The organism is Pseudactinotalea terrae, from assembly GCF_009733845.1.
In the GTDB taxonomy this organism is placed as follows: domain Bacteria; phylum Actinomycetota; class Actinomycetes; order Actinomycetales; family Beutenbergiaceae; genus Pseudactinotalea; species Pseudactinotalea terrae.
In genome coordinates, this window is the sequence record NZ_WNXZ01000003.1 from 564526 (window position 1) to 621008 (window position 56483).

54 protein-coding genes and 4 tRNA genes (1 of these 58 running past the window's edge) are annotated in these 56483 nt (G+C 71.4%); 33 read left to right on the plus strand and 25 right to left on the minus strand.

Annotated features, from left to right (window positions below; all coding sequences use genetic code 11):
- Nucleotides 1-325: 325 nt before the first annotated feature.
- The 3 genes from GPA03_RS13435 to GPA03_RS13445 all read left to right on the plus strand — a co-directional run bounded on the left by GPA03_RS13435 (nt 326) and on the right by GPA03_RS13445 (nt 2956).
- Nucleotides 326-607: an HU family DNA-binding protein gene (locus GPA03_RS13435; protein WP_156252499.1), complete on the plus strand. Its 282-nt coding sequence runs from the start codon at nt 326-328 to the stop codon at nt 605-607.
- 136 nt (nt 608-743) lie between these two features.
- Nucleotides 744-1112, plus strand: a complete 369-nt coding sequence (locus GPA03_RS13440; RefSeq protein ID WP_156252500.1) for a DUF3039 domain-containing protein — start codon at nt 744-746, stop codon at nt 1110-1112.
- A 50-nt stretch (nt 1113-1162) separates the two neighbouring features.
- Nucleotides 1163-2956 carry a DEAD/DEAH box helicase gene (locus GPA03_RS13445; protein WP_156252635.1) on the plus strand — a complete coding sequence of 598 codons (1794 nt, stop codon included), beginning with the start codon at nt 1163-1165 and terminating at the stop codon, nt 2954-2956.
- Here GPA03_RS13445 and GPA03_RS13450 read toward each other — a convergent pair.
- Together GPA03_RS13450 and GPA03_RS13455 are read right to left on the minus strand one after the other, a co-directional pair.
- Nucleotides 2940-3371 carry an HIT family protein gene (locus tag GPA03_RS13450; RefSeq protein WP_156252501.1) on the minus strand — a complete coding sequence of 144 codons (432 nt, stop codon included), beginning with the start codon at nt 3369-3371 and terminating at the stop codon, nt 2940-2942. The genes GPA03_RS13445 and GPA03_RS13450 overlap by 17 nt on opposite strands.
- 58 nt (nt 3372-3429) lie before the next feature.
- A complete protein-coding gene (locus tag GPA03_RS13455) occupies nt 3430-4740 on the minus strand; it encodes a nicotinate phosphoribosyltransferase (protein ID WP_156252502.1) in 1311 nt (436 codons plus the stop codon).
- 63 nt (nt 4741-4803) lie between these two features.
- On the opposite strand from GPA03_RS13455, the gene clpS reads away from it, so the two are divergent.
- The 7 genes from clpS to rdgB all read left to right on the plus strand — a co-directional run bounded on the left by clpS (nt 4804) and on the right by rdgB (nt 12099).
- On the plus strand, nt 4804-5103 hold the full coding sequence (gene clpS / locus GPA03_RS13460) for an ATP-dependent Clp protease adapter ClpS (protein WP_206673553.1): 300 nt from the start codon (nt 4804-4806) through the stop codon (nt 5101-5103).
- The gene (locus GPA03_RS13465; RefSeq protein WP_156252504.1) at nt 5100-5675 is read left to right on the plus strand and encodes a DUF2017 domain-containing protein; all 576 of its coding nucleotides are present in this window, start codon (nt 5100-5102) and stop codon (nt 5673-5675) included. Before clpS ends, GPA03_RS13465 begins: the two co-directional genes overlap by 4 nt.
- A gap of 196 nt (nt 5676-5871) precedes the next feature.
- Nucleotides 5872-6705, plus strand: coding sequence for a glutamate racemase (gene murI / locus GPA03_RS13470; RefSeq protein ID WP_156252505.1), 834 nt, complete (start codon nt 5872-5874; stop codon nt 6703-6705).
- Nucleotides 6706-7479, plus strand: a complete 774-nt coding sequence (locus GPA03_RS13475; RefSeq protein ID WP_156252506.1) for an MBL fold metallo-hydrolase — start codon at nt 6706-6708, stop codon at nt 7477-7479. It abuts the gene before it with no gap.
- 146 nt (nt 7480-7625) lie between these two features.
- Nucleotides 7626-10313, plus strand: a complete 2688-nt coding sequence (locus tag GPA03_RS13480) for a phosphoenolpyruvate carboxylase (RefSeq protein WP_421958419.1) — start codon at nt 7626-7628, stop codon at nt 10311-10313.
- Between the two features lie 380 nt (nt 10314-10693).
- Nucleotides 10694-11491, plus strand: coding sequence for a ribonuclease PH (rph, locus tag GPA03_RS13485; protein ID WP_194239523.1), 798 nt, complete (start codon nt 10694-10696; stop codon nt 11489-11491).
- The gene (gene rdgB, locus GPA03_RS13490) at nt 11488-12099 is read left to right on the plus strand and encodes an RdgB/HAM1 family non-canonical purine NTP pyrophosphatase (protein WP_156252507.1); all 612 of its coding nucleotides are present in this window, start codon (nt 11488-11490) and stop codon (nt 12097-12099) included. Before rph ends, rdgB begins: the two co-directional genes overlap by 4 nt.
- An 11-nt stretch (nt 12100-12110) precedes the next feature.
- On the opposite strand, the gene GPA03_RS13495 is transcribed toward rdgB, so the two are convergent.
- The 3 genes from GPA03_RS13495 to GPA03_RS13505 form a co-directional block, all read right to left on the minus strand.
- Nucleotides 12111-17690, minus strand: coding sequence for an Ig-like domain-containing protein (locus GPA03_RS13495; protein ID WP_162458367.1), 5580 nt, complete (start codon nt 17688-17690; stop codon nt 12111-12113).
- 207 nt (nt 17691-17897) lie between these two features.
- The gene (locus tag GPA03_RS13500; protein ID WP_156252509.1) at nt 17898-18437 is read right to left on the minus strand and encodes a DUF4916 domain-containing protein; all 540 of its coding nucleotides are present in this window, start codon (nt 18435-18437) and stop codon (nt 17898-17900) included.
- Between the two features lie 167 nt (nt 18438-18604).
- A tRNA-Leu gene (locus tag GPA03_RS13505) sits at nt 18605-18686 on the minus strand.
- Nucleotides 18687-18793: 107 nt separating this feature from the next.
- Between GPA03_RS13505 and GPA03_RS13510 the strand changes: the two genes are divergently transcribed.
- The 7 genes from GPA03_RS13510 (at nt 18794) to GPA03_RS13540 (ending at nt 24988) form a co-directional block, all read left to right on the plus strand.
- A complete protein-coding gene (locus GPA03_RS13510; RefSeq protein WP_156252510.1) occupies nt 18794-19570 on the plus strand; it encodes an endonuclease/exonuclease/phosphatase family protein in 777 nt (258 codons plus the stop codon).
- A 52-nt stretch (nt 19571-19622) separates the two neighbouring features.
- Nucleotides 19623-20345 (plus strand): HAD family hydrolase, encoded by a 723-nt coding sequence (locus tag GPA03_RS13515; RefSeq protein WP_162458368.1) that lies wholly within the window; start codon nt 19623-19625, stop codon nt 20343-20345.
- A 157-nt stretch (nt 20346-20502) separates the two neighbouring features.
- Nucleotides 20503-21531, plus strand: coding sequence for a phosphate/phosphite/phosphonate ABC transporter substrate-binding protein (gene phnD, locus GPA03_RS13520; RefSeq protein WP_156252512.1), 1029 nt, complete (start codon nt 20503-20505; stop codon nt 21529-21531).
- Nucleotides 21532-21634: 103 nt separating this feature from the next.
- Nucleotides 21635-22417, plus strand: coding sequence for a phosphonate ABC transporter ATP-binding protein (gene phnC, locus GPA03_RS13525; RefSeq protein WP_156252513.1), 783 nt, complete (start codon nt 21635-21637; stop codon nt 22415-22417).
- Nucleotides 22414-23226: a phosphonate ABC transporter, permease protein PhnE gene (phnE, locus tag GPA03_RS13530; RefSeq protein ID WP_156252514.1), complete on the plus strand. Its 813-nt coding sequence runs from the start codon at nt 22414-22416 to the stop codon at nt 23224-23226. The genes phnC and phnE (GPA03_RS13530) overlap by 4 nt, the downstream gene beginning before the upstream one ends.
- Nucleotides 23223-24116 (plus strand): phosphonate ABC transporter, permease protein PhnE, encoded by an 894-nt coding sequence (gene phnE / locus GPA03_RS13535; RefSeq protein ID WP_156252515.1) that lies wholly within the window; start codon nt 23223-23225, stop codon nt 24114-24116. The genes phnE (GPA03_RS13530) and phnE (GPA03_RS13535) overlap by 4 nt, the downstream gene beginning before the upstream one ends.
- Nucleotides 24113-24988 (plus strand): MurR/RpiR family transcriptional regulator, encoded by an 876-nt coding sequence (locus GPA03_RS13540; RefSeq protein WP_156252516.1) that lies wholly within the window; start codon nt 24113-24115, stop codon nt 24986-24988. Before phnE (GPA03_RS13535) ends, GPA03_RS13540 begins: the two co-directional genes overlap by 4 nt.
- A gap of 3 nt (nt 24989-24991) precedes the next feature.
- Here the strand turns inward: GPA03_RS13540 and bcp are convergent, their stop codons facing one another.
- The 10 genes from bcp to cspE form a co-directional block, all read right to left on the minus strand.
- Nucleotides 24992-25468, minus strand: a complete 477-nt coding sequence (gene bcp, locus GPA03_RS13545; RefSeq protein ID WP_156252517.1) for a thioredoxin-dependent thiol peroxidase — start codon at nt 25466-25468, stop codon at nt 24992-24994.
- A gap of 75 nt (nt 25469-25543) precedes the next feature.
- Nucleotides 25544-25888 carry an SRPBCC family protein gene (locus GPA03_RS13550; protein WP_241681292.1) on the minus strand — a complete coding sequence of 115 codons (345 nt, stop codon included), beginning with the start codon at nt 25886-25888 and terminating at the stop codon, nt 25544-25546.
- A 288-nt stretch (nt 25889-26176) separates the two neighbouring features.
- Nucleotides 26177-27136: a zinc-binding dehydrogenase gene (locus tag GPA03_RS13555; protein ID WP_156252519.1), complete on the minus strand. Its 960-nt coding sequence runs from the start codon at nt 27134-27136 to the stop codon at nt 26177-26179.
- 57 nt (nt 27137-27193) lie between these two features.
- Nucleotides 27194-28303, minus strand: coding sequence for a hypothetical protein (locus GPA03_RS13560; protein WP_156252520.1), 1110 nt, complete (start codon nt 28301-28303; stop codon nt 27194-27196).
- 76 nt (nt 28304-28379) lie between these two features.
- On the minus strand, nt 28380-29045 hold the full coding sequence (locus tag GPA03_RS13565; RefSeq protein WP_156252521.1) for a response regulator: 666 nt from the start codon (nt 29043-29045) through the stop codon (nt 28380-28382).
- Complete coding sequence (locus GPA03_RS13570; RefSeq protein WP_162458369.1) at nt 29042-30244, minus strand: sensor histidine kinase; 1203 nt, start codon at nt 30242-30244, stop codon at nt 29042-29044. The genes GPA03_RS13565 and GPA03_RS13570 overlap by 4 nt, the downstream gene beginning before the upstream one ends.
- Nucleotides 30245-30315: 71 nt before the next feature.
- The gene (gene gap, locus GPA03_RS13575; protein WP_156252523.1) at nt 30316-31320 is read right to left on the minus strand and encodes a type I glyceraldehyde-3-phosphate dehydrogenase; all 1005 of its coding nucleotides are present in this window, start codon (nt 31318-31320) and stop codon (nt 30316-30318) included.
- Nucleotides 31317-31925, minus strand: a complete 609-nt coding sequence (locus GPA03_RS13580) for a TetR/AcrR family transcriptional regulator (RefSeq protein ID WP_156252524.1) — start codon at nt 31923-31925, stop codon at nt 31317-31319. Before GPA03_RS13580 ends, gap begins: the two co-directional genes overlap by 4 nt.
- Before the next feature lie 152 nt (nt 31926-32077).
- The gene (argG, locus tag GPA03_RS13585) at nt 32078-33514 is read right to left on the minus strand and encodes an argininosuccinate synthase (RefSeq protein WP_156252525.1); all 1437 of its coding nucleotides are present in this window, start codon (nt 33512-33514) and stop codon (nt 32078-32080) included.
- Between the two features lie 280 nt (nt 33515-33794).
- Nucleotides 33795-33998, minus strand: a complete 204-nt coding sequence (cspE, locus tag GPA03_RS13590; protein WP_156252526.1) for a transcription antiterminator/RNA stability regulator CspE — start codon at nt 33996-33998, stop codon at nt 33795-33797.
- A gap of 250 nt (nt 33999-34248) precedes the next feature.
- Here cspE and GPA03_RS13595 point away from each other — a divergent pair, with 250 nt between their 5' ends.
- From GPA03_RS13595 to GPA03_RS13605, 3 genes are read left to right on the plus strand one after another with little or no spacing between them, the layout of a single operon-like run.
- Nucleotides 34249-34938, plus strand: coding sequence for a YceI family protein (locus GPA03_RS13595; protein ID WP_156252527.1), 690 nt, complete (start codon nt 34249-34251; stop codon nt 34936-34938).
- Nucleotides 34935-35456 carry a sigma-70 family RNA polymerase sigma factor gene (locus GPA03_RS13600; protein ID WP_156252528.1) on the plus strand — a complete coding sequence of 174 codons (522 nt, stop codon included), beginning with the start codon at nt 34935-34937 and terminating at the stop codon, nt 35454-35456. Before GPA03_RS13595 ends, GPA03_RS13600 begins: the two co-directional genes overlap by 4 nt.
- The gene (locus GPA03_RS13605) at nt 35453-36163 is read left to right on the plus strand and encodes an anti-sigma factor family protein (RefSeq protein WP_156252529.1); all 711 of its coding nucleotides are present in this window, start codon (nt 35453-35455) and stop codon (nt 36161-36163) included. Before GPA03_RS13600 ends, GPA03_RS13605 begins: the two co-directional genes overlap by 4 nt.
- Before the next feature lie 76 nt (nt 36164-36239).
- On the opposite strand, the gene GPA03_RS13610 is transcribed toward GPA03_RS13605, so the two are convergent.
- The 3 genes from GPA03_RS13610 to GPA03_RS13620 all read right to left on the minus strand — a co-directional run bounded on the left by GPA03_RS13610 (nt 36240) and on the right by GPA03_RS13620 (nt 37171).
- Nucleotides 36240-36315: transfer RNA gene (locus tag GPA03_RS13610), tRNA-Lys, on the minus strand.
- 77 nt (nt 36316-36392) lie between these two features.
- Nucleotides 36393-36833 (minus strand): SRPBCC family protein, encoded by a 441-nt coding sequence (locus GPA03_RS13615; protein ID WP_156252530.1) that lies wholly within the window; start codon nt 36831-36833, stop codon nt 36393-36395.
- Nucleotides 36830-37171, minus strand: a complete 342-nt coding sequence (locus GPA03_RS13620; RefSeq protein ID WP_156252531.1) for an ArsR/SmtB family transcription factor — start codon at nt 37169-37171, stop codon at nt 36830-36832. The genes GPA03_RS13615 and GPA03_RS13620 overlap by 4 nt, the downstream gene beginning before the upstream one ends.
- A 65-nt stretch (nt 37172-37236) precedes the next feature.
- Here GPA03_RS13620 and GPA03_RS13625 point away from each other — a divergent pair, with 65 nt between their 5' ends.
- Nucleotides 37237-38187 (plus strand): ATP-grasp domain-containing protein, encoded by a 951-nt coding sequence (locus GPA03_RS13625; RefSeq protein WP_156252532.1) that lies wholly within the window; start codon nt 37237-37239, stop codon nt 38185-38187.
- 241 nt (nt 38188-38428) lie between these two features.
- Here GPA03_RS13625 and GPA03_RS13630 read toward each other — a convergent pair whose 3' ends face one another.
- From GPA03_RS13630 to GPA03_RS13650, 5 genes are all read right to left on the minus strand, one after another.
- A complete protein-coding gene (locus GPA03_RS13630; RefSeq protein WP_156252533.1) occupies nt 38429-38704 on the minus strand; it encodes a metal-sensitive transcriptional regulator in 276 nt (91 codons plus the stop codon).
- A gap of 26 nt (nt 38705-38730) precedes the next feature.
- Complete coding sequence (locus tag GPA03_RS13635) at nt 38731-40464, minus strand: FAD-dependent oxidoreductase (RefSeq protein WP_156252638.1); 1734 nt, start codon at nt 40462-40464, stop codon at nt 38731-38733.
- A gap of 249 nt (nt 40465-40713) precedes the next feature.
- Nucleotides 40714-40789, minus strand: a tRNA-His gene (locus GPA03_RS13640).
- Between the two features lie 82 nt (nt 40790-40871).
- On the minus strand, nt 40872-41501 hold the full coding sequence (orn, locus tag GPA03_RS13645) for an oligoribonuclease (RefSeq protein WP_206673568.1): 630 nt from the start codon (nt 41499-41501) through the stop codon (nt 40872-40874).
- A gap of 47 nt (nt 41502-41548) precedes the next feature.
- On the minus strand, nt 41549-42310 hold the full coding sequence (locus GPA03_RS13650; protein ID WP_206673569.1) for an HAD-IIA family hydrolase: 762 nt from the start codon (nt 42308-42310) through the stop codon (nt 41549-41551).
- A 136-nt stretch (nt 42311-42446) separates the two neighbouring features.
- Here GPA03_RS13650 and GPA03_RS13655 point away from each other — a divergent pair, with 136 nt between their 5' ends.
- Complete coding sequence (locus GPA03_RS13655; protein ID WP_156252536.1) at nt 42447-43265, plus strand: TIGR03619 family F420-dependent LLM class oxidoreductase; 819 nt, start codon at nt 42447-42449, stop codon at nt 43263-43265.
- 223 nt (nt 43266-43488) lie between these two features.
- Here the strand turns inward: GPA03_RS13655 and GPA03_RS13660 are convergent.
- Nucleotides 43489-43561 (minus strand) — tRNA-Arg (locus tag GPA03_RS13660).
- 107 nt (nt 43562-43668) lie between these two features.
- Here GPA03_RS13660 and GPA03_RS13665 point away from each other — a divergent pair.
- The 6 genes from GPA03_RS13665 (at nt 43669) to GPA03_RS13690 (ending at nt 50107) form a co-directional block, all read left to right on the plus strand.
- The gene (locus GPA03_RS13665) at nt 43669-45291 is read left to right on the plus strand and encodes a GTPase domain-containing protein (protein ID WP_156252537.1); all 1623 of its coding nucleotides are present in this window, start codon (nt 43669-43671) and stop codon (nt 45289-45291) included.
- The gene (locus GPA03_RS13670) at nt 45288-46742 is read left to right on the plus strand and encodes a GTP-binding protein (protein ID WP_162458370.1); all 1455 of its coding nucleotides are present in this window, start codon (nt 45288-45290) and stop codon (nt 46740-46742) included. Before GPA03_RS13665 ends, GPA03_RS13670 begins: the two co-directional genes overlap by 4 nt.
- A 149-nt stretch (nt 46743-46891) precedes the next feature.
- Nucleotides 46892-47419 (plus strand): single-stranded DNA-binding protein, encoded by a 528-nt coding sequence (locus GPA03_RS13675; protein ID WP_156252539.1) that lies wholly within the window; start codon nt 46892-46894, stop codon nt 47417-47419.
- Nucleotides 47420-47528: 109 nt separating this feature from the next.
- Complete coding sequence (gene ettA, locus GPA03_RS13680) at nt 47529-49211, plus strand: energy-dependent translational throttle protein EttA (protein ID WP_156252540.1); 1683 nt, start codon at nt 47529-47531, stop codon at nt 49209-49211.
- Nucleotides 49208-49789 (plus strand): TOPRIM nucleotidyl transferase/hydrolase domain-containing protein, encoded by a 582-nt coding sequence (locus tag GPA03_RS13685; RefSeq protein ID WP_156252639.1) that lies wholly within the window; start codon nt 49208-49210, stop codon nt 49787-49789. Before ettA ends, GPA03_RS13685 begins: the two co-directional genes overlap by 4 nt.
- A gap of 51 nt (nt 49790-49840) precedes the next feature.
- Complete coding sequence (locus tag GPA03_RS13690; RefSeq protein ID WP_156252541.1) at nt 49841-50107, plus strand: hypothetical protein; 267 nt, start codon at nt 49841-49843, stop codon at nt 50105-50107.
- A 28-nt stretch (nt 50108-50135) separates the two neighbouring features.
- Here GPA03_RS13690 and GPA03_RS13695 read toward each other — a convergent pair whose 3' ends face one another.
- A complete protein-coding gene (locus GPA03_RS13695; RefSeq protein ID WP_156252542.1) occupies nt 50136-51020 on the minus strand; it encodes an aldo/keto reductase in 885 nt (294 codons plus the stop codon).
- A gap of 204 nt (nt 51021-51224) precedes the next feature.
- On the opposite strand from GPA03_RS13695, the gene GPA03_RS13700 reads away from it, so the two are divergent.
- From GPA03_RS13700 to GPA03_RS13720, 5 genes are all read left to right on the plus strand, one after another.
- Complete coding sequence (locus tag GPA03_RS13700) at nt 51225-51686, plus strand: acyl-CoA thioesterase (protein ID WP_156252543.1); 462 nt, start codon at nt 51225-51227, stop codon at nt 51684-51686.
- On the plus strand, nt 51683-52426 hold the full coding sequence (locus tag GPA03_RS13705) for an SDR family oxidoreductase (protein WP_156252544.1): 744 nt from the start codon (nt 51683-51685) through the stop codon (nt 52424-52426). Before GPA03_RS13700 ends, GPA03_RS13705 begins: the two co-directional genes overlap by 4 nt.
- A gap of 4 nt (nt 52427-52430) precedes the next feature.
- Entirely contained in the window at nt 52431-54782 is a 2352-nt protein-coding gene (locus GPA03_RS23110; RefSeq protein WP_162458371.1) for an N-acetylmuramic acid 6-phosphate etherase, read from the plus strand.
- Nucleotides 54783-54995: 213 nt separating this feature from the next.
- Nucleotides 54996-56282 (plus strand): type III sulfide quinone reductase, selenoprotein subtype, encoded by a 1287-nt coding sequence (sqr, locus tag GPA03_RS13715; protein WP_156252546.1) that lies wholly within the window; start codon nt 54996-54998, stop codon nt 56280-56282.
- 3 nt (nt 56283-56285) lie between these two features.
- A protein-coding gene (locus tag GPA03_RS13720; protein WP_156252547.1) for a TusE/DsrC/DsvC family sulfur relay protein crosses the window boundary here: on the plus strand, nt 56286-56483 show its 5' portion. The gene runs 117 nt beyond the window's last position; the window shows 198 of its 315 coding nt (coding positions 1-198); it begins with the start codon at nt 56286-56288; the stop codon falls past the right edge of the window.

Here is a 56483-nt window from a genome sequence, read left to right on the forward strand (position 1 = left end):
CCTGACGGTAGCCCTGGCACGACGTCCACGCTCGATGCGCCTGCAAGCGATTGCGAGGGCAGCAGGAGGGCGTCGAGCGTGGACTTTGTGCCGCCAGCACGAGGTTCCCGGCGACGGCGGGCAGGTCCGCCGGAACCTGTTCGCCGTCGTGCCGCGGGCGTGACCGATGTTGCGCATGTGACAAATGGGACCAACGAGGAGGCAGATTGGCGGAAACTCGCCGAAAACACGCCCTCAGATCGTGGAGTTGTCGCCTCTTCGCCGTAGTGTCGGCTCCGGCGCTTCCCGATCGGGGGGCGATCAAGTGGAAGAGAAGGGGACAACTGTGTCCGTCAACCGCACTGACCTCGTGGCCGCCATCGCCGACAAGGCCGGCCTCACCAAGACCGACGCCGACAAGGCGCTGTCCGCCCTGCAGGACGTGCTGATCGAGTCCCTGGGCAAGGGCGAGGCCGTCAAGGTCACCGGCCTGCTCTCCGTCGAGCGCGTCGAGCGCAAGGCGCGCACCGGCCGCAACCCGCGCACGGGCGAGGAGATCAAGATCCCCGCGGGCTTCGGCGTCAAGGTCTCCGCCGGCTCGGCCCTGAAGAAGGCCGTCAGCAACTGATCTGCTGAGCACCAGCGGCACAGCCGCTGCCACCAGGGCCCGGGAGCGATGCTCCCGGGCCCTGTGCGTTCATCCTCTGTGCGCGCGACCCGCCGACGGGTCGCGACCGACCCGGGAGGTTCGTACACTGGCAGACATGTCCGAACCGCTCCCTCCCAGCAGCCCCGAACCGGACCGGTTGTCCACGGCTGGCTCCACCGGCGTGCTGGAGCGGCCCGAGACCCGCGAAGAGGCGGCTCCGGGCGATGCCGAGCGGTACGCGCACTACGTCAAGAAGGAGAAGATCACCGCGGCGGCCGTCTCCGGTGGTCCGGTGGTGGCGCTGTGCGGCAAGGTCTGGACCCCCACGCGCGATCCCAGCAAGTTCCCGGTGTGCCCGGTGTGCAAGGAGATCTACGAGTCGATGAACAGCGGCGGCGACCGTTCGAACGACAAGGGTTCCGACGGCGGTGGGTCGGGTCGGTCCGGCTTCTCCGGTCTGTTCGGGTTCGGCTCGCGCCGGTGACGCCGCCCCCCGAGACGGGGCGGCACGAGACGGGGGATGGTTCCGTCGGCGTGCGCCCGCACGAGCAGGAAGGCACGTCGCAGCACCCGCAGCACCCCTCGGCTGCTGCGGCGACGCAGCTGTCACCGGCGTACCCGGCGCGGGCAGCGTGGGGGACCGCGGGTCGGCTGCGCGCCTGGCAGGCGGAGGCGCTGTCGTCGTACCTGAGCCGCTCGCCGCGTGACTTCCTCGCGGTGGCGACCCCCGGTGCCGGCAAGACGACCTTCGCGCTCCGGGTGGCCACCGAACTGCTCGAGACCGGCGTGGTGCGCCGGGTCACCGTGGTGGCGCCCACCGAGCACCTGAAGACCCAGTGGGCCGACGCGGCCGCGAAGGTCGGCATCAGCATCGACCCGAGCTTCCGCAACGCCCAGGGCCGCCACGGCGCGCAGTTCGACGGCGTCGCCCTCACCTATGCGCAGGTGGCCGCCAACCCGGCGCTGCACCGTGCCCGCACCGAGGCGGCGCGCACGCTCGTGATCCTCGACGAGGTGCACCACGGCGGTGACGCGCTCACCTGGGGTGACGCGGTTCGGGAGGCTTTCGAACCCGCGACCCGGCGGCTGGCGCTGACCGGGACGCCGTTCCGGTCCGACACCTCCGCGATCCCGTTCGTCACCTACGAGCGCGATGCCGACGGCATCCGGCGCTCGAGGGCCGACCACTCCTACGGGTACGGCGACGCGCTGCGCGACGGCGTGGTGCGGCCCGTGATCTTCCTCGCCTACACCGGGCAGATGCGGTGGCGCACCCGCGCGGGCGACGAGGTCAGCGCGCGCCTCGGCACGCCGATGACGAAGGACCAGATCGCGCAGGCGTGGCGCACGGCGCTCAACCCCGACGGCGAGTGGATCGGGTCGGTCCTCAAGGCCGCCGACACCCGGCTCTCGGAGGTGCGCCGCTCGGTTCCCGACGCCGGCGGGCTCGTGATCGCGACCGATCAGGAGACCGCGCGTGCCTATGCCGGCCAGCTGCGGGCGATCACCGGCCAGCCGCCGGTGGTGGTGCTGTCCGACGACGCCGGCGCCTCCCGCCGGATCGAGGAGTTCGCGGCCGGGGACCAGCGGTGGATGGTCGCGGTGCGCATGGTGTCCGAGGGTGTGGACGTGCCGCGCCTCGCGGTGGGCGTGTACGCCACGGCGGCTGCGACCCCGCTGTTCTTCGCGCAGGCGATCGGCCGGTTCGTGCGTGCGCGCAAGCGCGGCGAGACCGCCTCGATCTTCCTGCCCTCGGTGCCGGTGCTGCTCGGCCTGGCCGGTGAGCTCGAGGCCGAGCGCGACCACGCGCTGGACCGCAAGGCCAGCGACGAGCCCGGCGAGGTGCTCCTCGACGACGCGGCGCTCGAGCAGGCCAACCGGGAGGAGTCGGCCAGCGACGACATGCTGTCCGGCTTCGAGGCGCTCGAGGCGAACGCGAGCTTCGACAAGGTCCTGTTCGACGGCGGCGAGTTCGGGGTGGGCGGCGACGTCGGGTCCGACGAGGAGCTCGACTTCCTCGGGCTGCCGGGGCTGCTCGACGCCGACCAGGTGGCCACGCTGCTGCGGCAGCACCAGGCCCAGCACGTGGCGAGGTCGCCCCGCCGGGAGCAGGCGCGCGACGTCGTCGACCATCGCCGCCTCGGTGAGCTCCGCAAGGAGCTCAACCAGCTCGTCTCGGCGTGGTCGCGCCGGTCGAGCACCCCGCACGGCGTGCTGCACACGCGGCTGCGCCAGCACAGCGGCGGGGGAGAGGTCGCGACCGCCACGGCCGAGCAGATCGAGAAGCGGATCGAGAAGGTCCGCGCCTGGTTCATCGGGAAGAGCTGAGCTCCCCGACGGCGGTGCGGATCGCTGCTGCGGTCGCGCTCGCCTCGTCCGCGGCGTACGTCGTGCGGGGCCAGAAGAACCCGCGCAGCCCGTCGCCCTTGGTGCGTGGCACCACGTGCGTGTGCAGGTGCGGCACCGACTGGCTGACGACGTTGTTGATCGATACCCAGGTGCCCTGGGAGCCCAGGGCAGCCGGGATCGCCGTCGAGAGCAGCTGCACGGCGCCGAAGTAGTCGGCGAGCCGGTCCGCGGGAAGGTCGGAGAGGGTGTCGACGTGCTCGGCGGGCACCACGAGGGTGTGGCCGACGAACACCGGCCGGATGTCGAGGAACGCGACCACGGTGTCGGTGCGCAGCACCTCGTGGGCGGGCTCGTCACCCGCCACGATGCGGCAGAACAAGCATGCTCTCGACATCCGTGGCACCTCTCCCTCGACCCGCCTCACACGTGGTGCGGCGAGCGTACGACCGGTCTCAGAGCTGGATGTGCGTGGTGGGGATCGCGGGGTCGCCCGCCGAGAGGCGGCGCGCCGAGGGGCCGAGCTCGCCGCGCGAGGCGGTGTGACGCTCGGCCGCAAGGGTGACGCCTGCGGCGCCGACATAGGACTCCTCGACCTGCCCGGCCCGCACGAGGGGGACGTGCAGCAGGCGCATGTCGGGCTCGGAGGGCGTCCAGGCAGAGTCCGCTCCTGCCACCACGATCTCCTCCACCGCGCGCCCGGCGGCGTCGAGGCGGCGCATGGCGCTCTTGCGGCCCGCGACCGAGGCCTTCGACGTGGAGGCCTTGACGACACCGGCCATCGCGCCGTCGGCGCCCTCGCGCTCGACCAGCTTGTAGACCATGCCGCAGGTGGGCGCGCCGGACCCGGTCACGACCGAGGTGCCGACGCCGTAGGAGTCGACCGGGGCGATCGCGAGGGAGGCGATCGCGTACTCGTCGAGGTCGGAGGAGACCACGATCTTGGTCCCGGCGGCGCCGAGGGAGTCGAGCTGGTCGCGGACCTCACGGGCGACGACGGCGAGGTCGCCGGAGTCGAGACGGATCGAGTCGAGGCCGGTGCCGGCCGCCGCAATCGCGCGCTGCACGCCGGTGGGGATGTCGTAGGTGTCGACCAGAAGGGTGGTCTCGGTGCCGTACGCCGCGACCTGGGAGGCGAACGCTGCCTCCTCGTCGTCGTGCAGGAGGGTGAAGGAGTGGGCAGCGGTGCCGATCGTGGGCAGTCCGTAACTGCGACCGGCCTCGAGGTTGGAGGTGCCGGCGAACCCCGCGACCGCGGCAGCCCTGGCGGCGGCGACGGCTGCGTGCTCGTGCGCACGCCGAGAGCCCATCTCCAGGCACGGCCGGTTGCCCGCGGCGGAGGTCATGCGGGAGGCGGCGGAGGCCACGGCCGAGTCGTAGTTGAGGATGCTCAGCACCACGGTCTCGAGCAGGATGCCCTCGGCGAAGGTCGACTCGACGACGAAGATCGGCGAACCCGGGAAGAACACCTCGCCCTCGGTGTAGCCGACGATGTCGCCGGTGAAGCGGTAGTTCGCGAGGTAGTCGAGCGTGGCGGCATCGACGACGCCGTTCTCCCGCAGGTAGGCGAGCTCCTCCTCCCCGAAGCGGAAGTCCCGGATCGCCTCCAGCACCCTGCCCACGCCGGCGACGACGCCGTAGCGGCGACCGGCTGGCAGCCGCCGGGTGAAGACCTCGAACACGCACCTGCGGTGCGCGGTGCCATCGGCCAAGGAGGCCTGCAGCATCGTGAGCTCGTAGCGGTCGGTGAGCAGCGCCGTCGACATGATGGCCAACCTAGCCCCCAGATCCGGCTCGGACGACGTGGCCTCGGTCTCGCCTAACCTGGTGTGGTGAGCACAGCATCCCCGGACGTCGAGCAGCAGGAGGAGACCGACGTCGTCGTCGACGCTGCCCGCCCTTGGGTGACGATCGTCTGGAACGACCCGGTCAACCTGATGAGCTACGTGAGCTACGTCTTCCAGAGCTACTTCGGCTACGACGAGCGCAAGGCTAACCAGCTGATGATGCAGGTGCACCACGAGGGGCGGTCCGCGGTGTCCTCGGGCTCGCGGGAGAAGATGGAGATCGACGTGCAGGCCATGCACTCCTTCGGGCTGTGGGCCACCATGCAGCAGGACGACCAGTGAAGGGCTTCGCGCGGCGGCGCGGCGTGTACGTGGCCACGCTCGATCGCACCGAGCGCACGATCCTGTCGCGGGTGGTCGCCGACACGGCGCTGCTGCTGGGTGTCAGGCTGGACGTCGAACGCCCGGAGGGCGACGCGGACCCCCTGGCCGCGCACGCCTGGTCGGCCGAGGGTCTCGAGGAGCCGAGCGACCCGGCGCTGGCTCGGCTGCTGCCGAGCGCCTCGGAGGACGACGGCGTCGCCGCCGAGTTCCGCCGTCTCACCGAGGGTGATCTGCGCGCCCAGAAGGTGGAGCGGCTGCGGATGGTGTGGGGCGCGCTGCTCGCGCCGGGGGAGAAGATCGAGGTCCAGCCCGAGCGGGCGATGGATTGGGCGGCCGCCCTGACCGACGTGCGGCTCGTGCTCGCGGAGCGCCTCGACATCCAGACCGACGAGGATGCCGAGGCGGTCTACAAGGCAGCCAACCGGCGTCGAGCAGAGGACGACGACGTCCGAGCCGCCCTCGGCAGCCTGTACATGGTGCTGACCTGGCTGCAGGAGTCGTTGATGTCGGTGATGCTCAAGTCGCTCTGAGGCGGTGGCGCCGGCGCCCCAGCCATCGTCGGCTTCGGGGTGATCTCGGTCCAGCTGCTGACCCGTGAGCACCCCGAAGCGCTTTCCGCCGAGCCGGGCGCCGGCCCGTCACCGTGGCGCCGGCGACAGGTGAAACTCGCCACAAACCGCCGTTCTGCATGGGTTGTGTCGCCGTGCGGGGTTAGTGTCCCGAACCGTGAGTGATGCACCGATCGGGATCTTCGACTCCGGCGTGGGCGGCCTGACCGTCGCGCGCGCGGTGATCGATCAGCTGCCCAACGAGTCGGTGCTCTACATCGGCGATACCGCCAACTCGCCGTACGGGCCGCAGCCGCTCGCGGACGTGCGAGCGCACGCGCTCACGGTCATGGACGATCTCGTGGCCGCGGGCGTGAAGATGCTCGTGATCGCCTGCAACTCGGCCTCCTCGGCGGTGCTGCGTGACGCGCGTGAGCGATACACGGTCGCGCAGGGCGTGCCGGTGGTCGAGGTCATCCTGCCCGCCGTGCGGCGCGCCGTTGCCGCCACCCGCTCGGGGCGCGTGGGCGTGATCGGCACCCAGGCGACCATCACCTCCCGCGCGTACGACGACGCCTTCGCCGCCGCTCCGCACCTGCGCCTGACGACGACGGCGTGCCCCGCCTTCGTGGACTTCGTCGAGCGGGGCCAGACCTCGGGCGACGAGCTGATCAGCCTCGCCCGCAGCTATCTCGCGCCGATCCTCGCAGCCGACGTCGACACCCTCGTGCTCGGGTGCACCCACTACCCGCTGCTCACCGGGGTGATCTCCTACGTCGCCGGTGACGGCGTCACGCTGGTCAGCAGCGCCGAGGAGACCGCGAAGGATGTCTACCGCACCCTCGTGGCGCACCACCTCTCTGCCGACCCGCAGGCCACCCCCACGTACCAGTTCCTCGCCACCGGTGACCCGAAGGCGTTCGACAGGCTCGCCCGCCGGTTCCTCGGCCCGGAGGTCGGTGCCCAGAGCGCAGCGGACATCACCGGTGAGATCCCGAAGGTGGTCATCTAGGTGCGTCTCGTCGTGGTCGGGTGCTCAGGCTCGGTGTCCGGACCGGACTCCGCGTCCTCCTCCTACCTGGTGCAGGCCGACGAGGGGGAACGCACCTACTCGGTGCTGCTCGACCTCGGCTCCGGGGCGTTCGGGCAGCTGCTGCGCTACGCACGGCCCGAGGACGTCGACGCCGTGCTGCTCTCGCACCTGCACGCCGACCACGTGGTCGACCTCGCCGCCCTCGACGTCTACCTCCGCTACGGACCAGGTTCTCCGCACCATCAGATGCCGCTGGTCGGCCCGGAGGGGACCGATCGACGACTGGTCGAGCTCATCGGGGAGCCCGACGCCGGCACCTGCTCCTACGCGATCAGCACCTGGGCGGCGGGCACCCCGATCGAGGTGGGGCCGCTGCGCATCGAGCCGTTCGAGGCGCGCCACCCGGTGCCGGCGTTCGCGTTCCGCATCACCGGGCCCTCGGAGGACGGCACGGGCACCCGCGCCATCGTCTACACCGGCGACACGGACACCTGTGACAGCGTCACCGCCGCCGCGACCGGTGCCGACCTGCTGCTGGCCGAGGCCGCCTTCGAGGAGGACCGCGACGAGGTGCGCGGTATCCACCTGACCGGCCGCCGCGCCGGCGAGCTCGCGACGGTGGCCGCCGTCGAGCGTCTCGTGCTCACGCACATCCCGCCGTGGACCTCGCGCGAGAAGGTGCGCGCCGAGGCGTGCACCGCGTACGGCGGCCCGGTCGATGTCGCCAAGCCCGGGGTCATCTTCGCGCTCTGAGGCTGTGGTCCCTGTCACAGGGCGGGGCCGCGGGCCCGGGAGTTCGGCGCTGTTGCGGGGATCTCGCCGCTGCTGGGGCGCCTGCACACCGTCCGTTCCGTGACCGTAGGCACGCGGTCGGCTGAGTGCTCGCTACTCTCGCACGCATGGCAGAGGCAACCGAGAACCTCGACACCGCGGCAAACGGCATCGCCACCGGATCGCGCCTGGGCGCGGTGCTGGAGATGCCCGACGAGCTGCGTCACGACGTCCGGCTGCTCGGTGAGCTGCTGGGCACCGTCATCGCCGAGAGCGGCGGCGACGACCTGCTCGCCGACGTCGAGCGGCTCCGCGAGCTGACGATCCGCGCCTACACCGAATCGGGCTCCGAGGCGTTCGACCAGGCGGTCGCATTCGTCGATGACCTCAGCCTCGACCGGGCCGAGGAGCTGTCGCGCGCATTCACGTGCTACTTCCACCTGGTCAACCTGGCCGAGGAGTTCCATCGCATCCGGGTGCTGCGGGCACGCGAGGACGACGGCGGCGCTCGCCCGCCCGAGGACTCGCTCGCCGGTGCGATCGCCAAGCTCCGCGAGGACCTGGGCGAGGAGGAGACCCTGCGCCGGGTCGCCGAGCTGGAGTTCCGCCCGGTGCTCACGGCGCACCCGACCGAGGCTCGCCGTCGTGCGGTCGCGGCCTGCATCCGGCGCATCAGCGACCTGGTCGCGGAGCGCGACGACCCGCGCCTGACGCACCGGGGCCTGGAGGAGAACCGCCGCGCGCTGCTCTCGGAGATCGACACGCTGTGGCGCACCTCGCCGCTGCGTCTCGACAAGCCGACGCCGCTCGACGAGGTCCGCACCGCGATGGGCGTCTTCGACGAGACCCTGTTCACGGTGCTGCCGCAGATGTACCGCCGCTTCGACGACCTGCTCGCAGGCGGGGACACCTCGGGGACCCGCGCCCCGGTGGTTCCGGCGTTCCTGCGGCTCGGCTCCTGGATCGGCGCCGACCGCGACGGCAACCCCAACGTCACCGCCTCGCTCACGCGTGCGGCGGCCGGGATCGCCTCCGAGCACGTGCTGCTGGGGCTCGAGCGCGCCGCGGTGCGGATCGGTCGCGGCCTCACGCTCGACGCGGCCACCACCCCGCCGTCGCCGGAGCTCGAGGCGCTCTGGGCGCGTCAGCACCGCCTCGCCGAGGAGGTGACCGACGAGATCGCGAGCCGTTCTCCCGACGAGCCCTATCGCCGCGTCATGCTCACGATCGCCGAGAGGATCGGCGCGACCCGCCGTCGGGATGCCGACCTCGCCTACGCGAGCGTGGACGAGCTGCTCGCGGACCTGCGCGTGGTCCAGGCAGCGCTCGCGAGCAGCGATCCGCGCAAGGCCTACGGCGAGGTGCAGTCGCTGATCTGGCAGGTCGAGACGTTCGGGTTCCACCTCGCCGAGCTGGAGGTGCGCCAGCACTCGGCCGTGCACGAGAAGACGCTCGCGGAGGTCGACGCCGGTGGTCAGCTCTCGGAGATGAGCGAGGAGGTCCTGGAGACCTTCCGCGCGATCGCCAGCGTGCAGCGCCGCTACGGCCAGCTGGGCGCGCGCCGCTACATCGTCTCGTTCACCACCAAGGCCCAGGACATCGCCAACGTGTTCCGGCTGGCCGAGGTCGCGCTCGGGTCCGGCGACGACGCGCCGGTCATCGACGCGATCCCCCTGTTCGAGACCTTCGAGGACCTGCAGAACTCCACGACGGTGCTCGACGGCATGCTCGAGCTGCCGCAGGTGCAGGCTCGGCTCGCCGCCACCGAGCGAAGGCTCGAGGTCATGCTCGGCTACTCCGACTCCAGCAAGGACGTGGGCCCCGTGTCCGCGACGCTCGCGCTGTACGAGGCGCAGAGCCGGATCGCCGAGTGGGCCGAGCGCAACGACATCACGCTCACGCTGTTCCACGGCCGCGGTGGTGCCCTGGGTCGTGGCGGCGGCCCCGCCAACCGGGCCGTGCTCGCACAGCCCCCCGGCTCTGTCGACGGTCGCTTCAAGCTGACCGAGCAGGGCGAGGTCATCTTCGCCCGCTACGGCGACCCGGTGATCGCCTCCCGCCACATCGAGCAGGTCGCGGCTGCCACCCTGCTGCAGGCCACCCCCGCGATCTCGGAGCGGAACTCGAAGGCGGCGGCGGACTTCGCCGATGTCGCTGCGACGATGGACGTCAGCTCGCGCGAGCGGTTCTACCAGCTCGTCCGGGCCGAGGGCTTCCCGCAGTGGTTCGCCACCGTGACACCGCAGGAGGAGGTCGGCTGGCTGGCGATCGGGTCGCGGCCCGCCCGCCGCGGGCTCTCGGTCTCCTCGCTCGATGATCTGCGTGCGATCCCGTGGGTCTTCGCGTGGACGCAGGCGCGGATCAACCTCACCGGGTGGTTCGGGCTCGGCACCGCGCTCGCGAGCGTCGGCGATGTCGACAGGCTGCGCGAGGCGTACCAGCGGTGGCCGCTGTTCGCGACGATGATCGACAACGTCGAGATGTCGCTGGCCAAGACCGACGTGCGGATCGCGAAGCGGTACCTGGCGCTCGGTGACCGTGACGACCTCGCCGACCTCGTGCTCGAGGAGATGGAGCTCACCCGGGACTGGATCGTGCAGATCACGGGTCAGGAGCGGCTGCTCGCCGGGCACCGCGTGCTCGGCCGGGCGGTGCAGCTGCGCTCGCCGTACGTGGACGCGCTGTCGCTGATCCAGCTGCGCGCGCTCGCCGCGCTCCGCTCGGGTGACCACGACGACGCCGAGGACGCCAAGATCCGCCGGGTCATGCTCCTGTCCGTCAACGGCGTCGCCGCTGGGCTTCAGAACACCGGCTGATCGACCGACCGCCCGGTGGTGGCTCAGCGGCCACCAGGAGCCGGGGTGTGGACGCTCAGCCACCGGCCGCCCCGCCCGGTGGTGGCTCAGCGGCCACCGGTGGCCGGGGTGTGGACGCTCAGCCACCGCCACCCACCCGGTGGTGGCTCAGCGGCCACCGGTGGCCGGGGTGTGGACGCTCAGCCACCGGCCGCCCCGCCCGGTGGTGGCTCAGCGGCCACCAGCAGCCGGGGCGTGGACGCTCAGCCACCGCCCAGCCCGACAGGTGGACGCCAGGTCACCGGCCGGCGCCGCGAGGAGCGTGGAGGTGGCTTCGCGGATCCATCGAGGCCGGCGGAGCGGGCGGCGAGGGGCTGCCCTGGGCCATAGGGTGGGGAAGCGTGACCGAACCCGTTGCCCCCGTGCCCTCGTCCGTTGCTCGCGCCGATGGGCGCGCACCCGATCAGCTCCGTGAGGTGTCGTTCACCCGGGGCTGGTCGGACCACGCGGAGGGGTCGGTGCTGGTGCAGTTCGGCGGCACCCGGGTGCTGTGCACCGCGTCCTTCACCGACTCGGTGCCGCGCTGGCGCAAGGGGTCCGGGCTCGGCTGGGTGACCGCCGAGTACTCGATGCTCCCGCGCTCGACCACGACGCGCTCCGACCGCGAGTCCGTCAAGGGCAAGATCGGCGGCCGCACCCACGAGATCTCGAGGCTGATCGGTCGATCGCTGCGCGCGATCATCGACCTGTCGGCGCTCGGCGAGAACTCGATCGTGCTCGACTGCGACGTGCTCCAGGCCGACGGCGGCACCCGCACAGCCGCGATCACCGGCGCCTACGTGGCGCTCGCCGACGCGATCGCCTGGGGCCGTGCGCACGGCGCGGTCAAGCCGGGCGCGACCGTGCTGACCGACTCCGTGGCCGCCGTCAGCGTCGGCATCATCGCAGGCACCCCGATGCTCGACCTGCCCTACGTCGAGGACGTCACCGCCGAGACCGACATGAACGTCGTGGTCACCGGCTCGGGCAGCTTCGTCGAGGTGCAGGGCACCGCGGAGGGTGCGCCGTTCGACCGTGCCGAGCTCGACCAGCTCCTCGACCTGGCGCTCTCCGGGACCGCGGAGCTGGCGCGCCTGCAGGCCGACGCGCTCGCGCAGCCGCTCGACCGACCGGCCGCGCCCGGCCCACTGACGCGATGAGCACCCAGCCCAGGCTCGTGCTCGCCACGAGGAACCAGCACAAGCTCGACGAGCTGCGCGCGATCCTGGCGGCCGAAGGGGTCGACACCGCCGGCGTGGTGAGCGCCGCCGACGTCGACGGTCCCGACGTGCAGGAGACCGGCGTGACGTTCGCCGAGAACGCCCTCCTCAAGGCACGTGCGCTGGTGGCCCACACGGGGCTGCCGGCCGTCGCGGACGACTCAGGCTTCGCCGTCGACGTGCTCGGGGGGTCGCCCGGGGTGTTCTCGGTGTACTGGGCCGGGCGGCAACGCGACGACGCCGCCAACAACGCCCTCCTGCTCGCTCAGCTCGAGGACGTCGGTCCCGAGCATCGCGGTGCCCAGTTCGTGTGCGCGGGCGCGCTCGTGACCCCCGACGGTCGGGAAGAGGTCCGGGAGGGCGTCGTTCGCGGGCGGCTTCTCGCGGAGCCGGTGGGCGACGGCGGTTTCGGGTACGACCCCCTGTTCGTGCCCGACGGCCACGACCGCAGCTACGCCCAGCTCACCGCTGCCCAGAAGAACGCGATCTCGCACCGCTCCCGCGCCTTCCGCGAGCTGGCGCCGCTGATCGCCGAGCTGCTGGCCTGACCCCCAGCGGGCTACAGGCTTCGACGACGCCGGCTGACCAGCACCAGGGCGAGCCCGGCGAGCAGCACCAGCCCGGCCAGCAGCGGAGCGGCGCTCCCGATCCCGGTGGTGGGCAGGTTCGTGCCGGCTCCTGCTGAGCTGTCGGTCGGGGTGCTCGAGCTCCCGGTCGGGGAGCTGTCCGTGGGTGTGCCATCGACGGGCGGCACGTCCGCGCGAGCGATCACGATCACCAGCTCGCCCGTCACCAGGTCGTCCACGGTCACCGTGAACGTGTAGGTGCCGGCCGTGGTCGGGGTCCCGGAGATCGCGCCGTCGGTGGACAGTGTCAGCCCTGGGGGCAGGTCGCCGGCGGCGAGCACCCAGGTGTGGTCCGGGTCCAGGCCACCGGTGGCCACCAGCTGGGCGCGGTAGGCGACGCCCACCGTTCCCGCGGGGAGCTCGTCGGTCGTGACCGTCAGCGGTGCGAACGGCGTGGCCTCGGCCGGCTGCGACGGGGCCGACTCGCCGACGGCGTTCACCGCGCTGACCGTGTAGAAGTACCTGGTCCGATTCGTCACGTCCGTGTCGGTGAAGGAGGTCGCGTCCAGCGGGTCGCCGGTCAGCGCCGTGCCGGGCACGCCGGGCTCGGTCGAGCGGTACACGAGGTAGCCGAGAACGGGGGACTGGCCGTCGTCGGCAGGCGGCGACCAGGTGAGGCCGACCGATCCGTCACCGGCGCTCGCCGCCAGGTCCAGCGGAGCCGTCGGGGCGGAGACGAACGTCACCAGCACGGGGGTCGTCAGCTCGGTGGCGCCGGCGACGGCGGTGTAGGTGACCTGCTCGGCCACGTCGTCGGTCACCGTGAAGGTGACGATCCCGTCGGCGTCGGAGGTCCCGCTCGGTGCAGAGATCTGGGAGCTGCCGCCGTCGGCGGTCAGGCTGACCTCCTCGCCGGCGACGGCGTTGCCCTGGGCGTCCCGGAGCGTCACCGTGATCATCGAGGCGGCCAGGCCGTCCGCGGCGACCGTGGTCGGGTCGGCCGTCAGGGTCGACTCGGTGACCGAGACGGCGCCGGCGATGAAGGTCACCGTGGCCGTCGCGTCCAGCGCGAGGTCGTCGGCGGCGAGTGCCTGGATCAGCATGGAGACGACGGCGGGGCTCACCGTGGCGCCGTAGGTCACCTGTTCGGCGACCGTGCTGGCCACGGAGAACGTGACCCTCCCGTCACTGCCGGTGATCGCCGTGGGCGGTGAGATCACCGAGCTGCCGCCATCGGCGACCAGGGTGACGACCTGCCCCGGGACCGGGTTGCCGTGGGCGTCGACGATCACCGCGGTGATCCTTGAGCTGCTCTGGCCATCGGCGACGACGGTGGCCGGCTCGGCGGTCAGCGTCGAACGGCTCACGGAGACATCGCCCACGGCGAACGTCACGGCTGCCGAGTCGTCGATCTCGGTGCCACCGGCCGTGGCGGTGTAGGTGACGTGCTCGGCCACGGTGTCGGTGACGGTGAAGGTGACGACGCCGTCGGCGCCGGAGAGGCCGCTGGGCTCGGAGATCGCCGAGGAGCCGCCGCCAGCGGTGAGGATCACCGGAAGGCCGGGGACCGGGTTGTCGTTCGTGTCCAGGAGCGTGACGGTGATCGTGGCGGCGCTCTCGCCGTCGGCGATGACCGAGGTGGGGTTCGCGGTGACGCTCGAGGCCGCCGGGGAGACGGCGCCGGGCGTGAACTGCACCCCAGCCGTCTGCGTCAGCGGGGTGTCGCCGACGGTCGCGGTGGAGATGACGTGCTCGGCCACGGTGTCGGTCACGGTGAAGGTGACCACGCCGTCGCCGCCGGAGGTTCCGCTGGGCTCGGAGATGGCCGAGGAGCCGCCGTCCGCGGCCAGCGTCACGGACTGGCCCGAAACCGGGTTGCCGGTGGCGTCGAGCAGCTTGACGGTGATCGTGGCTGCGCTCGTACCGTCGGCGGGCACCACGGCGGGCGCGGCCGTCACCGTCGAGACGTCGGCGGAGATCGGGCCCGGCGTGAAGGTCACCACCGCGGTTTCGTGGAGCTGGGCCGCGCCGACGGTGGCGGTGTAGGTGACCTGCTCGGCCACGGTGCTCGTGACGCTGAAGCTGACCACGCCGTCGGCGTCCGAGGTCCCGCTGGGCTCGGAGATCGCCGAGGAGTCGCTGCTTGCGGCCAGCGTCACGGCGTGGCCGGGAACCGCGTTGCCGGTGGCGTCGCGGAGGGTGACCGTGATCGTCGAGGTGCTCTCGCCGTCGGCGGTGACCGAGGTGGGGCTGGCGGTGACGGTCGAGGCGCTGGGAGAGACGGACCCGACGGCGAACGTGACGGTCGCGGTCTGATCGATCTGGGTGCCACCGGCGGTGGCGGTGTAGGTGACCTGCTCGGCCACCGTGCTCGTCACGGTGAACGTGATGACGCCGTCGGTGCCCGAGGTCCCGCTGGGCTCGGAGATCACCGAGGAACCGCCGTTGGCGCCCAGAGTCGCCGACTCACCGACGACCGGGTTGCCGTTCGCGTCGCGGAGGGTGACCGTGATCGTCGAGGCGGTCGCGCCGTCGGCGGGCACCTCGGTGGGGGTGGCGGTCACGGTCGAACCCGCGGCCGAGACCGGCCCGGCGGTGAAGGTGATACCGGCCGTCTGGGTCAGTGCGGCACCGTCGACCGTCGCGGTGACGGTGACCTGCTCGGCCACGGTGTCGGTCACAAGGAAAGTCAAAGTGCCGTCCATGCCCGACAGGCCATGCGGCGGCTCGGCGCTCGCACTGCCGGAGAGCTCCAGCGCGACGGTCTCCCCGACCATCGGCTGCCCCACGGTGTCCCTCACCGTCACCGTGACGGTGGATGCGCTGGTGCCGTCGGCGATCACGGTGGTCGGTGCCGCCGTCACGGTCGAGGCGTCCAGCGAGAGGCCCGCGGGTGCGATCGTGATCGACAGCTCCTGGTTGTCGGTCTGCAGGTTCGCATCGGTCACGGTGACGGTGAAGACCGAGGTCCCAGCTGCGGTGGGCAGACCCGTGATGCTGCTGCCGCTCAGCTGCAGCCCCGGCGGGAGAGCGCCGCCGGAGAGCGACCAGGTGTAGGGCACGGTGCCGTCGGTGGCGGCCACCGTCGTGCTGTAGGTCGCGCCGACGGTGCCGCCCGGGAGCGCGCTGGTGGTGATCGTCGGCGCCTCGACCGGCGCGGTCACCACCTGGGTCAGAGCGGGCGAGGTGGAGGCGAGGTACTGCCCGGAACCGGAGAACGCCGCGGTGATCGAGTGGTTGCCTCCGCTGGTGAAGGTCGCGGTGCAGGTCGCCTCACCGCTGGCGGTCGCCACCGGGACAACCGCGCACAGCGTCGTCGACCCGTCGTAGAAGGTGACGGTCCCGCCGCCCGGGTTCGGGGCGACGTCCGCCGTGAACGTGACGTCCTCATCGGCCATCGACGGGTTCACCGACGACGCCACGGTGGTGGTCGTGCCGATGTTGATGACCGGCGGGGTCGACACCAGGGCCAGCGTGTGCCCTCCGCCCGCCGACAGCGCGACGACGCGGGACAGATCGCTCGGCACCTCGAGCTGTGCTGCGGAGTTGTCACCCCACGCGACGATCGTGCCGTCGCCGGTCCGGGCCACACCGTGGTACCAGCCCGCGGAGACCTCGACGACATCGCTCAGATCGGGGACGTCGGTCTCTCCCCGGCCATCGCCACCCCAGGCCACGAGGGAGCCGTCGGCCAGCGCCAGGCTCCACACGCCGCCGGCCGCGATCTGGGTGACCTCGACGAGACCGGCCGGCGGGCTCAGCTGACCCCAGGAGAAGCCACCCCAGCCCGCCACCGCGCCGTTCGGGGTCAGGGCATAGGTGTGGAACGTCCCGGCGGAGATCGTGGTCGCGAACAGGTCGTCCGGAACAGCGTGCTGGCCCTGGTTGTTCAGTCCCCAGACCACGACGCTGCCGTCCGACCGCAGCGCGACCGGGTGGAAGTCGCCGGCGGCGATCGCCACCACATCGGTGAGATCACCCGGCACGTCGGTCTCACCGTTCACGTTGCGACCCCAGGCCACCACAGTGCCGTCGGCCTGCAACGCCATGCTGTACTGAGCGCCGGCATCGATCGCCACCACGTCGCTCAGGCCGGGCGGTACGTCGGTCTCGCCGGCCCGGTTGCCGCCCCACCCCACGACCGTCCCGGATGCGGTCAGCGCCAGGCTGTGATCGGTGCCAGCCGCCAGGGCGATGACATCATCAAGTCCCTCCGGCACATCGATCTGCCCGGCTGGGTCGGGGGCCGGCACCTCGTACCCGCCGTCGTGGACGTTGGCTCCCCACGCCACCACGTGACCGGTGCGGGTGGGGTAGACCACCTGCAGCAGTCGGTCCGACGCGCTCGCGGCGATCGCGTCCGTCCCGGAGAACTGCGCCGTGACAACGTATCGACCGGCATCGAGCCCGCTCGGAGAGCAGGTCGCGGTGCCGGTGCCGTCGAGCGGGACCGCCGCGCAGTCGGCGATGACGGTGCCCCGGTCGAGGAAGGCGACCGTGCCGCCGTCGGGGGCCGGATCGACGCTGGCGGTGAAGGTGACCGTGTCGGTGTCCATGGCCGGGTTCGTGCTGGAGCCCACGGAGGTCTGACTCCCGGGCAGCTCCTCCCAGCCGGCGTACAGCGTGACGCCGACCGGGTTGTTGCTGGCGGAGCCGGTCCCGATCACGGTCTCCTCGGTGACCGGCTCGCCGCCGCCGGACGATGACAGGTACCAGCCGGTGAACCGGTGCGCCGCCCACGTCGGATCCGTCAGGGGCAGTGTCATCGCCCCAGCCACGAGCGTGGTGGCGAACAACGCCAGCGGCGCCGGGGCGTCCGTGCCGCCGTTGGCGTCGAAGGAGACCAGGTAGTGGCGACCGGTCACGGTGAGCGTCGCCACGTCCACGGTGCCGGTGTTCGCGATCGCGCCGTCGTTGTCGATCGTGCCGGCGCCGGTCAACGTGCCGGAGTTCGTGACGGTGACGCCCTCAGGGATGCTGATGTAGCTCGCGGCCGGAATGGTCACGGTGCCGGCGTTGCTGAGGGAGCCGAGCCCGCTGCCGCCGGAGCCGGGGCCGATGGCGACGGAGGTGGCTGACGCGCCAGCCGCGGTGACCGCGGCTCCGGAGCCGATCACCACATCGCCGCCGTCGCCTTCCCGACCGCCTCCGATGCCTGCCGCCAGACCACCACCGACGGCGTTCACCTCGCCGCCGTTGATCGTGATCGCCCCGGCGCTGTCGAGGTAGTCGCCACCGATGCCTGCGCCAAAGTCTCCGCCGGTGGTGGTCAGGACGGCGCCGCCTACGCTGTCCTCGATCACCAGCGCCGCCCCGGGCGGCACCGCGATGCCGGCGTGGTCACGCTGGCTGCTGATCGTCACCTGGTGGCCGGCCAGGTCGAGGGTCACCGTTCGCCCCTCGGCGACCGCAGGTCCTTGGCTGGAGACGATGTCGGCGTCGACGGTCACGGTGCAGCTGTCTGCGCCGTTGCAGTCGAAGGCGTCGACGAGCTCAGCGCCCGTGATCACCGTGGCGTCGGCCGCCGCTGCGGGTGGTACCGACGCGATCAGGCCGACGGCGACCAGTAGCACGCTGGACGTCCCCGCGATCGTTCGACGCCGGACAGACGGATTCGATGCGCGAGCAGCCCGATCCACGTGTTCCCCCATTGCTTGATACGTCAACAACGGATCTTGGCACGCAGACGGCCTCCGTGTCCATGGGTCCGGCAGCTTTGACGGCGCCACGGGCGCGCACAGCGCATGACCCCGTTCCCGCTCGCGAGCGGGAACGCGCTCTCAGAGCAGCCGGCCGGTCAGGGTGAGGGCGGTGCGGATCAGAGCGGAGTGACCGTCGACCATCTCGCCCAGGATCTCGGGGGCGATGATCTGCTCGGGGGTGAACCAGTCGATGTCGAGCGCGTCCTGCTGCGGCTGGCAGTCGCCCTCCACCGGCACGATGAACGCGAGCGAGACCGCGTGCTGCCGAGGGTCGTGGTAGGCCGTGATCCCCGGGGTGGGGAAGTACTCGGCCACCGTGAACGGCACGGGCGAGACGGGCAGCCGGGGCAGCGCCATCGGGCCCAGGTCCTTGTCGATGTGGCGGGCCAGGGCGTCCCGGATGCGCTCGTGGAACATCACGCGCCCGCTCACGAGCGCCCGCTGGATGCCACCCTCGCGCGGCGTGCGCAGCAGGGTGGCAACCGTGGTGATCACACCGTCGGGGTCGACCCGCACCGGCACCACATCCACGTACAGGATCGGCATCCGTCGTCGGATCACCGCCAGCTCCTCGGGAGAGAACCAGCTGCCGATGTCGTCCGTACCTACCTCACTCACGTCCCTGTTCTACAGGCTCGCGCGACTCGCCGCCACGCTGCCGCGCGGGGCGGACCCGCTCGCGTCCTCACCAGGGCCCTGCCGCCAACCTCGCCGCCGCACCAGGGCCGGGCGTCGACTGCTCCGCGATGTCCCAGCAACGAGAGTCGTCTGGGTATCCAGACGGGTGCGCGAGGTGGGACTCGAACCCACACGCCCGAAGGCACAGGAACCTAAATCCTGCGCGGCTGCCAGTTACGCCACTCGCGCTCGTTCCCCCAGCGTAGGCGCCAGCGGGACGACTCCTTGCCCACGCGTCCCAGAACGTTCGCCTGCCGTTCCCCGCCGGAACCAGCAGCGCGACTACCGTCCCGGACATGACTCACCGCGTCGTCGCCACGACCTACAACCTCTGGGCCGACTCCCGTTGGTCCGAGCGGACCGAGCCCCTGCGTGCCTACCTCGAGCTCACCCGCCCCGACGTGCTGTGCGTCCAAGAGCTGCGCCCGGCCTCCCGTGACCTGATCGATGCCGCACTGCCGGATCACTCCCGCGTCGACGACGAGTTCGAGGGCTGGCTGCGGGAGGGCAACATCTGGTGGTCGAACGCGATCTTCGAGCTCCTCGAGCACGGCGCCGAGGAGCTCGGGCTGCTGTCACCGCTGCGACGGCTGTTCTGGGTCCGGTTGCGCCACCTGGCCTCCGAGACCACGGTGCTGGTGGCGACGGCGCACTACACCTGGCAGGGGAACCCGCGGGAGCGCACCGAGGGCAGCTCTCCGCGCATCGCCGAGTCGCTCGCCACGGTCGAGGCGCTCGAGCGCGTGGCGGAGACAGCGGAGCCGGTGCTGTTCATGGGGGATCTCAACGATGCGACCAACGCCATCCGCATCCTCCGCGAGGCCGGCCTCCTGGACAGCTTCACCGCGTGCGGTGCACCGTTGCAGCCGACCCATCCGGCGCGGCCCACCGCCTCGGGCAACCCGCAGGTGCTGGACTGGCAGCTCCACCGCGGCGCGATCCGGTGCATGAACAGCCATGTGGGCGAGTACTTCCTGGGCGACATCGCGCCGTCGGACCACAAGCCCGTGGTCGCGACCTACGCGCTGGGTGAGCGCACTGACGTGGCAGGCCCGGGCGCCGCGACGTCGTAGCGTGGGTGTGCTCCCCCCCGGGGCAGTGCCACACCCTCACGAACGGAACCAGGTGACCGACCACCCCACGCCGACGCTCGTCCTCGACTTCGACGGCACGCTGTGCCTGGGTGACGACCCGATCTACCTGTTCGCCGACGAGCTGGCCACGCTCGTGGAGGACAAGGACGGCTCGGCCGAGGTCCGGCGCCGTCTCGAGGCCTTCCTCAACGGCGAGGAGCGCGTCGAGGACGCCGAGGACGGCTACCACGCGCTCTACTACCTCGGCCGCCCGTTCGGCGTCCCCGCCGAGGCCGCCGCGGCGGCGTATCACCGTTCCCGCGAGCGGATGGAGGCAGGGGAGGGGCACGTCCACGCACCGGCGGGGATCGTCGAGCTGCTCGACGACGTGCGTGCCGCCGGGGTGCGCGTGGTGCTGGTGACGAACGCCCCCGCGGTCGGAGCGCTCACCTGGCTCGGCACGGTCGGCATCGCGGAGCGGCTCGACGACGTGATCGCCGAGGCCGGGAAGCCGCACCGGATGGCGGAGCACCTCAGCGGGCTGCTCGCCCAGATGGGCGCGACCGACTCGCCCGAGCTGCTGGCGAGCGTCGGCGACGTCTGGGTGAACGACGTCGAGCCCGCGATACGCCTGGGCGCGCGCGGGTTCCACATCGATCGCTATGGCTCGGGCCGCACCCCGACCAGCGCGAGCGCCCCCACGATCGGCGAGCTGTACCCCGTGATCCGGGCCTGGGCGACCGACCCGAGCACGCCGCTGGGCCCGCAACCCTGAACACACCCATGAGTGTTTACCCGATCGATACCTCCTGGACGCGCCGGACTCTGGCGCGATCGACCTCGGGTGACTAGCGTGCAACGCGTGTTCATCGCCGGATGGTCTGACGGAATGCCGTTACCGCCGGTACCGTCATCGTGAAGCCGAGGTCAGCATGAAGCGTTCGATTCTCTTTCCAGCCATCGCCGCGGTCGCGGCGCTGTCGCTCGCGGCGTGCGCCGGGGGTGAGGGCGGCGACGACCCCACGGGAGGCTCTGACGGCGAGTCGAACGCCTCCGAGGGCGGCGGCGCGGCCGAGGACCCCGAGGAGCTCATCCTCGGCCTCGTCCCCTCCCAGGACCAGGACCAGCTGGTCGAGGACGCCGAGGCGCTCGGCACCCTGATCGGTGACGAGCTCGGCATCCCGGTGACGACGTTCGTCTCGACCGACTACTCGGCGCTCGTCGCGGGTATGCAGACCGGTCAGGCCGACATCGGCATGTTCGGCCCGATCGCGCTGGTGCAGGCCGCCGACGTGGCCGGTGCGACCCCGATCCTGCAGTCGGTGCGCTACGGCACCTCGACCTATCACACGCAGTGGTTCACGAACGACCCCGACACCTACTGCCTCGACGAGGTCGTCACCGTGGCCGACGACGACGGTGTCGACATGACCTACTGCAACGGCACCGACACCGCTGAGACCGGGCCGGTCGGGGAGGACGCGCTCGCGCTCATCACCGCCGACACCGCGATCTCGATGGTCGACGCCGCGTCCGCATCCGGCTACTACTACCCGGCCACGCAGCTGCAGGAGGTGGCCGGACTCGACCCGCTGAGCCTCAACGCCCAGTTCGCCGGAGGCCACCCGAACTCGGTCCTCAACGTGGCCCGCGGTGACTTCCCGGTCGGTGTCAGCTTCGACGACGCTCGTACCGAGGTCGTCGAGGAGAACCCGGAGATCGGCACCCAGGTGACGGTGTTCGCGTTCTCGGAGGAGATCCCCAACGACGGTGTTGCCGTGCGGGGTGACCTCTCCGACGACCTGAAGCAGCGCATCAGCGACGCGATGATGGCCGTCATCGAGACCGAGGAGGGCGCCGCTCAGTTCGACGCCGTCTACAACATCGAGGGTCTGGTGCCCGCCGACCTCGACGCGCTCGAGGCAGCGCGCCAGGTCGAGGCGAACTTCGGCGAGGAGTGAGTCCGCGCCGCGCGAGGCCACGGGCAGGTGGCCTCGCGCGGCGTCGTCGTGCCGCCTCCCGCCCGGAGGCGGGAGCACACCGAGGAAGAGGTAGGCAGCTGTGGTGATCGAGTTCGACGGCGTCGGCGTCACCTATCCGAACGGCGTGAGGGGGCTCGACGGCGTCTCGCTCACCATCCCGGACGGCCAGTTCGTCGTCGTCGTCGGACTCTCCGGCGCGGGCAAGTCCACGCTCGTCCGCACCATCAACGGACTCGTCCCGGTCACGGCCGGGCGGCTGACCGTGAACGGCCACGCCCTCAACGGGGCGAGGCGGCGTGAGCTGCGCGCCCTGCGCGCGCGGATCGGGATGATCTTCCAGTCCTTCAACCTCGTCACCCGCACCTCGGTGATGAACAACGTGCTGATGGGTCGGCTGCACGCCACCGGAACCCCTCGCTCGCTGCTCGGCTGGTACTCGGCCGCCGACAAGGAGACCGCGTTCGACGCGCTGGAACGGGTCGGCATCGTGGAGAAGGCGTGGCAGCGTGCCTCGACGCTCTCGGGCGGTCAGCAGCAGCGGGTGGCGATCGCCCGGGCGCTCGCGCAGAAGCCCGAGATCATGCTCGCCGACGAACCGGTCGCCTCGCTCGACCCGCCGACGGCGAGCGCCGTCATGAGTGACCTGCAGCGCATCAACCGCGAGCTCGGCATCACCACCGTGGTGAACCTGCACTTCCTCGACCTGGCCCGCCGCTTCGGCGACCGGATCATCGGCATGCGCGCCGGCAAGGTCGTCTTCGACGGCACCGGCGAGGAAGCCGACGACTCGGTGTTCGAGGACATCTACGGCCGCTCGCTCACGGCCGAGGACGTCATCGCGAAGGAGCCGGGGGCGCTGGCGTGAGCCTCGTCGCCGACGTGTCGACCCCCGCGGGCAGACCCCGCAAGCCGCCTCCCAGCCCGGCCCTGCTGATCGGGCTCGCGGTCGTGCTGGCGATCACCCTCTGGGCCGGGCTCAGCATCGAGTTCACGCTCGCGCCGCTGTTCACCGATCTCACCCGCGGCAAGGTGATCATCGACCAGTTCCTGCGGCCCGAGTGGGACTTCCTGCTGCGGCCCGCCGTCGCCGCGGCATTCCTCGAGACCCTCTACATAGCGATCCTCGCCTCGCTCGGCGGATGCATCCTGGCGCTGCTGCTGGCGATGCTCGCGAGCAAAGTCAGCGCACCGAACACACTGGTGTACCGGATCACCCGTGGCGTGCTCTCGCTGGTGCGTTCGTTGCCCGATGTGGCCTATGGTCTGCTCTTCGTCGCCGTGCTCGGCACCGGCGCGCTGCCCGGTGTGCTCGCGCTGATCATGTTCAACATCGGAGTCGCGGCGAAGCTCACCGGCGAGACGATCGACTCCATCGATCCGGGCCCGGTCGAGGCGGTCGAGGCCGCCGGCGGCAACCGGCTCCAGCGGGCACGATGGGCGATCTTCCCGCAGGTGGCACCGAACTACCTGTCGTACTGCTTCTACGTCTTCGAGCTGAACATCCGTGCCTCGCTGGTGCTGGGCATCGTGGGCGCCGGCGGCATCGGCACCCTGCTCTACACACTCCTCGCGCGGTTCGAGTACTCGCAGGTCTCGGCGATCGTGGTGCTGCTGTTCGTGGTCGTCTTCATCCTCGACCAGCTCTCCCGGGCACTCCGACGGAGGCTGTCATGAGTGCCGTTGCCGACAGGCCCGCCAAGGCCGCGCGCCCCCCGCAGCCCTCGAAGGCTCGCACCACCGTCGGGATGCTCCTGGTCGCGGTCGTCGTGATCTTCGCGGTCAGCCAGATCGACGCCCGCTGGGAGCGGCTGCCCGAGCTGGTCACCGTGCTGCCCCGGTACGTGGGGCTGATGCTCGAGGGCATCATCCAGAACCCGTTCACCGAACCCGCCTCCCGCTACTGGTCCAGCGCCATCGACTACACGCTCGAGTCGTTGCAGATGGCCTGGATCGGCACCCTGATCGGCGCGGTCATCTCGTTCCCGATCTCCTTCCTCGCGGCCCGCAACACCGCGCCGCTCGCCGTGGTGCTCGTGGTGCGGCAGATCCTCAACGCGATCCGAGCGGTGCCCGAGCTGATCCTGGCGATCGCGCTGATGATGCCGATCTTCGGGTTCGGTCCGTTGGCCGGCGCGCTGGCGCTGGGCGTCGGCGCGGTCGGCACGCTGGGCAAGCTGTCCTCGGAGGCGATCGAGGGGATCGACCCGGGCCCGGTCGAGGCCGCGACCGCCGTCGGCGCCTCCAAGCTCCAGGTGCTGCGCTGGGGCGTGCTGCCGCAAGCGCTGCCCGAGATGGTGGCGTTCTGGCTCTACCGCTTCGAGATCAACATCCGCGCCTCGGCCATCCTCGGTGTCCTCGGCGCGGGCGGCGTCGGTGCGATCCTCAAGCAGCTGTTCGACAAGCGCGAGTGGGAGCGCATCGGCGTGACTCTCCTGGTGATCATCGTGGTGACGATCATCATCGACCAGATCTCCGCCGCCGTCCGGCACCGGATCATCTCCGGGGCGGGGGGCCGGTCCCGCCGTCAGGAACGCCGCACCGAGACCGAGGGCCTGATGGCATGAATCCCCAGCAGCCTGAGCTTGGTTCGGTCCCTGCCCTGATCCGCGCCGGCATCCCCGATCTGAACCCCAGCGAGCGGCGGGTCGCGGAGGTCTTCGTCGACCGTCCCGCGTGGACGATCGAGGCGAGTGCCCAGGAGATCGCCGACGCCGCGGGCACCTCCCGTGCCACCGTGGTGCGCACCGCGCAGCGGCTGGGGTTCACCGGCTACCCGCAGCTGCGCGTGCTGCTGGCCCGTGACCTCGGCCTGGTCGCCGGGCAGCCGGAGGCCCACCACACCTCCGACGACGCGGTCGGGGTGTTCAACGCCTTCCTGCGCGATGTGGCGCTGACGATCAACGACGCCCTCGCGCTCCTCGACGCCGATGACATCCGCCGGGCCGTCGACCTGCTCGCCGACGCCCGCGACGTCCTCGTGGTCGGCAACGGGCTGTCCTCGCCGGTCGCGGTGGAGATGGCGATGCGGCTGAACGCGATCGGACGATACGCGGAGGCCCCTGTCGACCACGTCGAGCAAGGTGTGCGCGCCAGGCGGCTCGGACCGGGCGACGTCTGCGTCGTGGTCAGCGGCTCGGGCAGCACCCGGCCGACCATCGCAGCGGCACGGGCTGCGACCCGGGCGGGGGCCGCCGTCGTCGGCCTCACCGCCTCGGCGACGGCGGGGCTCGCCGAGGTCGCGACCGTGAGCCTGGTCGTGGGGCTGGGCGCGCCCTCGTTCCGCGACGAGATCACCCGCAACTCGCGGCTGCCGCAGTCGATCGTGGCCGGTGCGCTGGTCCGCGCGCTCTCCGAGCGCAACATCGACGCCGCCCGCGAGGCGCAGGCACGCATGCTCGACGTCATCGGCGAGGTCTTTCTCCAAGACCCCCGCTGAGCGTCAGTCGACGCCGAGGTCCCGGCGGAGCTTGGCCACGTGCCCGGTCGCCTTGACGTTGTACTGGGCGAGAGCGACGGTCCCATCGGGGTTGACCACCACGGTGGAGCGGATGACGCCCACGTAGGTCTTGCCGTAGTTCTTCTTCTCGCCCCACGCGCCCCACGCCTCGAGGACCTGGTGCTCGGGGTCGCTCAGCAGCGGGAAGGTCAGGCGTTCGTCGGCCACGAACTTGGCCAGCTTGGCCTGCTCGTCGGGCGAGATCCCGACGACTGCGTAGCCGTGCGCGGTCAGCGGCGCCAACGAGTCGCGGAAGTCGCAGGCCTCCTTGGTGCATCCCGGGGTGCCGGCGGCCGGGTAGAAGTAGACGATGACGCCCTTGGAGGCCGTGGCGAGCAGGTTGCTGAGGTCGACGGTGGTGCCGTCGGAGGCGGTCAGGCTGAAGGTGGGCGCGTCGGCGCCGACGTCGAGTCGAGGCATGTGCCCACTGTAGGTCCGCCTCGGCGGCCAGCCCCGCCCGGACGGCTACGGTGGCGCCCGGGCGAGACTGTCAGGCTAGGCCATGGCTCCGAGACGGTCGAGAGCAGCGGCCCACCGCGCCTCGTAGGCGGACCGGTCCTCGACGCCATGATGCTGCAGATCGAGCCGGGTCCCGGCGTCCTCGGGCTGCAGGTCGAGCTCGACCAGCGTGGCGGGGGCATCGGGCGTCTCGTGCCAGGACCAGCGCAGCTGTTCCTGCGGGTGGAAGCTGCGCAGCACGCCGCTGGGGCCGTCCTTGCTGCGCCACGGCTCGCCTTTCCCGGCGAACCTCGCGCCTGGTCCCAGCAGTGCCCGCGCGCCGGCGGGGCTGAGGATCCTGTCCCATACCTGTGCGATCGGGGCCGTGATCGTGCGGCTCACACGGGCGCTCGGCACCTGCGGTTCATCATGTTCGGGGCTGGTCTCGGCTGCGCCCATGCAGGCTTCCCATCCAAAGCTTGGACGCCTCGGCCGAGCGCCGAGGCGCACCCCTTATTCCACCACCATCGGTGCTCGCGCGTCAGCGGTTCCGACGGCGGATCGTGGTTCGGCAGTCCGCTCGCCGTGGTCGGTGGGGCGGTACAGCGCCGACATCACGCCGATCGCCGGGCGCCCAGCCCAGCCCAGCACCAGCGCGAGCGCGGCCTGTGCGCCGGTCGAGTCCAGCGATCAGATCGCGCGCGGGTGGTCCACACGGAACACCACGCGCCCCGAGTCCCGAGGTGCTCCGTGCTGGACCCAGGTCGCGAGCTCGGTCCACGGGCGGGCGTCGATGTCGCCGATCTGCAGCTGCCGGTCTGCGGCGAGCCAGGCCATCTCGTCGGCCAGGTGCGGTTCCGCTCCGAGGAAGAAGGTCGTGATGCTCCGGTCGGCCGTCGTGGGGTCGGCGACGAAGGCCCCATAGGGGAAGCGCTCGTCGGCTCCGGCTGCGTGGCCCAGCGCGATGGCCGTCGCCCCGGGCTCCAGCAGCGCGAAGGCGTCGACCAGGTGCTGCCCGCCGATCATGTCGATCGCACCGTGAACGCGGGAGCCGACCGAGGCGGGCGTCGTGTGCGTCTCGTGCGCACCGAGACGACGGAGGGCCTCGTGCTGGCGCTCGTCACGAGCGACCGCCACGACCCAGGCGCCCGAACGTGCCGCGAGCTGGACCGCGAACCTGCCGACCGCACTCGTCGCACCGACGACGAGGAGGCGCCGGCCGAGGACCGATCCGAACCTGCGCACGGCGCGCAGCGCGGTCGTCGCGGGCACCGGGAGCGTCGCGAGCCGCTCCCAGGGTGTGTCGGTGGAGGTCGCGGCGGTCATCGCGTGCGGCACCGCGCGCCGCTGGGCCCAGCCGCGGGCGCTGAGCCCGAGGAAGATCACGCGCTCGCCCGCCGCCGGGCCGTGTCCGTCAGCTGCGGGCTCGAGCACGACTCCGCTGCCGTCCCACCCCGGGATCGCTCCCGGCGGGGCCGCTGCGAGGGCCGCGATGTCGCCAGGATTGGGTGCGAACGCCTCGACGCGCACCAGCACCTCGTGCGGCAGCGGCGCGGGTTCGGGCACCTCGCGAAGGGTCAGTCCTCCCGGGGAGCCGGGGGTGGTCGTCCATGCCAGCATGCTGAGCCCGTCCGTCTCGATGTTCGTCACTGATCAGCCAACCGATGACGGCGTGCGCCCATTCCACGGCGGGCTCCGCAGACCCGGTCATGCGGCGGGCAGGGTGGCGCCCGCCCGCCGGCGCAGCACGTATGCCCAGGTGGCCACCGCGAGCGCGATGCTCCACACGGGCCACAGGAACGTGACGCCGATCGCCGCCCAGTTGCTGGCGAGCTCCCCGATGCTCGCGATACCGATGCGTCCCACCGCCGCGACGATCATCGAGACACCGGCCGGGAGGATCAGTGCCGCAACGATCGAGGCGGGGACGACCGCGAGACCGACAGGAACATCCCTGCCGCCCAGACCGGGGAGCCAGGCCCAGAACCGCTCACCCCAGGGGCGCACCAGCCCGACGGTCAGGATGCTGCCCACCAACGCGCCCCCGGCCAGGATCAAGCCGTTGTTGATCTCGCCGCCGGTGGCCTCGTATGCCTCGACGTCGAACCCGAGTGGGAAGCCCAGCACCCACGCGATGCGGGTCGCCGCGTAGAGCAGCGGGACCGCGACGGCGACGGCGACCGCTGTCCGGCCCCATCGCGCTGCCGCCGCAGGTTGCTGCCACCGGGGCAGCGACGCCGTGCCCCGCTGGGCGTCGACGGCGTGAATGGTCGCCACGACCGTCACGATCGCCACGCCGCTGACCGCGAGCTGGGAACCGAGCTCGACCGCCGGGATGCTCGCCAAGATCTCGCGCCACTGCGCCGAGAACAACGACCCGATCAGCACCGCGGGCAGGTATCCGACGAATGCGAGCGGGTTCGCGTCACACGCCGCCGCGAGCGCGCCGACGCCGACCGCCGGCGTGCCGATCACCAGCGCGGCACGAGCCGCGCTCCGACCGGGCCGCGCAGGCTGCCGCCCGCCGGCGCGAGCGATCGCGCCCAGGGCGAGCAGCCCGGCGCACACGAGCGCAGCCGCAGCCGCGAGCAGCAACGAGACCTGCGCAGCGGGCAGTCCCATGGTGAGCGAGCCCGACGGATACGTCTCGCTCGAGGTGGTGCCGTGACCGGTCAGCCCGGCGATCAGGGCGCCGAGCCCGCCTGTCGCCGCGGCGACCGCACCGGCGGTGGTCCAGCGTGTGGCGCGCCGGACCCGTGCGTGCAGGTCCGCACGGTCGCGGCCCTGCTGGGATGAGGTGATCTGTTCGGTGTCCATGGCTCCAGCCTTCGCTGATGCCGTGCCGTGCGGATCCCGCCGCCGAGCCAACCGGCTCACCCGGGCGGGGGAGCGCTCAGAGCCCGGAGACGGCGTCGCTGAACCCGGACTCGTACGCGAAGATCGCGGCCTGCATCCGGTCCCGCGCCCCGAGCTTGCCGAGGACGTTCGCCACGTGGGTCTTGACGGTCTCCACCCCGAGCCACAGCTCGCCGGCGATCTCGGCGTTGCTGCGCCCGGCGGCCAGCAGCCGCAGCACCTCGCGCTCGCGGTCGGTCAGCCGATCGAGGAGCTTCTCATGGTGAGCCCGCTGCGGGCGGGCGTCGCCGACCAACCGGCGCACCGCCGTCGGGAACAGCACGGCGTCCCCGCGTGCCACCACCCGCACGGCCTCGCGGATCTGCTCCGGGTCGGCGCGCTTGAGCAGGAACCCGGCCGCGCCGGCGCGCAGGGCGTCGAGCACGTAGTCGTCGGCCGAGAACGTCGTGACCACGAGCACCCGGGTGGCAGGGTTGCGCTGCAGGATGCGTTCGGTGGCGGCGATGCCGTCGAGGCTCGGCATGCGCACGTCCATGAGCACCACGTCGGGAGTGTGCTCGGCTGCGGCCGCCACCCCGGCCACGCCGTCGTCGGCCTCGGCCACCACCTCGATCGCCGGGTCGGCGAGGAGGATCGCGCGCAAGCCGCTGCGCACGAGCGGCTCGTCGTCGACCAGGACCACCCGGATGGTCGGAGCGGTCATCTCGCCACCCCCGGGATCGTCAGTCGCACCCGCCAGCGATCGCCCACGGCGCCCGCCTCGAGCGAGGCGCCGATCAGTGCCGCGCGCTCCTTCATGCCGATCACTCCTCGCCCGCCCCCGGCGGCCCCCGGGGATGTCCCGACGGCGTTGCTCACCTCGAACGTGAGGCTCTCCTGCGCTCGCCGCCAGGTCACCTCGACGGGTCCGGTGCCGTGCCGCTGCCCGTTGACGACCGCCTCGGCGAGGACCTGGTACGCCTCTCGTGAGGTGAGGTCGTCGAGGCCGCCGACGGCCTCGGGGTCGCCGGTCAGCCGGACCGTGCTCGTGCCCAGGTCCGCCAGATCGGCGAGGGTGGGCTGCGGCCCGGGTGCCCGCGCGCCGTCGTCCTCCTCGCGCAGGACCGCGAGGCTGCGGTCGAGATCGGCCATCGCGGAGCGGCCCACGCGCGCGATCTCGGCCAGTGCCGCACGTGCGGCCGGCTCGTCGCGGCCCAGTGCCGCCTCGGCCACGCTCGCCTGCATGGTGGTGATCGCGAGCGCGTGGCCCACGCCGTCGTGAAGCTCACGAGCGATCCGGTTGCGTTCGGCGAGGACCTGCCGCTCGTGTCGCTCCGCCTGCTCGCGGGCGCTCGCGCTGGGCCCGAGCAGCGGGACGGCGAGCGCCCGCATCAATGCCCGCCCCAGGAGGGCGAGCAGCGGCAGCGCGCACGCGATCAGGACGGCGAGCGGGACACCCCAGGCGCCGAGAGCCGGGGCGCTGACCCGGAAGCCGTCGCCGCGGGTGCCCACGGCCCAGCCGACGAGGGCGACCGCGTAGGGGATGCCGGCGAGCAGGGCCACCACGGCCACGCCGCCGGCGATGAGGTGCGCGACGAAGAACCCGGCGGATCTCAGCCGGTCGTCCCAGGTGAGCTGCGCCGTCGGGCCGGCGAGGTCGAGGTCGAGGAGGCTCCTGGCGGCCGCGACGCTGACGTCCCGCACCGGCGCCAGCAGCGGTGGCGCGAGCGCGAGCGGCACCGCGATGACGGTGAGGGCAATGGTGAGCCCGAGCGGGACGGCCGGGGCCGAGCGCGCGAGCTGGACCAGGCCCGCGGCCAGGATCACGTAACCGGCCGCGAGGATCCCGCCCAGCACGAGGTGCACGCCGCCCTGCACGGAGTGCGAGAGCAGCGTGAGCAGCCGCGATCGGGTGGGGGTCACGGGGACCATGCTGCCGGATCGCTCCGCCCGGCGGATCCCCGCGGCGGGGGAGCCGCCGGGCGTGCTGGGGCTCAGAGTGCGGCGGCGACCCGCTCGGAGAACTCCACGAGGCGGTTCGAGAACCCCCACTCGTTGTCGTACCAGCCGTGCACCTTGACGTGCGTCCCGACGGCCTGGGTCAGCGGGGCGTCGAAGATCGAGGAGTGCGGGTTGCCCACGATGTCCGCGGAGACCAGCGGCGCCTCCGAGTACTGCAGGTAGCGCTGCAGCCGCGGCGAGGCGGCGGCCTCGGCGAACGCGGCGTTGACCTCCTCGACACCAGCGGCGCGCTGGAGCACGACCGTGAGATCGGTGATCGAGCCGACGGGTACCGGGACCCGCATGGCGGCACCGGTCAACCGCCCTTCGAGCTCGGGCATCACCTTGCCGATCGCCTTCGCCGCGCCGGAGGAGGCCGGGATGATCGAGACGGCAGCGGCTCGGGCGCGGCGCAGATCGGAGTGCGGCGCGTCGTGGAGGCGCTGGTCGCCCGTGTAGGCGTGCACGGTCGTCATCAGACCGGACTCGATGCCGAACGCCTCGTGCAGCACCTTCGCGAGCGGGGCGAGGGAATTCGTGGTGCAGGAGCCGTTGGAGAACACGTCGTGGCTGTCCACGTCGAGCTGGTCGTCGTTCACACCGAGGACGAACGTGGGGACGTCGCCCTTCGCGGGCGCGGAGACGACGACCTTCCTGGCGCCTCCCTGCAGGTGGGCGGCCGCCGCGGCGCCGTCGGTGAAACGTCCCGTGGACTCGATGATCACGTCGGCGCCCACGTCGCCCCAGGGGATCGCCGCCGGGTCGGGCTGGGCGAGGACGGTGATGCGCTTGTCGCCGACGGTGATCGTGTCGCCGTCCACGGTGACGCCGTCGAGGTGACCCGAGACCGAGTCCCACTCCAGCAAGGTCGCCAGCGTGCGGGCGTCGGTCAGGTCGTTGACGGCGACCACCTCGAGGTCGGAGTCGGTGGCCAGCGCGGCGCGCAGGTAGCTGCGCCCGATCCGCCCGAAACCGTTGATGCCGATGCGTGCTGTCATGATGCTGTCTCTCTCTCGTCGGGGTGCTGGGATGCGGCCTCCCGCGGCGGTGCGGCCGCGCGGAGCAGGTCGAGCGCGCCGGCGCGGGCGTCGACGTCGGGCTGAGGGTCGCGCCGTGCGATCGCGAGCACGTAGCCGCCCTGCAGGACCGCCATGAGGGTGTGGGCGAGTCGCTCGGGGTCGATGTCGGCGCGCAGCTCGTGGGCATCCACGGCCTCGCGCAGGACCCGCACCCAGGTGCTGTGGACCTCGGTGAAGACGCGCGCCACCGGCGCGAGCAGCACCGGGTCCTCGCGCACCTGCGGGTCCTGGGTCATCCGGCCGACCTTGCAGCCCTTGAGGGACTCGCGCGCCCGCATCAGGTGGGCCTCGATCCGGGCCATCGGGCTCCCCGGCCCGTCGAGCGCGGAGGTGGACGGCATGAGGTCGGCGATGTTGCGCTCGAGCGCAGCGACGCCGAGATCGCGCTTGCTGGGGAAGTGGTGGTACATGCTGCCCTGGCCCACGCCCGAGCGTTCACGCACCTCACGCGGGCTCGCATCCGCGTAGCCGCGCTCCCACATCAGCTCGCTCATCGCCTCGACGAGGCGGTCGCGTGAGGTCATGGGACGAGAGTATACCTACCTCTAGGTACAGTCGGCTCGCACCGGTGTCGACGGCGCAGCTGGACTGCCTGGAACGCCAGTGCCCGCGCGCGGCCAGCCCGGGAAGCCAGGGTTCGCTGCGGTGGCGAGCCCTGGGGCACCGGGCCAGGAGATCAGTCGGTGCCGGACTCCATGGCCGCGGCGTCGAGAGCGTCGTCGATCGCGTCGACGTCACCGAGGTTGGGGTTGGCGGCGATCGTCTCGCCACCGCCTGCGGGGAGCGTGCCGAGCAGTGTGCCGTGCTCGACGAGGAGCTGGCCCTGGTCGTGCGGCTGGGTCGCATACAGCTCGAGCTTGCTGCGCGAGTCGGCGATGTCGAGGTTGCGCATCGTCAGCTGACCGATGCGGTCGGTCGGGCCGAACGCGGCGTTCTCCGTGCGCTCCATCGAGAGCTTGTCCGGGTGGTACGAGAAGTTCTCGCCGCGCGTGTCGACGATCGTGTAGTCGTCGCCGCGGCGGAGCCGGATCGTCACCTGACCGGTGACGACCGAGGCCACCCAGCGCTGCACCGACTCGCGGACCATGAGCGACTGCGGGTCGAGCCAGCGGCCCTCGTAGAGGAGGCGACCGAGCCGCCGGCCGTCGTGGTGGTAGCTGGCGATCGTGTCCTCGTTGTGGATGGCGTTGAGCAGGCGCTCGTAGGCGATGTGCAGCAGCGCCATGCCGGGAGCCTCGTAGATGCCGCGGGACTTGGCCTCGATGATCCGGTTCTCGATCTGGTCGGACATGCCGAGCCCGTGCCGGCCACCGATCGCATTGACCTCGTGCACGAGTGCGACGGCGTCCGGGTAGTCCACGCCGTTGATGGCGACCGGGCGGCCACGGAGGAAGGTGATGGTGACGTCCTCGCTCGCGATCGCGACGTCGTCGCGCCAGAAGGGCACGCCCATGATCGGCTCGACGGTCTCCAGCGAGGTGTCGAGGTGCTCCAGGGTCTTCGCCTCGTGGGTGGCGCCCCAGATGTTGGCGTCGGTGGAGTAGGCCTTCTCGGCGCTGGCCCGGTAGGGCAGGTCGCGCGCAGTGAGCCACTCGCTCATCTCCTGGCGGCCGCCGAGCTCGGTGACGAAGTCGGCGTCGAGCCAGGGCTTGTAGATCCGCAAGCTCGGGTTCGCGAGCAGCCCGTAGCGGTAGAACCGCTCGATGTCGTTGCCCTTGAAGGTGGAGCCGTCGCCCCAGATGCTGACGTCGTCGTCGGCCATGGCCCGCACGAGCAGGGTGCCGGTGACAGCGCGGCCCAGGGGAGTGGTGTTGAAGTACGTCTTGCCGCCGCTGCGGATGTGGAAGGCGCCGCAGGCGATGGCGGACAGCCCCTCCTCCACGAGCGCGCTCCGGCAGTCCACCAGGCGGGCGATCTCGGCGCCGTACTGGCCGGCGCGGTCCGGCACGGTGTCGATCTCGGGCTCGTCGTACTGGCCGAGGTCGGCGGTGTACGTGCAGGGCACAGCGCCCTTCTCACGCATCCACGCGACCGCGACGGACGTGTCGAGACCACCGGAGAAGGCGATGCCGATGCGCTCACCGGCGGGCAGGGACGTCAGAACCTTGGACACAATGAGAAAATATACAGCCTCCTGAATATGGCTGCAGCATCGTCACGGTGTCGCCTCGCTCACAGGGGGAGCGCGGCGGAGTGCGTGGCGGGCGTTGCGGAGGTGACCTCAACGGCACGTGGTGCAACGGGCAGTGCTGCCGGCGTTGCGGAAGTGACCCCAACGGCACGTGCGGCAACGGGCTGGGCCGCCCGGACGCCGTCGGGAAAGGCAAACGCGCACCCCGCCGAAGCGGGATGCGCGTTGCGAGGACCCTTGCGGGTCAAGTCAGAGCAGTTGCTCAGACGGCGCGGATGTCCTGCGCCTGCGGGCCCTTGGGGCCCTGGGTGATCTCGAACTCCACCTTCTGGTTCTCCTCGAGCGAGCGGTAGCCGCTGCCGGAGATGGCGGAGAAGTGCGCGAACACGTCGGCACCGCCGTCGTCAGGGGTGATGAAGCCGAAGCCCTTTTCGGCGTTGAACCACTTCACGGTTCCGAGGGTCATGATGTCTCCTTCAAAGATCTGCCGCACCTCTTGCCGGTACGGCTGCCACGGTGAGTCGTCCGTCAGATCTCGAAAGAAAGCACCCGGCCATCGGAATGGTTGGGCGCCGGTAAGACGTCGATGCACTGCAACTTCAGGAACAAGCGTAGCCGAGGTTCGCCGGTTTCGCGAGGGTTGATCTTCCAGCTGAACCGATCGGCGTCCCGTCTCGTCTCTGCAGTGTGCGAAACATCGACGACGGGGGATGCTCATGAGCAAGCGCACCAAGGTACTGACAGGGCTGGCGATCGGGGCGGTGGTGCTCGTCATCGTTGTGCTCGTGGGATCCCGGCTCTACGGCAACTGGGTGAACAGCAACGCCGAGGCGGCGCCCACGCTGGGAGGGTCGTCCGAGACCGCCCAGGCGTCGTCGTCGGACCAGGATGGCCCCGGTGAGGTGGACGGCGAGTACACGGTGGGCCCCGGCAGCTACGCCGGCTACCGGGTCGACGAGGTCCTCAACGGGCAGGATGTGACCGTGACCGGGCGGACCGAGGATGTCAGCGGGTCGGTGACCATCGCCGACGGCACGCTCACGGCGGGCACCATCGAGGTCGACCTGACCACGGTCGCCACGCCTGAGTCGCAGCGCGATGCGTACTTCCGCTCGGAGGCCCTGGAGACCGATGAGTTCCCGACGGCGACCTTCGAGCTGACCGAGCCGGTCGCCGTCGCGCTCGACGGCGGTGATGTCGCGCTCGTGGGCGATCTCACCATCCACGGGGTCACCCAGGCCGTGACGATCACGGCCCAGGCGGGCACGAACGGTGACGCGTTGCAGGTCGTGGGGTCCGTGCCGATCACCTTCGCGGACTACGACGTGCAGGCGCCGGACCTCGGGTTCGTCGTCGTCGAGGAGGAGGGCGCGATCGAGTTCAGCCTGGAGCTGGCGGCGGGGTGAGCAGCCGCCCGGGCCTTGACGGGGACGCCGATGCGCTGCTGACCGCGGTGCACGCGTCGTTCGGCGCGGACCTGCACAGGTACGTGGCGGCGATGATCGACCATGCCAGGGCGGCCGATGTGGTGCAGGAGACGCTGCTGCGGGCGTGGCGCCATCCGGACGTGCTCACGCGGCCCGAGGGCTCGGTGCGTGCCTGGTTGTTCACGGTGGCCCGGAACCTCGTCATCGACGAGGCCCGCAGCGCGCACCGGCGCCGCGAGCTCACCACCGACGAGATGCCGGAACCCGGGGTCGGCGACCGTACCCAAGAGGTGCTGGACGCGTGGTTGGTCGCGGATGCGCTGGTCGAGCTGTCGGCCGAGCACCGCGCGGTGGTGGTCGGCTCGTACTACCGCGGTCGGTCCGTCGCCGAGCTGAGCCGCGAGCTGGACATCCCGCCGGGCACCGTGAAGTCCCGGCTTCACTACGGGCTTCGCGCCATGCGCCTGGCGCTGCAGGAGAGAGGAGTCACCTCGTGAGCGAGGACAGGTACCGGGAGTGGGACGCGGCCTACGTGGTCGGTGCGCTCAGCTCGTCCGAGCGGCGCGAGTTCGAGCGCCACGTCGCCGGCTGCGACGCCTGTCGCGAAGCCGTCTCCGAGCTCGCGGGCATGCCCGCGGTGCTCTCGGAGCTGACCCGGGAGCAGGCGGTCGCCCTGGCTCCGCCGGGGATGCCCGACGGCGATCGCTCGGGTGGGGCGCAGGTGGTGCCGATCGCCTCGCTCGCTCGGGCCGCTGCGCGGGGGCGGAAGCGGCGCCGGCTGTGGCAGGCGGCGGCTGCCGTCGGGCTGGTCGCGGCCGGCGGGGTCGGGGGCGTGACGCTGAGCGAGGTGGGTGGCGGCGCCGACGCCGCCGTGACGGCTGTCACGCTGGAGCCCGTGGACGGCAGCGAGGTGAGCGCGGACCTGATGCTCACGCCGTCCACCTGGGGGACCCGGATGGAGTGGTCCTGCTCGTACGCCAGTCGCGGCGGCGGCGCGGGGCCTTCCGCGGGTGTCTACACCCTGGTGCTGATCGACGACGACGGCACCCGGACCGTGGCGGCCACCTGGAGCGCCGACGGCGGTGAGCACGCCAGCGGCCTGCTCGCCTCATCGGCCATCGGCGTCGACGACATCAGCAGGATCGAGCTCGGTGTCGAGGGCGTCGACGTCGTGCTGGCGGCCGCGGACCTCTCCGACGTCTGATCGAGGTCTCGGCGCGGCCGCAGGCCAGGTGTGCGAAAGGCCCGCTACCGGAGTTCGCGCTGGTAGCGGGCCTTCGTGGTACACCCCCTGGGACTCGAACCCAGAACCCAGTGATTAAGAGTCACTTGCTCTGCCAATTGAGCTAGAGGTGCTTGCCGACGAACAAGTCTAGCGCACCTCCACAGGGTGGTCGGCAGCCGCAGGAGTGGTCGTGGCCACACTCTGACCGTCAGGCCGAGAGGTGCCGGGGAAGGCGGTCGAGGCAGTCGTTCCAGCCCTGCTCGGCGCCGCCGTCGGCGATGTGGGCGGTCGAGGTGTGCCGCACGGTGACCTCGGTGCCCTGCCCTCTCGGGGAGAAGGTCACCTCGACCTCGTCGACGACGGGCTCGCCGTCGATCTCGGCGGGGGAGCCGTCGCTGATCCAGATCCAGGTCATCGCCAGCATCGAGGGTGGGGCGAGCGTGGTGAAGGTGCCGGTGACACCCATCCCGACGGCGGCGCTGTGGATCCGATATGTGCCACCTTCGCGCGGGTCGAGGTCATAGGTGGTGTCCGGCCACTGCGGCCACCACCACTGTGCGAGCTCGACCGGATCGACCCAGGCCCGGAACGCGCGCTCGGGCCCGACGGGCACCTCCCGGACGATCGTGATCGTGGTGGTCTCGCTCATGGCGTGCTCCCATCGGGTGAGGCTTGGCTGTGCAGGTGCGCTGCGTACCGGTCGAGGTGGTTCGCCCAGAACAGCCGGGTACGGGTGGCCCACTCGACCAGCATCTCGAGGCTGCCTGGCACGAGGCTGACCGTGACCACCCGGCCATCCTTGACGCGGGTGACCAGGCCGCCGTCGACCAGGCGATCGAGGTGCTTGAGCACGGCCGGCACGCTCACGCTCAGGTGGGCAGCGAGGTCGGTCACGGACGCCGGGCCGGTCGCGAGTCGCTCGACGATGCGACGCCGTGGCTCGCTCGCGATCGCCGCCGCGGTGGCGTCCAGCGAGATAGCGGGCATGGTGTGACGGTAGCAGATACTTAACCAATCGGTAAGGTAATGCGGATCCCGGTACGGTTCGGTTTGTGCCCAAGCCTCATATCGCGCTCGTGACCTGCGCGGACCTGCCTGACCTGGAGCCCGAGGACCGGCCGCTGCTGGACGCCTTGCGAGAGCGCGACGCGGAGGTGAGCGTCGCCGTCTGGAACGACCCGGACGTGGACTGGAGCGCGTTCGACGGCTCGGTGCTCCGCTCGACCTGGGACTACACCGACAACTACGAGGCGTTCATCTCCTGGGCGCGATCGGTGCCGCGGCTGCTCAACCCGCCGAACGTGGTGCGCTGGAACTCCGACAAGCACTACCTGGAGCGGCTCGCCGCGCACGGCCTCGACGTCGTCGAGACCACGTGGCTCGAGCCCGACCGCAACTTCGACAAGCGGGCTCTGCACAACCGCTTCCCGGCGCGCGAGGACTTCGTGATCAAGCCCGCCATCTCGGCCGGCTCGAAGGACACGGGTCGCTACACGGCCACCGACGCCGACTCACGGCGGTATGCGATCGAGCACGCCGAGCGGCTGCTGAAGGCAGGCCGGTCCGTGATGGTGCAGCGATACATCCCCGAGGTCGACTCGGTCGGCGAGTCAGCGCTGATCTTCCTCCACGGCACGTTCTCGCACTCGGTGCACAAGGACGCGATGCTCGCGCCTGGCGACGACGACGTGGTCGACGGCCTCTACCGGCCCGAGAGCATGTCGCAGCACCAGGCGACCGACGCCGAGATCGAGGCCGCCCAGAACGTGCTCGCGTTCGCGCGCGCCCGTATCCCGGGCCGGAACCCCTCGAGCAGGCCCCTGCTCTACGCGCGGGTCGACCTCGTCACGCCGAGATCGGGCTCGCCGGTCCTGATGGAGCTCGAGCTCGTGGAGCCGTCGCTGTTCTTCTCGCTCGCCCCCGGCTCGCTCGAGCGCTTCGCCGACGCGATCCTCGCCGAGGTGCGGATGGGACCGGACACCCACAACATCGAGCTGGCCTGAGTCGGGCGCTCGAGGCGCGCGACCGCGCTCGGGAAGCGTGCGGTCAGCGTCCGAAGAGGCGCGAGAACAACCCGCCTGTGCTGGGCTCCTGAGAGGTGTCGTGACCGGGGCACCACTGGCCGGCGGGCACGGCACGCTTGACGTCGGCGATGTGCTGGCCACATCCCGCCCACGTCGTCTTGCCGCAGGTCTTGCAGGTGACGGGTCGACACATAGGTGGTTCTCCTTTGCTGGGGTTGTCTCAGGCGAGGGTGAGGAAGAGCTTCTCGAGCTCCTCGGTGGTGATGTCGTCGGCGCGGTTGGTGCCGTCGGGATCGGCGATGCAGTCCTTCATCGCGGAGGCGATGATCGCGAAACCGGCCCGGTCCAGGGCTGAGGAGACGGCGGCCAGCTGGGTGACCACATCCCGGCACGAGCCACCGCCGTCGACGGCGGCGATGACGGCGTCGAGCTGGCCGCGCGCGCGGCTGAGCCGGTTGCGGATGCGGCGTTGCGTCTCGAGATCACTGGTGGGCATGGGAGCTCCTGTTCGGGTCGTGAGGGTCAGACATGGGCGGGTTCTGCCGCTGTGGTCAGCACGCGGGAGGCATCGTGGCCGAGGGTGGCGCGCAGCGTGAGCGTGCCCCCGGAGAGAGACGCGGAGTCGAACCCCGCCTGCGTGAGGACGCGGTGCGCGATCGCCGACCGCACTCCGGAGGCGCACATCACCCGCACAGCGCGCTCGCCGGCGGCTGCGCGCACCTCGGCCAGGCGATCGCGCAGCTCGGTGTGGGGGATGTTCACCGCACCGGGCAGGTGCCCGGTGCTGAACTCGTCGCGGCTGCGCACGTCCAGGACCAGTGCTGAGCTGCGCACCTCGTCGAGCTCGTCGGGGTACCAGAGCCGCAGGGTGCCGTCGAGGACGTTCTGGCCGACCATCCCAACCAGGTTGATCGCGTCCTTGGCCTGCCCGTACGGCGGCGAGTAGGACAGATCGAGGTCGATTAGGTCGGCGACGACCATCCGGGACCGCATCGCCGTCGCGATCACGTCGATGCGCTTGTCGACGCCCTCGAGACCGACGGCCTGCGCGCCCAGCACCAGGCCGTCCCCGGCGCGGACGTGCACGCTCATGTGGATCTGCGCCGCGCCGGGGAAGTACCCGGCGTGCTGGTTCGGGTGCAGGTGCAGGGTCCGGTAGTCGATGCCGGTCTCGTCGAGCGCGGCGCGGTTCGCGCCGGTCATCGCCACGGTCAGCCGGCCCACCCGCACGATCGCGGTGCCCAGCGGCTGCGGGATCGGGCGAGCCCGGTCCGGTCGGAGGATGTCATCGGCCACGAGCCGGCCGGCGCGGTTCGCGGGTCCGGCGAGGGCGACCGGGCGTCGGATCCCCGTGACCGGGTCGATGCTGACGGTGGCGTCCCCGACGGCCCAGACGCCGTCGAGCGAGGTGCGGCCGTGCTCGTCCACGATGATCGCGCCGCGCTCGCACGCGACCCCGGCGTCCTCGAAGACCCGGGTGTCCGGTCGCACACCGGTCGCGAGCACGATGACATCGGCGCTCAGCTGCGTGCCGTCGTCGAGCACGACCGTGTCGGCATCCGCGCCGGAGATGATCCGCCGCGCGGCGGTGCCGGTGTGCACCTCGATCCCGATTCGGTTCAGCTCCTCGTCCACGAGCCAGGCGTTCTCGGCGTCGAGCGGGGGAAGCACATGGTCGGCGAGCTCGACCACGGAGGTGGACAGCCCCTGCTGGGCGAGCGCCTCGGCGGCCTCGAGCCCGATGAACCCGGCTCCCAGGACCACTGCGCGCGTCGCGCCCGCGTCGACGCGATCGCGCAGCGCTGTCGCATCCTCGACCGTGCGCAGCGTGCGCACTCGCGGGGAGTCGAGCCCCTCGATCGGTGGCCTGGCGGCGACCGCGCCGGGGGAGAGGACCAGGGCGTCGTACCCGAGCCGCTCCACGCCCTCAGGGGTGCTGACCACGACCTCGCGGGCGATCGGGTCCAGCCCGACGACGTCGTGCCGGGTGCGCACGTCCAGGTTCAGGGCCGCCCGCAGGCTCTCGGGTGTCTGCACGAGCAGCTGGTCGGCAGCGGCGATCTCGCCGCCGACGTAGTAGGGGAGGCCGCAGTTCGCGAACGACACGTGCTCGCCTCGATCGAGCACCACGATCTCGGCCGACTCCTCCAGCCGTCGCGCGCGGGCGGCGCAGCTCATGCCGCCGGCGACACCTCCGACGACGACGACGCGGCGGACCTGCTCCGCTCGGCGTGCCTGGGGGCGGGCGTCCGTCATCGCTGCGGGGGGCGTGTCCGGGATCGAGGGGTCTGGCGTGTTGTCCGACGTCGTCATGGGAACCCAGTATACCCCCCGGGGTATATGGTCGAGACGACGACCTCGTGTCCGGAGCGGCGCACGGCGTCGGGGGCACCTAGCCACCGCAGGTCCGATGTGTGCCTCCGCGCTAGCGAGGCCACAAGAAAGGCGAGGTCCAAGTCCCGACCAACGACCGTGCCGTTGCCCGAGGGCTTGAACCTCGCCTACTGGGGTGAGTAACGGGACTTGAACCCGCGACATCCGCGACCACAACGCGGCGCTCTACCAGCTGAGCTATACCCACCATGCGTGCTGTCCCAGGGTGCCTGGGCGGCAGCAGAGACCATTCTAACCATCGGATCGGGGTGCTGGGTACGTGCTCCTGCTCACGGCTGCAGCACCGTGGGGGATGCCAGGATGTCGGCCGCGACCTTCCGTGAGCTCGCCGAGTCCGGACCGGGCTCGGCGGGGAACAGCACGGCGCGGTAGTAGCGCAGCTCGTCGATGCTCTCGAGGATGTCGGCGAGCGCGCGGTGGCCGCCCGCCTTCTTCGGCGAGGCGAAGTACGCGCGCGGATACCAGCGGCGTGCGAGCTCCTTGATCGAGGACACGTCGATGATCCGGTAGTGCAGGTGCTCCATGAACGCCGGCATGTCCCGGTCCAGGAAGGTCTTGTCCGTGCCCACCGAGTTGCCCGCGAGGGGTGCCTTGCGCGGCTCCGGCACGAACTGCCGGACGTAGTCGAGCGCCTGCTGCTGCGCTTCCTCGAGCGTGATGCCGCCCGCGAGCTCATCGATCAAGCCCGAGGCGGCGTGCATCTCCTGGACGACCGGCAGCATCGTCTCGACGACGCCGGGTGGCGGCGCGATCACCAGGTCGATGCCGGGGCCGAGGGGCTTCAGCTCAGAGTCGGTGACGACGACGGCGATCTCCACCAGCGCGTCCTTGGTCAGGTCGAGCCCGGTCATCTCGCAGTCGACCCACACGATCGCATCCGTTGCACTCACGCGTGCCAGGGTAGTCACCGCGGGCGGCGCGCCCGGTCACGCGGACGGTGTGCTGGTCAGGCCGTTGCGCCGGGGTCGGAGGCCAGCGGCACCAGATCGGCGATCGAGTCGACCACCCGGGTGGGGCGGTACGGGTACAGCTCGATCTGGTGCGGCTTCGTGGAGCCGGTCTTGACCAGCACCGTGCGGAGCCCGGCCTCGAGCCCGCTGATGACGTCGGTGTCCATCCGGTCCCCGATCATGACCGTGGTCTCGGAGTGGGCTTCGAGCCGGTTCAGTGCCGAGCGCATCATCAGCGGGTTCGGCTTGCCCACGTAGTAGGGCTGCCTGTTGGTGGCGGTGCTGATGAGCGCGGCGACGCTGCCGGTGGCAGGCATGGTTCCGGCCAGACTCGGGCCGGTCGCGTCCGGGTTGGTCGCGATGAAGCGGGCCCCGCGCTCGATCAGCCGGATCGCCTTGGTGATCGCCTCGAAGGAGTATGTGCGGGTCTCGCCGAGCACCACGTAGTCGGGGTCGCGCTCGGTCATGACGTAGCCGACGTCGTGCAGCGCGGTGGCGAGGCCCGCCTCGCCGAGCACGAACGCGCTGCCGCCGGGACGCTGCTCGTCCAGGAACCGGGCGGTTGCCATGGCCGATGTCCAGATCGCGTCCTCGGGGACGGGGATGCCGCTGCGGCGCAACCGCACGGACAGGTCGCGTGCGGTGTAGATCGAGTTGTTCGTCAGCACGAGGAACTTGGCCTCCCGCTCGAGGAGGGCCGAGATGAACTCCGCGGCCCCGGGGATCGGGTCCTCCTCGTGCACGAGGACCCCGTCCATATCGGTCAGCCAGGTCTCGACAGGGCGTTCGTTGGTCACGAGGACATGGTCTCAGGTCTGCTCCGCCGCTGCTGGCGCTAGAGATCTCTCGACGGCGGCCGGAATGGCTCGGCGGGCCTCGGGGTTCGTGTCTCGTATGGAGCTCCAGGTAGTGCTGCCGAACGAGTCGCCCGCGATGCCCGTGAGGAGGCTCGTCGAGCTGGCGCGGGATGCCGAAGACCTCGGTTACTCGACGGCGTGGCTTCCGGATCACGTGCTCCCGCCAGGTGAGTACGGCGACACCTTCGGAGGGCTGTACGAGCCGCTGGTCACGATCGGCCACCTCAGTGCCGTGACGGAACGGCTGCGGTTCGGGACCTCCGTGCTGGTCGCCCCGCTTCGCAGCCCCTTCGTGCTCGCCAAGCAGGTGGCGACGCTGCAGGAGCTGTCGGCCGGGCGGGTCATCCTGGGGCTCGGGGTGGGCTGGAACCGGCCGGAGCTCGAGGCGGTCGGAGCCGATTACGGCAGCCGCGGAGCGGTCACCGACGACGCCATCGCCGTGATGACGCATCTGCTCAGCGGCGGAGCGGCGCCCTACCGGGGCCGGCGGTTCTCGTACGAGGAGGGCGTGTTCGGTCCTGTGCCGCAGCTGCCGGTCCCACTGATGATCGGAGGGAACAGCGACGCAGCGTTGCGGCGCGCTGCCCGGTACGGCGACATCTGGCAAGGGATCCCCAACGGCCCCGACCACTTCGCCGAACGAGCCCGCACGCTCGCAGACCTGGCTGGTGACCGCGAGGTCGCCGCCACGCTGCGGATCCAGTGGGAGGACGATGTCTCGGTTGGGCGGAAGGTCGACGAGATCGTCCGCTATCGCCAGGCAGGGGCTGCCAGCATCGCCGTGCACGTCGGCGACCACGATCGGGCAGGTGATCGGATGGCCGCGCTCGCCGAGGCGCTTGCCGACAGCGGGTGAGGCCACCGCGCCGCCGTCGTCATGGCGGGCCGCCTCGCTGGTTGGCTACGTGCCCCCGGCAGGCGCCGCCGTCGGCGACCGCTCCTTCGTCGTGGTCGCACTCGGCGGGCTCGTGGGTTGTCCCGTGCCCCCGGCAGGCGCCGCCGTCGGCGACCGCTCCTTCGTCGCGGCCGCGCTCCGGCTCCCATCGTCATGCCGGGCCGCCTCGTCGCGAGCTCCTCGGCGCCCCCGGCAGGACTCGAACCTGCAACCGACAGCTTAGAAGGCTGTTGCTCTATCCGTTGAGCTACGAGGGCATCGGCGGCGACCCCGAGAGGATCGCACCGGTCAAGCCTACGGCGCGGAGTTGGGCGTCACGGCGCGCGCATTGGTCTCAGAGGCAAGAAACCGGCAGTCTAGGCACGTGAGCACCTCGACCGACGACGACGCGCGCCCGAGCGAGCCCGCGGCCCCGCCGGCTGTGCCGATGGTGGAGGTCGTCGAAGACCTGCTGGCGAGCCTCCAGTCGGCGCGTCTGGCGCTCGACACCCCTGACGCCGACGAGGCGCGCGCCCGCCGCCACCGCGTGTCCCTGCAGGTCAGCAACCACCTGCTGCCGCGGCTGCGCGAGGTCTCCGCGCCGGCGATCGTGGTGCTCGGCGGCTCCACCGGTGCGGGCAAGTCCACGCTGGTGAACTCGATCGTCAGCGCGGATGTCTCGCCCGCCGGGGTGCTGCGTCCCACCACCCGCGAGCCGGTGCTGGTCGTCCACCCCAAGGATGCCGAGCTCCTCGACGGCCACCCCGTCCTTGGGATCGCCACCCGCATCACCCACGAGGGCACCAAGCGTGGCCTTGCGCTCATCGACGCCCCCGATCTCGACTCGGTGCACGCCGCGAACCGCGAGCTCGCCGACCAGCTGGTCGAGATGGCCGACATGTGGGTCTTCGTGACCACCGGCTCCCGCTACGGAGATGCGCTGCCGTGGCAGCGCCTGCGGGACGCCGTCGATCGCGGGATCTCGATCGCCGTCGTCCTCAACAGGGTTGACAGGGCCGGCCTCAATGAGGTCCGCAACGACCTGTTCGCCCGCCTGCAGGAGCAGGGGCTGACCTCCGTGCCGTTCTTCGTGATCCCCGACGTCGGCCCGATCGAGGGACCGCTGCCCGCCAGCAAGGTGCAGCCGCTCGCCGGCTTCCTCGGGGTGCTCGGCGCCGGGGCGCAGTCACGTAGCGTCATCGCCCGCACGGTGCGCGGTGCGTGGCCCGCGTTGCGTGAGGACGTCCAGCTCCTCGCCGCCAACCTCGACTCCCAGCGCCGCACCACGCTCTCGCTGCAGGGCGCCGTGCAGGCCGCCACCCGCGCCGCTGCCGCCCGCGCGCGCGCCGATGTGCAGACCGGCTCCGCCGCGACCGGCGCTCCCACCACGGCCTGGCTGGCCGGCGCCAGCTCGGGTGGCTCGCTGTCCTCGCTCGTCGCACCGCCGAAGGGTTGGATCCAGAAGCGCCGGTACCGGCGCTCCTCGACCGGCCGCGCCGATGCGCTGCAGCGCCTGCGCGAGATCAGCCTCACCGAGCTCCGCACCGTGCTCACGGACGCGTGCGCCTCCGCCGAGCGCGCCATCCGCGCCGTCCTGGCGGAGACCGCTGCGGGTCGCCAGCTCGCCGACGCCGTGCCGGGCACGGCTAGCGACGAGGCCCGGACCGAGCGCCTCGACCTGCTGTTCCGTGAGTGGGACTCGGTCGCCGGCGAGCGGACGGTCGACCTCACCTCCTCGGAGCCGCTGTCGGGCGTCGAGCTCGGCCACCTGGTGGAGGTGGCCGCCGTCGGCGTCGACGGCGCAGCCCGCTCGGTCCAGCGCCTCGCCGGGGACGGCGGTGCGACCGCCGTGGCTGCGCTGCGCGACGACCTCGCCGACTGGGCAGCGGCCGCGGTGGCCGCCGAGGCCGACGAGTTCACCGCGGCACTGGACCAGATGGACATCGACCCCGCCGACGCCGCCACCCGGCTGCGGCTGCGGGCCAGCGAGCTGCGGGAGTACGCGTGAGCCACGAGGTAGGCCCGGAGCTCCGGGCGCGGGTCGAGCAGATCCGCGAGGCGCTGGATCGCGGTGCTGACCGGTTCGAGCCGGCCGTGGCCGACCGCGCCCGCGCAGATCTCGACCGTGTCCTGGAACGACTCGACCTGGGCGTCGACCACTCGGTGGTCGCGCTCGTCGGTGGTACCGGGTCGGGCAAGTCCTCGACCTTCAACGCGCTCACCACCCTGCAGTTCGCGGACGTCGGTGTCATCCGGCCCACCACCTCGCAGGCCACCGCCTGCGTGTGGGGTCCGCAGGCCGAGAAGCTCCTCGACTTCCTGCAGGTCGCGAAGGAGCGCCGCATCCTGCGCGAGTCCGCGCTGACCGGCAGCGACGAGGCCGACCTGCACGGGCTCGTGCTGCTCGACCTCCCCGACCACGACTCCGTCGCCACCGGGCACGCCGAGCTCGTCAACCGGCTGCTGCCGCTGATCGACCTCCTGATCTGGGTGGTCGACCCTCAGAAGTACGCCGACAACGCCCTCCACGAGGGTTACCTGCGCGAGCTGCAGGACAGGCACGAGGCGATGCTCGTCGTCGTCAACCAGGTCGACACCCTCACCGACGCCGGCAAGGAGGCGGTGCGGGTGGACGTCGGAAGGCTGCTCGCCGAGGACGGCATCGGCGACGTCCCCGTCATGCTCGCCTCAGCACGCACCGGTGACGGGATCGCCGCCGTGCGCGACCACCTCCGCAGCGTGCTTCGTACCGAGTCGATCGCCGCCCGCACCGCCCGCGACGAGATCGCCGCGATCGCCCGCCGCATCGGCGAAGGCCTGGGGGAGAGCGAGCCCGCCATCCCCGCCCCGACCGAGACCGCCGATTCGCTGGCCGAGGCCGCAGGCGTCCCTGCGGTCGCCCAGGCGATCGAGACCGCCGTCGTGAGCCCGACGCCGGTCGTGCTCAGCTCGGTGCAGCGACCCGCGCGCTCGCGGATCGACGCGATCCGGGAGTCGTGGCTCGCCACGACGACCGCGGGACTGCCCGCGCGCTGGCGTGCGGCGGTCGTGAGCTCGGTCGCCTCGGCGGGGGACTTCTTCGAGCACGCTAGCGCTGCCCTCGAAGGCGTGCCGCAGCCCTCCTCACGGGACCAGTCCGCCGCCCGGCAGCGGCTGCTGGGTCTGATCGCACTGATCGTGGGCATCGTCGCCGTGGTCGTGGGGGCGATCCTGCTGACGCAGAGCACCGGGCTCGGCATCGGTGTGGCGGCGGGCGGCGTCCTGGTGACGATCGTCGGCCTGGTGCTCGTGCTCGCGGCGCGGTCGCGGCGCCGCCGCACCGCAGCCGAGCGGGCCGAGCGCTACCGGCGTGATGTGACCGACGCCGTCGCACGAGTCGTCAAGAACGACCTTGACGAGCCGGCGACGGCGATCCTTGCCGACCACCAGTCCGTGCGGTCGAGCGTCTCCGGCAGCTGAGCGCTGTCCACAGGTGCAGCGTGATGCACCGTCATCCACAGCACCCCTGGCTCACCTGAGCGCGCCGAGGCGCAACCCCGCCAGCCTGGGCGCTCCGGCACCGCGCCGGGCGGCCGGGCACACCGGCCGGTCAGCACTGAGGAGTGAACATGAGCGAGACCGAGGTGACCGTGCGCGGCCACTTGGGACACAACCCCGAGCTGCAGAAGTCGGCGGCGGGCAAGTCGTGGCTGCGGCTGCGGGTCGCCACCAACCGGCGGCTCCGCACGGCTGAGGGCTGGGCCAACGGCCCGACCTCCTGGTACGAGGTCAGGGTCTTCGGTGCGTTCGCGCAGAACGTCGCGGAGAGCCTGCGCAAGGGCGACCGGGTCGTCGTGCAGGGCCCGCTGGACATCGACGAGTACGTCGACGACAAAGGCTTGCCCCATCGCACCGCGATCATCCGCGCCAACGCCCTGGGACCGGACCTGTCCGGGGCCACCGCGCGGGTGGCCAAGGTGTACCGCAACGAGGCGGGCGAGATCGTGCAGCCACCCGCGCCGGAACCACCGGTCGATGTGAGCGGCATGCACGAGGTGGACGAGAGCTTCCCCGACGAGGAGGAGTTGGAGGACTTCGAGGACGGCGACGAGGTCGAGAGCGAGGAGATCGCCGAGGGCGCGCTCGCCACGGTGTGATCCGGCGCTCTCCCAGGCCCGGTCCCGGTGGCTCGTGGGCCGCCGGGACCGGTGCGGCGCCGTAGGGTAGGAGGCTGGTATCCCCGCCCACGAGAAACTTGGGAGAGCTGTGGCCGAGTACATCTACTCGATGGTCCGTGCGCGCAAGGCGCACGGCGACAAGGTGATCCTTGACGACGTCACGATGTCGTTCCTGCCGGGCGCGAAGATCGGCATGGTCGGTCCCAACGGCGCCGGCAAGTCGACGATCCTGAAGATCATGGCCGGGCTCGAGCAGCCCTCGAACGGTGAGGCGCGTCTGTCGCCCGGGTTCTCGGTCGGCATCCTGCTGCAGGAGCCGCCGCTCGACGAGACCAAGACCGTGCTCGGCAACGTCGAGGACGGCGTGCGCGGCATCAAGGACAAGGTCGACCGCTTCAACGCTATCGGCGAGGAGATGGCGAACCCTGACGCCGACTACGACGCGCTGCTGGAGGAGATGGGCAAGCTCCAGGCCGACATCGACGCCGCTGACGCGTGGGACCTCGAGTCCCAGCTCGAGCAGGCCATGGACGCGCTGCGCTGCCCGCCCGGCGATGAGCCCGTCACCAACCTCTCCGGTGGCGAGCGCCGCCGCGTGGCGCTGTGCAAGCTGCTGCTGGAGAAGCCCGACCTGCTGCTCCTCGACGAGCCCACCAACCACCTCGACGCCGAGAGCGTGCTCTGGCTCGAGCAGCACCTGTCGAAGTACGCCGGCGCCGTCATCGCGGTCACGCACGACCGGTACTTCCTCGATCACGTGGCCGGCTGGATCGCCGAGGTCGACCGGGGTCGCCTGTACCCGTACGAGGGCAACTACTCGACCTACCTGGAGAAGAAGCAGGAACGCCTCCAGATCCAGGGGCGCAAGGACGCCAAGCTCGCCAAGCGCCTCAAGGACGAGCTCGAGTGGGTCCGGTCCAACGCCAAGGGCCGGCAGACCAAGTCGAAGGCTCGTCTGGCCCGCTACGAGGAGATGGCCGCGGAGGCGGACCGCACCCGCAAGCTCGACTTCGAGGAGATCCAGATCCCGCCGGGCCCGAGGCTGGGCTCGCAGGTGATCGACGCCACCGACCTGCGCAAGGGCTTCGGCGACCGGCTCCTCATCGACAACCTCTCGTTCACGCTGCCGCGCAACGGCATCGTCGGCGTCATCGGCCCCAACGGTGTCGGCAAGACCACCTTGTTCAAGACGATCGTGGGGCTGGAGCCGCTCGACGGCGGCGACCTCAAGATCGGGGAGACCGTCAAGATCTCCTACGTCGACCAGGGCCGCGAGAACATCGACCCGAAGAAGACCCTCTGGGAGGTCGTCTCGGACGGCCTGGACTTCATCCAGGTCGGCAACGTCGAGATCCCCTCGCGGGCCTACGTCTCGCAGTTCGGGTTCAAGGGGCCGGATCAGCAGAAGCCGGCAGGCGTGCTCTCCGGTGGTGAGCGCAACCGCCTCAACCTCGCCCTCACGCTCAAGCAGGGTGGCAACCTGCTGCTCCTGGACGAGCCGACCAACGACCTCGACGTCGAGACCCTCGGGTCGCTGGAGAACGCGCTGCTGGAGTTCCCGGGCTGTGCCGTGGTCGTCTCGCACGACCGGTGGTTCCTCGACCGCGTCGCGACCCACATCCTCGCCTACGAGGGCACCGAGGAGAACCCCGCGAGCTGGTACTGGTTCGAGGGCAACTTCGCCTCGTACGAGGAGAACAAGGTGGAGCGCCTCGGCGCCGATGCGGCCCGCCCGCACCGGGTCACCTACCGCAAGCTGACCAGGGACTGACGAGAACGAAGCCACGCTCGACTGCACGCGCTTCTGCGGTCCTCGTCGAGGGACGCAGCGACGAGCGTGCGGTGCTGGCCGCCGCTGCCTTGCTCGGCCACGACCTGGCCGCCGCCGGTGTGGGAGTGATCCCGATCGGCGGCGCCATGGCGATCCGGCGTGCCGTGGCCGAGCACGGCCTCGGCGGCGCGGGGCTCCGGCTGGCCGGCCTCATCGACATCGGCGAGGTGAGGCATGTCTGCCGCGCGCTGTTCGGCGGTGCCGATGTCGAGCCCTACCCCGGTGCGTTGGCTAGCGCCGGCTTCTTCGTGTGCGACCGAGACCTCGAGGACGAGCTGATCAGGGCACTCGGGATCGAGGGAGTCGAGGCGGTGCTGACCGAGCATGGAGATCTCGACCGGTTCCGCAAGTTCCAGCATCAGCCGGCACACCGGCACGAGCCCGTCACCGATCAGCTCCATCGATTCCTGGGCACGACGGCGGGGCGCAAGATCTCCTACGGCACGCACCTCGTCGAGGCTCTTGCCCCGGAGACGCTGCCCGCCCCGCTTCGCTCCGTGCTCGAGCACGTGCTCTGACGCTCCGACACCGCCCCCGGCCGGAAGGCACCCGCTGACAGGATGTGACCCATGCCCGACGCCGAGCCCGAGTTCGAGATCGAGTTCCGCTGGAAGGAGCAGGTCTACTACTGGGAGGGGAGCCGAGGGCTGTATCTCGACGGCGGCTGGGGAGTCAGCCCGGTCCTGACCTACGTGCCCCCCGCCGAGAGCTGGGACCAGGTCGCGCCCGACTGGGCCAAGGGTCGTCGCGATGAGATCGTGCGCAGGCTGACCGAGCACCCGAACCACCGGGTCGTCGAGGGCGCGTACATGGAGAACCTCGGTGTGACGCGCTGATGACTCGGCTGCTGCCGGCCGCCGTGCCCTACTCCGCGTCGAGGCGGGCGATCTCCTCGGCGCTGAGCTCGAGGTCAGCGGCTGCTGCGGAGTCGGTGATCGACGTCGGACGCTTGGCACCGGGGATCGGGATCACCACGGGCGCCTGCGCCAGCTCCCACGCCAGCGCGACCTGCTGCGGGCTGACACCGCGCTCGGTCGCCACCTCGGCGAACGCGGGATGCTTGTCCGCGAGGTCCTTGGCGCTCCCGAGCCCACCGAGGGGGCTCCAGGGCAGGAACGCGAGGCCGAGCTCGGCGCAGACCTCGATCTCCGGCTGGCTGCTGCGGAACGCGGGAGAGAACTGGTTCTGCACGCTGACGAGCTGATCTCCCAGCACGGCGTGCGCGGCGCGGATCTGCTCGGGGTTCACGTTCGACAGACCGATCGCGCGGACCTTGCCGGAGTCCGCGATCTCGCGGAGGATCCCGATGGTCTCGTTGTAGTCGCGGGTGTCGTCCGGGCGGTGGTGCTGCCACAGCCAGATCGTCTCGACGCCCAGGCGCTGGAGGCTGGCGTCGACAGCCTCGCGCAGGTGCTCGGGCGAGCTGTCGCGCGACCAGCCGCCGCCGTCGGTGCGGACGCAGCCGCCCTTGGTGGCGAGCTTGACCTGGTCCCGTACGCCGAGCTCGTCGAGCAACGAGGCGATCAGCTTCTCGTTCTCGCCCTGGCAGGCGGCACCGAGGAGCTCACCGGGGCCGTAGGCGTCTGCGGTGTCGAACAGCGTGACGCCGGCGTCGAGGGCTGCCCTGACCGTCTGCGCGAGCTGCTCGCGCGGCTGCGGGCCGGTCTGATCGAAGGTCATCAGGCCGAGCCCGATCGCTCCGACCTCGTCGATACCGACTGCTGCGTTTCCGATCGTTCGTGTGCGCATACATCCGACCTTATGGGTTCGCGTCCACTCCCGAGCCCGCTCGGCGACCTCGCTCACCCCACGAGATCGCACCACGTGCACGAGATCGCACCGTTCCTGGTGCGATCTCGTGCAAGAAGTGCGGTCTCGTGCCTGGCGGACACCGATGGGCGCGATAGCGTCAACCACCAGGGGCAGGCCGGTGCACGACACGCAAGGAGCGATATGGGCAGGGTGAGGATTCCGATCCAGGTCCGCTGGTCGGACATCGACGGGTACGGGCACGTCAACAACGCCGCGATGCTCACGCTCCTGGAGGAGGCACGCATCGCGACCTTCTGGAACGCTGACCTGCCCGACGGCGCTGCGAGCCCCACCCAGACCCTCTCGGGCGGCCCCACAGCCGACAGCTTCACGCTGGTGGCGCGGCAGGAGATCGAGTACCTCGCGCCGCTGCCGTTCAGCCAGCGCCCGATCGGCGTGGACCTCTGGGTCGCGCGCGTCGGGGGCGCGAGCCTCGAGGTCAACTACGAGGTCCGCAGCTCCGACGACGTGCTCTGCGCGATCGCCGCGACCTCGATCGTCATGGTCGACGCCGCCAGCGGTCGTCCCCGCAAGCTGCGCCCCGAGGAGCGGCAGGCTCTCGACCCGCTGCTCGAGGCCCCGCTCGAGTTCCGCAGGCGATGACCGTCCTCGTCACCGGCGGCACCGGCACGCTGGGTCGACCGACCGTGGCAGCCTTGAGGGCCCAGCGCCACGAGGTCGCGGTGCTGAGCCGTAAGCCGGGAGCTGGCCACCGGGTCGCGAACCTCAGCTCTGCCGACGGCGTCGACGAGGCGCTCGACGGCGTGCGGACCGTGGTGCACTGCGCCACCACCCGCTTCCGTGACATCGGGCAGACCGAGGTGCTCATCGACGCCGCCGAGCGGGCGGGCGTCGAGCACCTGGTGTTCGTCTCGATCGTCGGCGTCGATGACGTCCCGTACTTCTACTACCGCGACAAGGTCGCCAGCGAGCAGGAGCTGATCGCCTCGGACCTGCCGCTGACGATCCTGCGCGCCACGCAGTTCCACGACTTCGTCGCGGGCTTCCTCGCACCGCAGCGCCGGCTGCCGCTGCTGCTGGTCCCCGAGCTGCCGGTGCAGCCGATCGCGGTCGAGGACGTCGCCGACCGGCTGGCGGAGATCGTCGCCGGTCCGCCGCTCGGTCGCGCGGAGGACATCGGCGGTCCTCAGGTCCTCACCGTGCTCGAGGCGGCCCGGGTGTGGCAGCGCGCCCACGGTACCCAGCGCCGCATGCTGCCGGTGCCGATCCCCGGTGGCATGGGTGCCGCGTTCCGCGCCGGCCGCCACACCACCGGGCTGCCCGGCTACGGCCGCCGCACCTTCGCGGAGTACGCCGCCGATCACGCGGCCGCGGCACACTAGCCCGGTGACCACCGATGTGACCGACCTTGAGCTCCGCCGCGCCGTCCACGGCGTCCTCCTCGCCGCCTTCGACGGGACCGATGTGCCCGACTGGGTCCGCGAGGCCGAAGGGCTCGGCGGTGTCTGCCTGTTCGCGCAGAACACGCCCGACCCGGCCACCGCGGCACGCCTCGTGACCGAGCTTCGCGCCGCGCACCCGCACCTGGTCGTCACCATCGACGAGGAGGGTGGCGACGTCACCCGCCTCGAGGCGGCAGGCGGCTCCAGCCTTCCCGGCGCCTCGGCGCTCGGTGTGCTCGACGACGACGCCACCACCCGGTCGCTCGGCCGCGCCCTGGGTGGTCTGCTGGCCGCGTGTGACATCGACGTCGCGCTCTCGCCGGTCCTGGACGTCGCCTCCAACGCCGAGAACGTCATGCTCGCCGCCCGCGCGATCGCTGCTGACCCGCAGGTCGTGGCCCGCCAGGGTGTCGCCCTCGTCGAGGGGCTGCAGCAGGCCGGGGTGGCCGCCTGCGCGAAGCACGCCCCCGGGCACGGCGACACGGCGGTCGACTCCCACCTCGGGGTGCCGACGCTCGATGTCGACCGCGCGACGCTCGAGGACCGCGAGCTCGTGCCGTTCCGCGCCGCGATCGCCGCCGGGGTCGACGCGATCATGCTCGCCCACCTGATCGTGCCAGCGCTCACCGAGGGCCTCACCTCGCTGGATGCCGCCGTGCCCACGCTGCTGCGCGAGGCCGGCTTCGAGGGCGCGCTGATCACCGACGCCCTCGACATGGGAGCCGTGCTCGAGCGCACCGGCGATGACATCGGCGAGGCCGCGGTGCTCGCCTTGCTGGCCGGCGCCGACCTGCTCTGCCTCGGCTCGCCGGTGCACATCGACGAGGCCACCTTCCGCCACGTCGTCGCCGGCGTCGAGGCCGCCGTGCGCTCCGGGCGGCTCCCGCTCGACCGGCTCGGTGAGGCCGGCAGGCGAGCCGCTGCGCTGCGCCGCCCCCGAACCGAGGCTCCCAGCATCGACGCGGCGCTCGCGGACCTCGTGCGCATCGGGCAGGATGCCACCCGCCGTGCCACCGGCCGGCGTGGCGACCTCACGCTCACACCGGGCGACGGCCTGCTCGACCTCCGCTTCCGTGCGGCCTATGCCGCCAGCAGCACGCACGGCATCGCCCCGGCGCTGCTGATCGAACGGCTGGGGCTGGTCGAGGGGGAGCCCGAGGGGCGTCGCGTCGCGGTCCTCACCAAGGATGCGACGCCGGAGGTGGCAGCGCTGCTGAGCAGGCGACCGGACGCCGTCGTGATCCACGTCGGTTACCCGGGAGCCGCTCCCGATGCGCCGAACCTCGTGACCGTCAACAGCGGTGGGCGTGCGAGCCTCCTCGAGGCCGTGCGGCTGTGCTCTCCCGACGGCGAGGGGCAGGGCTGGCAGGAGCTGATCGGGCTGCGTGCGCCGACCGAGGAGCGCAACCCGCGCACGACGGAGCTGGACACACTGGGCTCGGCCGAGCTCATGGCCGTCGTGCTCGCTGAGGACGCGACCGTCGCCGGGTCGGTCGCTGCAGCCGCCGAGCCGCTCGCCCGGCTCGTGGACGCGGGCGTGCACGCGCTCGCCCACGGCGGGCGCGTCCACTACGTCGGAGCGGGCACCTCCGGGCGGCTCGGTGCGCTCGATGCGGCCGAGCTGCTCCCCACCTACGGCGTGGGCGAGGAGGGTTTCGCCGCTCACCTCGCCGGTGGCCCCGGTGCGATGCTGCGCGCCGTCGAGGGCGCCGAGGACGACGACGAGGCCGGGGCCGCCGCCGTCTCCGGCGTGGGTCCGCACGACCTGGTCATCGGCGTGGCCGCGAGCGGTCGCACGCCGTACGTCCGGGGTGCGCTCGCGGCGGCGCGCGCGGCCGGTGCCGCCACCGGGCTGATCTCGACCAACCCGCACGCCACGCTCGCGGAGGTGGTCGATGTCGCGGTGCTCATCGACTCCGGCCCCGAGGTCGTCACCGGGTCCACCCGCATGAAGGCCGGGACCGCCACGAAGATGGCGATCAACGCGTTCTCGACCGCGGTCATGGTGCGGCTCGGCAAGACCTACGGCAACCTGATGATCGACGTCGCCCCCACCAACGACAAGCTCCGTGCCCGGTGCGTGCGCATGCTGATGCAGGGCACCGGCGCCACCGCCGAGGATGCCGCCGCCGCGCTCGCCGAGGCGGGCGACATCCGCACCGCGCTGGTCATGCTCGGCGCCGACGCACCCCTCGAGGCGGCACGTGCGGCGCTCGCCGCCAACCCGCCCGATCCCGCCCGCGCGGGCGACCCGGGCGGGGTGCGGTCCGCGATCGCGCGAGCCGCGGGACGTTGACCGGCTAGAGGTACATCCCGGGAGCGCGCTCCTCGGCCTTCACCGCGGCGCCAGCAGCACATGGGGACGGTTCGGTATGACGAACCCAGCGGCGGCGTACGGCGTGGGAGGGCTCCACCCACCGATGGTCCGTTTCCCGTCGGGACCTTCGGCCCTGGCCTTCGAACACTCCCGGCGTAGCGTCGAGGTGACGGAACGGATCAGGAGATCCCCATGAAGAACCTCGTCATTCTCGGCGCCGGAACGGCCGGGACGATGATCGCCAACAAGCTGCGGCACCGGCTCGACCGTGGCGGCTGGTCGATCACGATCGTGGACCGCGACGACGAGCACCACTACCAGCCGGGCTACCTGTTCGTCCCGTTCGGGAGGTACTCCCACGAGCAGGTCGTCCGGTCTCGGCACACCTTCCTCCCCGACGGGGTGGACTTCATGACGGCAACCGTCGACCGGGTCGATGCCGAGGCCAACGTCGTCCTCCTCGAGGACGGCCGACGCCTCGGCTACGACCAGCTCGTGATCGCGACCGGCACGACGCCGCGCCCCGGCCAGACGCCGGGGGTCCTCGACGGTGAGTGGCGCCGCAGCATCTTTGACTTCTACACCCTCGAAGGGGCCGAGGCCCTCGCCCGGGCGCTGCAGGAGCTGGACAGCGGTCGGCTCGTCGTGCACATCACCGAGATGCCGATCAAGTGCCCGGTGGCGCCGCTGGAGTTCACGTTCCTCGCGGACGACTGGCTGCGCAAGCGCGGGATCCGCGACCGGGTGGAGCTGGTCTATGTGACCCCGTTGGACGGCGCTTTCACCAAGCCGGTGGCCTCGGCCCGCCTCGGAGGCATGCTCGACGAACGCAAGGTGCTGGTCGAGACCGACTTCATGATCGAGCGGGTCGACCCCGAGCGAAAGATGCTCGTCTCCTACGACGAGCGCGAGATCCCGTTCGACCTGCTGGTCACGATCCCGCTGAACATGGGCGCGGACTTCGTCGCCCGATCAGGGCTCGGCGACGAGCTCAACTACGTCCCGGTCGACCAGCGCACCCTGCTGTCGAAGAAGTACGACAACGTCTTCGCCGTCGGCGACGCCAGCGACATCCCAGCCTCCAAGGCCGGCTCGGTGGCCCACTTCTCGGTCGAGATCTTCGTCGACAACTTCCTCGAGCACATCGCCGGGCTGCCGATGTCCGGCGCCTTCGACGGGCACGCCAACTGCTTCGTGGAGTCCGGCGACGGCAAGGCGCTGCTGATCGACTTCAACTACGACACCGAGCCGCTACCGGGCAAGTACCCCCTGCCGCTCGTGGGACCGATGGACCTGCTCAGGGAGACGCGCACCAACCACCTCGGCAAGCTCGCGTTCCGCTGGATCTACTGGAACGTCCTGCTCCCGGGCCGCCCCGTGCCCTTGCCGGCCTTGATGTCGATGACCGGCAAGCAGATGCCTCCAACGGAGATCACCCATACCCACCAGACCACCCGCACCGATCAGAGGGAGATGTAGCAGATGCCCGTCACGACCATCGCTGACCACGACATCCATGTCGACGCCGAAGGCTTCATGACCGAGTACGACGAGTGGAACCAGCAGCTGGGGGCCGCGCTCGCCGCCCAGATCGGGATCGAGATGACCCCCGAGCACTGGAAGGTGGTCGACTTCCTGCGCACCGACTACAAGGACCAGGGCGAGACGGCCACGCTGCGG

Excerpts from the sequence above, each read along its gene's own strand:
- GPA03_RS13440 (WP_156252500.1), top strand. The coding sequence starts at position 744 with ATGTCCGAACCGCTCCCTCCCAGCAGCCCCGAACCGGACCGGTTGTCC.
- GPA03_RS13450 (WP_156252501.1), bottom strand. The coding sequence starts at position 3,371 with ATGTCGAGAGCATGCTTGTTCTGCCGCATCGTGGCGGGTGACGAGCCC.
- GPA03_RS13455 (WP_156252502.1), bottom strand. The coding sequence starts at position 4,740 with ATGTCGACGGCGCTGCTCACCGACCGCTACGAGCTCACGATGCTGCAG.
- GPA03_RS13480 (WP_421958419.1), top strand. The coding sequence starts at position 7,626 with ATGGCAGAGGCAACCGAGAACCTCGACACCGCGGCAAACGGCATCGCC.
- rdgB (WP_156252507.1), top strand. The coding sequence starts at position 11,488 with ATGAGCACCCAGCCCAGGCTCGTGCTCGCCACGAGGAACCAGCACAAG.
- GPA03_RS13510 (WP_156252510.1), top strand. The coding sequence starts at position 18,794 with ATGACTCACCGCGTCGTCGCCACGACCTACAACCTCTGGGCCGACTCC.
- phnD (WP_156252512.1), top strand. The coding sequence starts at position 20,503 with ATGAAGCGTTCGATTCTCTTTCCAGCCATCGCCGCGGTCGCGGCGCTG.
- phnE (WP_156252515.1), top strand. The coding sequence starts at position 23,223 with ATGAGTGCCGTTGCCGACAGGCCCGCCAAGGCCGCGCGCCCCCCGCAG.
- GPA03_RS13540 (WP_156252516.1), top strand. The coding sequence starts at position 24,113 with ATGAATCCCCAGCAGCCTGAGCTTGGTTCGGTCCCTGCCCTGATCCGC.
- bcp (WP_156252517.1), bottom strand. The coding sequence starts at position 25,468 with ATGCCTCGACTCGACGTCGGCGCCGACGCGCCCACCTTCAGCCTGACC.
- GPA03_RS13560 (WP_156252520.1), bottom strand. The coding sequence starts at position 28,303 with ATGGACACCGAACAGATCACCTCATCCCAGCAGGGCCGCGACCGTGCG.
- GPA03_RS13565 (WP_156252521.1), bottom strand. The coding sequence starts at position 29,045 with ATGACCGCTCCGACCATCCGGGTGGTCCTGGTCGACGACGAGCCGCTC.
- gap (WP_156252523.1), bottom strand. The coding sequence starts at position 31,320 with ATGACAGCACGCATCGGCATCAACGGTTTCGGGCGGATCGGGCGCAGC.
- GPA03_RS13580 (WP_156252524.1), bottom strand. The coding sequence starts at position 31,925 with ATGACCTCACGCGACCGCCTCGTCGAGGCGATGAGCGAGCTGATGTGG.
- cspE (WP_156252526.1), bottom strand. The coding sequence starts at position 33,998 with ATGACCCTCGGAACCGTGAAGTGGTTCAACGCCGAAAAGGGCTTCGGC.
- GPA03_RS13595 (WP_156252527.1), top strand. The coding sequence starts at position 34,249 with ATGAGCAAGCGCACCAAGGTACTGACAGGGCTGGCGATCGGGGCGGTG.
- GPA03_RS13615 (WP_156252530.1), bottom strand. The coding sequence starts at position 36,833 with ATGAGCGAGACCACCACGATCACGATCGTCCGGGAGGTGCCCGTCGGG.
- GPA03_RS13620 (WP_156252531.1), bottom strand. The coding sequence starts at position 37,171 with ATGCCCGCTATCTCGCTGGACGCCACCGCGGCGGCGATCGCGAGCGAG.
- GPA03_RS13630 (WP_156252533.1), bottom strand. The coding sequence starts at position 38,704 with ATGCCCACCAGTGATCTCGAGACGCAACGCCGCATCCGCAACCGGCTC.
- GPA03_RS13635 (WP_156252638.1), bottom strand. The coding sequence starts at position 40,464 with ATGACGGACGCCCGCCCCCAGGCACGCCGAGCGGAGCAGGTCCGCCGC.
- GPA03_RS13650 (WP_206673569.1), bottom strand. The coding sequence starts at position 42,310 with ATGGACGGGGTCCTCGTGCACGAGGAGGACCCGATCCCCGGGGCCGCG.
- GPA03_RS13655 (WP_156252536.1), top strand. The coding sequence starts at position 42,447 with ATGGAGCTCCAGGTAGTGCTGCCGAACGAGTCGCCCGCGATGCCCGTG.
- GPA03_RS13675 (WP_156252539.1), top strand. The coding sequence starts at position 46,892 with ATGAGCGAGACCGAGGTGACCGTGCGCGGCCACTTGGGACACAACCCC.
- GPA03_RS13690 (WP_156252541.1), top strand. The coding sequence starts at position 49,841 with ATGCCCGACGCCGAGCCCGAGTTCGAGATCGAGTTCCGCTGGAAGGAG.
- GPA03_RS13695 (WP_156252542.1), bottom strand. The coding sequence starts at position 51,020 with ATGCGCACACGAACGATCGGAAACGCAGCAGTCGGTATCGACGAGGTC.
- GPA03_RS13700 (WP_156252543.1), top strand. The coding sequence starts at position 51,225 with ATGGGCAGGGTGAGGATTCCGATCCAGGTCCGCTGGTCGGACATCGAC.
- GPA03_RS13705 (WP_156252544.1), top strand. The coding sequence starts at position 51,683 with ATGACCGTCCTCGTCACCGGCGGCACCGGCACGCTGGGTCGACCGACC.
- sqr (WP_156252546.1), top strand. The coding sequence starts at position 54,996 with ATGAAGAACCTCGTCATTCTCGGCGCCGGAACGGCCGGGACGATGATC.